Annotated in this window: 46 protein-coding genes (1 of these 46 cut by a window edge); 23 read left to right on the top strand and 23 right to left on the bottom strand. The window is 70.9% G+C overall.

Annotation, left to right across the window (positions count from 1 at the left end):
* The 3 genes from paaK to ACFWP5_RS03165 form a co-directional block, all read left to right on the top strand.
* On the top strand, positions 1–1,310 hold the 3' portion of the coding sequence (gene paaK / locus ACFWP5_RS03175) for a phenylacetate--CoA ligase PaaK (protein ID WP_384149365.1). Its footprint begins 55 nt before the window's first position; the window shows 1,310 of its 1,365 coding nt (coding positions 56–1,365); the start codon falls outside the window, past its left edge; the stop codon is at positions 1,308–1,310.
* A gap of 52 nt (positions 1,311–1,362) precedes the next feature.
* On the top strand, positions 1,363–2,058 hold the full coding sequence (locus tag ACFWP5_RS03170; protein ID WP_384149362.1) for a TetR/AcrR family transcriptional regulator: 696 nt from the start codon (positions 1,363–1,365) through the stop codon (positions 2,056–2,058).
* Between the two features lie 121 nt (positions 2,059–2,179).
* On the top strand, positions 2,180–2,968 hold the full coding sequence (locus ACFWP5_RS03165) for an SAM-dependent methyltransferase (RefSeq protein ID WP_384149360.1): 789 nt from the start codon (positions 2,180–2,182) through the stop codon (positions 2,966–2,968).
* On the opposite strand, the gene ACFWP5_RS03160 is transcribed toward ACFWP5_RS03165, so the two are convergent.
* The 9 genes from ACFWP5_RS03160 to ACFWP5_RS03120 form a co-directional block, all read right to left on the bottom strand.
* Positions 2,965–4,278, bottom strand: a complete 1,314-nt coding sequence (locus ACFWP5_RS03160) for a lanthionine synthetase LanC family protein (RefSeq protein ID WP_384149358.1) — start codon at positions 4,276–4,278, stop codon at positions 2,965–2,967. The genes ACFWP5_RS03165 and ACFWP5_RS03160 overlap by 4 nt on opposite strands.
* Before the next feature lie 108 nt (positions 4,279–4,386).
* Positions 4,387–6,072, bottom strand: coding sequence for a protein kinase (locus tag ACFWP5_RS03155; RefSeq protein ID WP_384149356.1), 1,686 nt, complete (start codon positions 6,070–6,072; stop codon positions 4,387–4,389).
* Between the two features lie 198 nt (positions 6,073–6,270).
* On the bottom strand, positions 6,271–6,777 hold the full coding sequence (locus ACFWP5_RS03150; protein WP_384149353.1) for a DUF4440 domain-containing protein: 507 nt from the start codon (positions 6,775–6,777) through the stop codon (positions 6,271–6,273).
* A gap of 57 nt (positions 6,778–6,834) precedes the next feature.
* Entirely contained in the window at positions 6,835–7,995 is a 1,161-nt protein-coding gene (locus ACFWP5_RS03145) for a M24 family metallopeptidase (RefSeq protein ID WP_384149351.1), read from the bottom strand.
* A 447-nt stretch (positions 7,996–8,442) separates the two neighbouring features.
* Positions 8,443–9,417 (bottom strand): oligopeptide/dipeptide ABC transporter ATP-binding protein, encoded by a 975-nt coding sequence (locus ACFWP5_RS03140; RefSeq protein WP_384149349.1) that lies wholly within the window; start codon positions 9,415–9,417, stop codon positions 8,443–8,445.
* Positions 9,414–10,208 (bottom strand): ABC transporter ATP-binding protein, encoded by a 795-nt coding sequence (locus ACFWP5_RS03135; protein ID WP_384149347.1) that lies wholly within the window; start codon positions 10,206–10,208, stop codon positions 9,414–9,416. Before ACFWP5_RS03135 ends, ACFWP5_RS03140 begins: the two co-directional genes overlap by 4 nt.
* Positions 10,205–11,107 (bottom strand): ABC transporter permease, encoded by a 903-nt coding sequence (locus ACFWP5_RS03130; RefSeq protein WP_384149345.1) that lies wholly within the window; start codon positions 11,105–11,107, stop codon positions 10,205–10,207. The genes ACFWP5_RS03135 and ACFWP5_RS03130 overlap by 4 nt, the downstream gene beginning before the upstream one ends.
* A complete protein-coding gene (locus tag ACFWP5_RS03125; protein WP_384149342.1) occupies positions 11,104–12,183 on the bottom strand; it encodes an ABC transporter permease in 1,080 nt (359 codons plus the stop codon). The genes ACFWP5_RS03130 and ACFWP5_RS03125 overlap by 4 nt, the downstream gene beginning before the upstream one ends.
* Positions 12,158–13,744 carry an ABC transporter substrate-binding protein gene (locus ACFWP5_RS03120; RefSeq protein ID WP_384149340.1) on the bottom strand — a complete coding sequence of 529 codons (1,587 nt, stop codon included), beginning with the start codon at positions 13,742–13,744 and terminating at the stop codon, positions 12,158–12,160. Before ACFWP5_RS03120 ends, ACFWP5_RS03125 begins: the two co-directional genes overlap by 26 nt.
* A gap of 171 nt (positions 13,745–13,915) precedes the next feature.
* Here ACFWP5_RS03120 and ACFWP5_RS03115 point away from each other — a divergent pair, with 171 nt between their 5' ends.
* The 7 genes from ACFWP5_RS03115 (at position 13,916) to ACFWP5_RS03085 (ending at position 24,355) form a co-directional block, all read left to right on the top strand.
* Positions 13,916–14,563, top strand: a complete 648-nt coding sequence (locus ACFWP5_RS03115; protein WP_384149338.1) for an Lrp/AsnC family transcriptional regulator — start codon at positions 13,916–13,918, stop codon at positions 14,561–14,563.
* Between the two features lie 365 nt (positions 14,564–14,928).
* Positions 14,929–16,899 carry a hypothetical protein gene (locus ACFWP5_RS03110; RefSeq protein WP_384149336.1) on the top strand — a complete coding sequence of 657 codons (1,971 nt, stop codon included), beginning with the start codon at positions 14,929–14,931 and terminating at the stop codon, positions 16,897–16,899.
* 146 nt (positions 16,900–17,045) lie between these two features.
* Positions 17,046–19,139, top strand: a complete 2,094-nt coding sequence (ligA, locus tag ACFWP5_RS03105) for an NAD-dependent DNA ligase LigA (RefSeq protein WP_384149334.1) — start codon at positions 17,046–17,048, stop codon at positions 19,137–19,139.
* Between the two features lie 381 nt (positions 19,140–19,520).
* A complete protein-coding gene (locus ACFWP5_RS03100) occupies positions 19,521–20,093 on the top strand; it encodes a hypothetical protein (protein ID WP_384149332.1) in 573 nt (190 codons plus the stop codon).
* A 158-nt stretch (positions 20,094–20,251) separates the two neighbouring features.
* A complete protein-coding gene (locus tag ACFWP5_RS03095; protein ID WP_384149330.1) occupies positions 20,252–21,112 on the top strand; it encodes a PaaX family transcriptional regulator C-terminal domain-containing protein in 861 nt (286 codons plus the stop codon).
* A gap of 179 nt (positions 21,113–21,291) precedes the next feature.
* Positions 21,292–22,644: an alpha/beta hydrolase gene (locus tag ACFWP5_RS03090; protein WP_384149328.1), complete on the top strand. Its 1,353-nt coding sequence runs from the start codon at positions 21,292–21,294 to the stop codon at positions 22,642–22,644.
* Positions 22,645–22,747: 103 nt separating this feature from the next.
* Positions 22,748–24,355, top strand: a complete 1,608-nt coding sequence (locus tag ACFWP5_RS03085; RefSeq protein ID WP_384149326.1) for an MFS transporter — start codon at positions 22,748–22,750, stop codon at positions 24,353–24,355.
* Positions 24,356–24,394: 39 nt separating this feature from the next.
* On the opposite strand, the gene ACFWP5_RS03080 is transcribed toward ACFWP5_RS03085, so the two are convergent.
* Entirely contained in the window at positions 24,395–25,777 is a 1,383-nt protein-coding gene (locus ACFWP5_RS03080; protein WP_384149324.1) for a DEAD/DEAH box helicase, read from the bottom strand.
* Between the two features lie 257 nt (positions 25,778–26,034).
* Here ACFWP5_RS03080 and ACFWP5_RS03075 point away from each other — a divergent pair, with 257 nt between their 5' ends.
* Positions 26,035–27,255, top strand: coding sequence for a serine/threonine-protein kinase (locus ACFWP5_RS03075; protein ID WP_384149322.1), 1,221 nt, complete (start codon positions 26,035–26,037; stop codon positions 27,253–27,255).
* A 299-nt stretch (positions 27,256–27,554) separates the two neighbouring features.
* Here ACFWP5_RS03075 and ACFWP5_RS03070 read toward each other — a convergent pair whose 3' ends face one another.
* Positions 27,555–28,043, bottom strand: coding sequence for a hypothetical protein (locus ACFWP5_RS03070; protein ID WP_384149320.1), 489 nt, complete (start codon positions 28,041–28,043; stop codon positions 27,555–27,557).
* 405 nt (positions 28,044–28,448) lie between these two features.
* Between ACFWP5_RS03070 and ACFWP5_RS03065 the strand changes: the two genes are divergently transcribed.
* Together ACFWP5_RS03065 and ACFWP5_RS03060 are read left to right on the top strand one after the other, a co-directional pair.
* Entirely contained in the window at positions 28,449–29,243 is a 795-nt protein-coding gene (locus tag ACFWP5_RS03065; protein WP_384149318.1) for an SDR family NAD(P)-dependent oxidoreductase, read from the top strand.
* Positions 29,244–29,380: 137 nt separating this feature from the next.
* Positions 29,381–30,826: an MFS transporter gene (locus ACFWP5_RS03060; protein ID WP_384149316.1), complete on the top strand. Its 1,446-nt coding sequence runs from the start codon at positions 29,381–29,383 to the stop codon at positions 30,824–30,826.
* 55 nt (positions 30,827–30,881) lie between these two features.
* Here the strand turns inward: ACFWP5_RS03060 and ACFWP5_RS03055 are convergent, their stop codons facing one another.
* The 4 genes from ACFWP5_RS03055 to lnt form a co-directional block, all read right to left on the bottom strand.
* Positions 30,882–32,834: a helix-turn-helix domain-containing protein gene (locus ACFWP5_RS03055; RefSeq protein WP_384149314.1), complete on the bottom strand. Its 1,953-nt coding sequence runs from the start codon at positions 32,832–32,834 to the stop codon at positions 30,882–30,884.
* Positions 32,835–32,910: 76 nt separating this feature from the next.
* Positions 32,911–33,711 carry a 3-hydroxybutyrate dehydrogenase gene (locus ACFWP5_RS03050; RefSeq protein ID WP_384149312.1) on the bottom strand — a complete coding sequence of 267 codons (801 nt, stop codon included), beginning with the start codon at positions 33,709–33,711 and terminating at the stop codon, positions 32,911–32,913.
* 54 nt (positions 33,712–33,765) lie between these two features.
* On the bottom strand, positions 33,766–34,245 hold the full coding sequence (locus tag ACFWP5_RS03045; protein WP_384149310.1) for an NUDIX domain-containing protein: 480 nt from the start codon (positions 34,243–34,245) through the stop codon (positions 33,766–33,768).
* 77 nt (positions 34,246–34,322) lie between these two features.
* Complete coding sequence (gene lnt, locus ACFWP5_RS03040; protein ID WP_384149308.1) at positions 34,323–35,933, bottom strand: apolipoprotein N-acyltransferase; 1,611 nt, start codon at positions 35,931–35,933, stop codon at positions 34,323–34,325.
* A 236-nt stretch (positions 35,934–36,169) separates the two neighbouring features.
* On the opposite strand from lnt, the gene ACFWP5_RS03035 reads away from it, so the two are divergent.
* Positions 36,170–37,237 carry an O-antigen ligase family protein gene (locus ACFWP5_RS03035; protein ID WP_384149525.1) on the top strand — a complete coding sequence of 356 codons (1,068 nt, stop codon included), beginning with the start codon at positions 36,170–36,172 and terminating at the stop codon, positions 37,235–37,237.
* A gap of 15 nt (positions 37,238–37,252) precedes the next feature.
* Here the strand turns inward: ACFWP5_RS03035 and ACFWP5_RS03030 are convergent, their stop codons facing one another.
* Positions 37,253–37,798: a hypothetical protein gene (locus ACFWP5_RS03030; RefSeq protein WP_384149306.1), complete on the bottom strand. Its 546-nt coding sequence runs from the start codon at positions 37,796–37,798 to the stop codon at positions 37,253–37,255.
* Positions 37,799–37,904: 106 nt separating this feature from the next.
* Positions 37,905–38,690, bottom strand: coding sequence for a glutamate racemase (locus ACFWP5_RS03025; RefSeq protein ID WP_384149304.1), 786 nt, complete (start codon positions 38,688–38,690; stop codon positions 37,905–37,907).
* Positions 38,691–38,759: 69 nt separating this feature from the next.
* Here ACFWP5_RS03025 and ACFWP5_RS03020 point away from each other — a divergent pair, with 69 nt between their 5' ends.
* Complete coding sequence (locus ACFWP5_RS03020) at positions 38,760–39,926, top strand: glycosyltransferase (RefSeq protein ID WP_384149522.1); 1,167 nt, start codon at positions 38,760–38,762, stop codon at positions 39,924–39,926.
* Between the two features lie 4 nt (positions 39,927–39,930).
* Here ACFWP5_RS03020 and ACFWP5_RS03015 read toward each other — a convergent pair whose 3' ends face one another.
* Positions 39,931–41,259, bottom strand: a complete 1,329-nt coding sequence (locus tag ACFWP5_RS03015) for a TerD family protein (RefSeq protein ID WP_384149519.1) — start codon at positions 41,257–41,259, stop codon at positions 39,931–39,933.
* A gap of 297 nt (positions 41,260–41,556) precedes the next feature.
* Between ACFWP5_RS03015 and ACFWP5_RS03010 the strand changes: the two genes are divergently transcribed.
* The 4 genes from ACFWP5_RS03010 to ACFWP5_RS02995 all read left to right on the top strand — a co-directional run bounded on the left by ACFWP5_RS03010 (position 41,557) and on the right by ACFWP5_RS02995 (position 46,205).
* Complete coding sequence (locus ACFWP5_RS03010) at positions 41,557–41,994, top strand: DUF6643 family protein (RefSeq protein WP_384149302.1); 438 nt, start codon at positions 41,557–41,559, stop codon at positions 41,992–41,994.
* Between the two features lie 42 nt (positions 41,995–42,036).
* A complete protein-coding gene (locus tag ACFWP5_RS03005; RefSeq protein WP_384149301.1) occupies positions 42,037–42,861 on the top strand; it encodes an MOSC domain-containing protein in 825 nt (274 codons plus the stop codon).
* Positions 42,862–43,057: 196 nt separating this feature from the next.
* On the top strand, positions 43,058–43,663 hold the full coding sequence (locus ACFWP5_RS03000) for a hypothetical protein (protein WP_384149299.1): 606 nt from the start codon (positions 43,058–43,060) through the stop codon (positions 43,661–43,663).
* A gap of 106 nt (positions 43,664–43,769) precedes the next feature.
* Positions 43,770–46,205 (top strand): right-handed parallel beta-helix repeat-containing protein, encoded by a 2,436-nt coding sequence (locus ACFWP5_RS02995; RefSeq protein ID WP_384149297.1) that lies wholly within the window; start codon positions 43,770–43,772, stop codon positions 46,203–46,205.
* On the opposite strand, the gene ACFWP5_RS02990 is transcribed toward ACFWP5_RS02995, so the two are convergent.
* The gene (locus ACFWP5_RS02990; RefSeq protein ID WP_384149295.1) at positions 46,175–48,514 is read right to left on the bottom strand and encodes a hypothetical protein; all 2,340 of its coding nucleotides are present in this window, start codon (positions 48,512–48,514) and stop codon (positions 46,175–46,177) included. The genes ACFWP5_RS02995 and ACFWP5_RS02990 overlap by 31 nt on opposite strands.
* A gap of 290 nt (positions 48,515–48,804) precedes the next feature.
* Between ACFWP5_RS02990 and ACFWP5_RS02985 the strand changes: the two genes are divergently transcribed.
* Positions 48,805–49,632 carry a DeoR/GlpR family DNA-binding transcription regulator gene (locus ACFWP5_RS02985; RefSeq protein WP_384149293.1) on the top strand — a complete coding sequence of 276 codons (828 nt, stop codon included), beginning with the start codon at positions 48,805–48,807 and terminating at the stop codon, positions 49,630–49,632.
* A gap of 65 nt (positions 49,633–49,697) precedes the next feature.
* Positions 49,698–50,168, top strand: a complete 471-nt coding sequence (locus ACFWP5_RS02980; protein WP_384149291.1) for an SRPBCC family protein — start codon at positions 49,698–49,700, stop codon at positions 50,166–50,168.
* Between the two features lie 82 nt (positions 50,169–50,250).
* On the opposite strand, the gene ACFWP5_RS02975 is transcribed toward ACFWP5_RS02980, so the two are convergent.
* Positions 50,251–51,375, bottom strand: a complete 1,125-nt coding sequence (locus ACFWP5_RS02975; protein ID WP_384149289.1) for a PLP-dependent cysteine synthase family protein — start codon at positions 51,373–51,375, stop codon at positions 50,251–50,253.
* Between the two features lie 353 nt (positions 51,376–51,728).
* On the opposite strand from ACFWP5_RS02975, the gene ACFWP5_RS02970 reads away from it, so the two are divergent.
* On the top strand, positions 51,729–52,055 hold the full coding sequence (locus ACFWP5_RS02970) for a hypothetical protein (protein ID WP_019075127.1): 327 nt from the start codon (positions 51,729–51,731) through the stop codon (positions 52,053–52,055).
* Between the two features lie 287 nt (positions 52,056–52,342).
* Entirely contained in the window at positions 52,343–52,882 is a 540-nt protein-coding gene (locus ACFWP5_RS02965) for an ATP-binding protein (RefSeq protein WP_384149286.1), read from the top strand.
* A gap of 668 nt (positions 52,883–53,550) precedes the next feature.
* On the opposite strand, the gene ACFWP5_RS02960 is transcribed toward ACFWP5_RS02965, so the two are convergent.
* The 3 genes from ACFWP5_RS02960 to ACFWP5_RS02950 are packed head-to-tail and all read right to left on the bottom strand — an operon-like array spanning position 53,551 to position 57,169.
* Positions 53,551–56,112, bottom strand: a complete 2,562-nt coding sequence (locus ACFWP5_RS02960) for an ABC transporter permease (RefSeq protein WP_384149284.1) — start codon at positions 56,110–56,112, stop codon at positions 53,551–53,553.
* Positions 56,109–56,861 (bottom strand): ABC transporter ATP-binding protein, encoded by a 753-nt coding sequence (locus ACFWP5_RS02955; RefSeq protein ID WP_384149282.1) that lies wholly within the window; start codon positions 56,859–56,861, stop codon positions 56,109–56,111. Before ACFWP5_RS02955 ends, ACFWP5_RS02960 begins: the two co-directional genes overlap by 4 nt.
* The gene (locus ACFWP5_RS02950) at positions 56,858–57,169 is read right to left on the bottom strand and encodes an SHOCT domain-containing protein (RefSeq protein WP_384149280.1); all 312 of its coding nucleotides are present in this window, start codon (positions 57,167–57,169) and stop codon (positions 56,858–56,860) included. The genes ACFWP5_RS02955 and ACFWP5_RS02950 overlap by 4 nt, the downstream gene beginning before the upstream one ends.
* Positions 57,170–57,236: the final 67 nt, after the last annotated feature.

Raw genomic sequence — 57,236 nt, 5'->3', positions numbered from 1 at the left:
CGCGCCTTGGGGAACCACTCCCCGACGGGTTGCTGGACGCCGCCGAGCGCCTCACCCGCGAGGAGCTGCGCGAGCACCAACTCGGCCTGCTCCAGGCTACGTTGAGGCACGCGTACGACAACGTGGAGCTGTACCGCAGGAAGTTCGACGAGGCCGGGGTCAAACCCGGCGACTGCCACACCCTTGAGGATCTGGCCCGGTTCCCCTTCACCACCAAGGCCGACCTGCGGGACACCTACCCCTTCGGCATGTTCGCCGTCCCCATGGACCAGGTCCGCCGCGTCCACGCCTCCAGCGGCACCACCGGCCGCCCCACGGTCGTGGGCTACACGGAGAACGACCTCTCCATGTGGGCGGACGTGGTGGCCCGCTCGATCCGCGCGGCCGGCGGACGCCCCGGCCAAAAGATCCATGTCTCGTACGGCTACGGCCTGTTCACCGGCGGCCTGGGCGCGCACTACGGCGCCGAGCGCGCGGGCTGCACCGTGATCCCCGCCTCCGGCGGCATGACCGCCCGCCAGGTGCAGATCATCCAGGACTTCAAGCCCGAGATCATCATGGTCACCCCGTCCTACATGCTCACCCTCCTCGACGAGTTCGAGCGCCAGGGCGTCGACCCGCGCACCAGCTCCCTCAAGGTGGGCATCTTCGGCGCCGAGCCGTGGACGGAGGCGATGCGCCGCGAGATCGAGGAGCGCATGGACATCCACGCGGTCGACATCTACGGCCTGTCGGAGGTGATCGGCCCCGGTGTCGCGCAGGAGTGCGTGGAGACCAAGGACGGCCTGCACGTCTGGGAGGACCACTTCTACCCGGAGATCGTCGACCCGCTCACCGACGAGGTGCTGCCCGACGGCGACAGCGGCGAACTGACCTTCACCTCCCTCACCAAAGAGGCTCTGCCGATCATCCGCTACCGCACCCGCGACCTGACCCGGCTCCTCCCCGGCACCGCCCGACCGGCCTTCCGGCGCATCGAGAAGATCACCGGCCGCTGCGACGACATGATCATCCTGCGCGGGGTGAACGTCTTCCCCAGCCAGATCGAGGAGATCCTGCTGCGCACCCCCGCCGTCGCCCCGCACTTCACGATCCAGCTCAGCCGCCGCGGCCGCATGGACCACATGACGGTCCGCGCCGAGGCCCGCCCCGGCACCGGCCCCGACCAGCGGGCCGCCGCGGCGGCGACGATCGGCAAGGGCGTCAAGGACGGCGTGGGCGTGACCGTGGACGTGGAGATCGTCGATCCGGAGACCCTGGAGCGCTCGGTGGGCAAGATCCGCCGGGTCAAGGATCTGCGGGAGCAGTGACATCCGAGGCCGTTACGCCCGGTGCGGTCGCCGACCTTGTCACAATGGCCCAGTGACCAGGACACCTGTGCAGAACCCGGCCGGCCGCCACGGCCGTCCCGCCTACGACCGCGACTCGCTGCTGGAGGTCGCCGTCGTGGTCTTCAACGAACGCGGCTACGACGGCACCGGCATGGAGGAACTGGCCAGACGCCTGGGCCTCAGCAAGTCGAGCATCTACCACCACGTGTCCGGCAAGGAGGAACTCCTCGAACTCGCGGTCAACCGGGCATTGGACGCGCTCTTCGCCGTACTGGACGAGGAGGAGACGGGGGACGGAAACGGGGCTCTGGGCGGCAGCGGGGACAACAGGGCTCCGGGCAGCCGGACTTCGGGCGGCAGGACTCCCGACACCACGGCGACCGCCCGGATGAAACGCGTCATCCACCGCAGCGTCGAGGTACTCGCCGCCGAACTGCCCTACGTCACCTTGCTGTTGCGTCTGCACGGCAACAGCGAGGTCGAGCAGCGGGCGCTCGCCCGGCGCCGTGAATTCGACCACCGGGTGGCCGAGTTGATGACCAGGGCGGCGGCCGAAGGCGGCATACGGGCGGACATCGACCCGCACCTCGCCGGCCGGCTGCTGTTCGGCACCGTCAACTCCCTCGTGGAGTGGTACCGCCCCGACCGCGACCTGACCGTGGAGACCTTGGCCGACGCCCTGACGACCATCCTCTTCGACGGCCTGCACGGACGAGAGCCGAGTTGACGGGAACGACCGCCCCAACTCCCCTCCCCCGCAAGCCACATGAGACACCCCGAGTACGATGATCGGGAGTTGGCCCCGCCCCCTCTCCCCCGTCCCTCTCACTCGCCGCGATGGAGTTGCCATGACGACCGACCCCAAGCCGTCACCGCAGATCGACACCGGCAAGGCACACCCCGCGCGGGTCTACGACTGGCTGCTGGGCGGCAAGGACAACTACCCGGTCGACGAGGCCGTGGGAGAGAAGCTGCCGCCCGAGGCGAGGGACGCGGCGCGGCAGAACCGTGAGTTCATGCACCGCGCGGCGACCTGGCTCGCCGGCCAGGGCATCGACCAGTTCCTGGACATCGGCACGGGCATCCCCACCGAGCCCAACCTGCACCAGATCGTCCAGCGGACCGTACCGACGGCGAAGGTCGTCTACACCGACTACGACCCGATCGTCCTGCGTCACGCCGAGGCGCTGCTGATCAGCCATGCCGACGGGGTCACGGACTACATCCAGGCCGACGTGCGCCAGCCGGAGCTCATCGTCGAACACGCCCGCCACGTCCTGGACTTCACGCGCCCGATCGCCCTCTCGCTGATCGCGCTGATGCACTTCATCCCGGACGAGCAGGACGCCCACGGCATCGTCCACAACCTCGTCGCGACCCTGCCGTCCGGCAGCTACCTGGTCCTGTCCCACGCCGCGTCCGACCTCTATCCCGAACTCGCCGCCCAGGTCACCGCCGAGTACGCCAAGGGCGGCATCAAACTCGGCTTCCGCACCCGCCCGGAGGTAACCCGCTTCTTCGACGGCCTCGACCTGGTGCCGCCCGGCCTGGTGACGGCGACGGAGTGGAATCCCCCGGCGTCGGAGAGGGATCCGGAGGGCAGCGGGATCTACGCGGCGGTGGCGCGGGTCCGCTAGCGGCGGGTCGCGGCCTGAGCCTGCGCCGGAGGCTGGTCCGGCCAAGCGAACGCGTAGCGGGGATCGCCTCCCCGGCTGAGCCGTACGAAGCGCAGGAGTTCGCGGACGATGCCCGCGTTGCCCATCGCCCAGCCGGTAAACGGTTCGAGGTCGCTCGGGGTGGCCCGGTGTTCGACATTGGACCAGCGGGCGCCGTCGCTGTCCCGGATCGCGCGGGCGACGAGGTCCGGGACGAGGACGTCGGCGAAGTCGTACGGGTCCTGTTGTTCCCCCTGTTCCTTGTGTTCCCCCTGTTCCCCCTGTTCTGCGATCCGGTCGCAGGCCAGGGCGAGGACGCCCGCCGTGCCGCAGCAGCGGCCGTTGTTGTCCCAGAAGCCGGGGCGCAGCCGCTGGGGCAGGCCGGAGTGGGTGACCGTGTGCCAGCAGCGATCGGCGAGGGCGGACCAGACGGGGTCGGTCGTGACGTCCCCCAGCAGCCGGAAGACCTGGGCGTCACCGGCCGGGCCGTGGCACCAGCCGTAGTTGACGGGCGCGATGACATCGGGGCGGTACCGCGGGGTGGAGTGCGGGACCAGGAAGCCTTCCGGCCCCGCCTCGTCGTGCGCCACGACGTCGGCGGCACCGGCCAGCGCCAGTTCGACCAGGTCCGTACGGCCGGTGGCTCCGCCGACCCGGGCAAGGGCGAGGACGATGCCGAGCGTGCCGTGCGAGATGTGGTGCAGACGGGAGTCGATGCCCGTGCGGTGGGCCCAGTGGACGCCCGCCGGAGTCTGTTCCGCCGTCCGCAGATACGGTTCCATGGCGAGAACGGCCAGTTCGGAGTCGCCGGCCAGGAGTGCACCGAGACCGATCCCCGCGTTGCCGCCCATCAGCTCGAACAACTCGCCCCAGCGGGTCCCGTCGAAGCGTGACCGCACGAGCTCCAGCGCGCGGTCGGCGGCGGCACCGGCAGCCGAGTCGCCGAGTTCCTCGTGAAGGGTCCGCAGGACAAGGGCCATTCCGGTGCGGCCGAAGTAGAGGGAGTCGTCGTCGATGCCGTCGACCGAGTCCGCGAGAGCGCGGGCCGCGCGCAGGGCGACGTCGGCGTAGGAGTCGTCACCGAAGTGCCGCCACGCCTCCAGAAGCGCGGGGACGTTCCCGGCCGTACCGCTGTAGAGGCTCGGGTCCAGCTCGTCGTCCGAGGGCTTCCTCGACCAGGCGAGGCCTCCCCCGGGGGTTTCTCGCGCCGCCTCGATCAGCCATCGCAGCCCGTCCACCGCGAGTTCCTCGACCTCGTCGACCGCCACGACCGTGGCTTCTGGTGCCGTCATGCGCCCACTCTCGCATGATCTTCCGGGCCCGCCCAGAGCGCGGTGGCGGCCGCCCACCCACCCGTCTCGGCCCCGACCTTGTGACCGGCGTACAGCGCCGCAGCCACCTCAACTCGCGGTATTGGTCTGCCAGATGACCTCGGCGTCGGTCGCTATGACCATGTTGCCGTCCTCCAGCACCTTGAGCGAGGCACCGGTGGCACCCTGCGTGTTGCTGCTCCACAGGGCCTGGTGCTGGGCGTTGTAGATCACGAGGTTGCCGTCCTCCTGGAACACGGCCGTGTTGCCCGCGCCTTCGGTCTGGCTCGCCCAATGGGCCGTTCCGGACGCGTCGTAGAGCACGAGGTTGCCGTCCGCCTGCATGATCAGTTTCGAGCGCACGGTCTGGATGAACTTCCCGGCATCGAACGTGAAGGGGGACTTCACCACCACGGCGTCGGGCAGCTTGTTCTCACCTGTGCCCGAGGCGGAAGGAGACGCCGTCGCCCCGCTTGCGGACGGCGAGGCCGACACATGGGCGGCGCGGCCGGCGCTGGCGGACGGTGTGACATCTGCGGACGCCGAGTCCTTGCTCTTGCCTTCGCCCTTGTCGTCGAAGGTGTTGAACAGGAGCAGCCCGGAGCCGGCGACGACGACCAGCGCGGCCGTGCCGATGACGGTCCATAGCCTGCGACGCCCGCGCTCGCTTCTGGGACCTCCACCGTCCGGGTGCGGACTCGGACCGGTTCCCGCCGGGTATGGGCCATATATGTCTGCCGCGTGAGGCTGCGTGGGGGTATCGAGGCCCGGGTTCGGCGCGAGGAGGGTGGCGGCGTGGGCCTCCCGCGAGGCGCCGTCCATGGCCGCCGTCGCCTGCGGGGCGAGGGCCGTTGCCACATCCGGGGCGGCGGATGACACACTGCCCCCTCGGTCGGCGACGGTCGCGGCACGTTCCCGATCCGTCAACGAGCCCACGGCGAGCGCCCGTTGGTAGGCGGGATGGTGGACCAGATCGGCCTCGGCCCGGCAGAGTTCGACGATCTGCTGCGGGGTGGGGCGCCGGGCGGGATCGCTCTGCGCGCAGGCCGCGATCAGCTCGGCGACACCGGCATCCACACCCCGCAGGTCGATCTCCCCGTGCACCGAACGGTAGGACACGGCCGCGAACGGCCCATCGCCATAAGGCGGGCGGCCGGTGACGGCGAACGCCAGCGTGGCACCGAGGGCGAACACGTCCGCCCCCGGACCGGTCTCGCCGCCCGTGATCGTCTCCGGTGCGATGTACCCGGGACTGCCCATCGCGCCGCCGACCTGCGTCAGGTTGGACGTACCGGTGGTCCTGGCGATGCCGAAGTCGATCAGTTGAGGGCCGGTGGCGGAGAGAATGACGTTGTGCGGCTTGAGGTCCCGATGCCACACACCGCGTACGTGGATGGCGTCCAGCCCCTCGGCCAGGGCGGCCAGCATGACCCGGGCCAGGTCGGCCGGGAGCGGCCCGTTCGTCACGACCGCGGCGTGCAGCGTCGGCCCCGGCACATACTCGGTGGCCAGCCAGTACGGCGGCGTGTCCAGCTCCGCGTCGATGAGCGACGCCGTGTACGCGCTGCGGACCGTGCCCAAGGTCTCCACCTCGCGGCGGAACCGGCTGAGGGCGTGTTCGTCATGGCGGAGGTGGTCGTTGATCACCTTGACGGCGGTGGGGCGGCCACCCGGCGAACGCGCGAGGTACACCCTTCCCATACCGCCCTCGCCGAGTCTGCCGACCAGGCGGTAGCGACCTATGTGCGATGGGTCGGAGCCATCGAGCGAAAGCACGGGACATGTCCTCCTTGGGTGGAACCGACAGTCACCGGATCCACCGTGAGGTCAACTCGGCTGGGCTCCAACCCCGTTGCCCAGCGGGGGTGCGGGGGTGCGACACCAGTCCTCGGACGACACGTCCGGACCGGACCCCGACATAGTAGAGGGAACAGGCCCCTGCGCCTCACCTGTCACACTATTCCCAACTCGCAGTCAGTGACCCGGGGTTGTCGTTGTCGCACTGCCGGTACTTCTCCGCTGCCCCGGAGCGCTCTGGACGTCCTCGTGCAGGTGCACGACGAGCCAGTGGCCGCCGGGACGCGCCCGTCGCAGGACCGCGGTGTTGCGGGCCAACTCCGGTGGCGCCGCCCGGAAGTCGACCCGTAGCCAGTAGCGGGCCACGGCCAAGTCTCCGAAGACGTCGACGACTTGGCCGTACGCCGTGAGACCGGTCTCGGCGGGACCGTCGTCGGACGTGGGACGGGCATCCCGGACGCGGTTCAACTCCGTTCTGCCACTGATGAGTTCAGGGGTCGCCGAGTCCCAGATGGTGGCCTTGGGGTCGAGGAAACCGTCGATGCGATCGCGGTCGCCTGCGGTGTAGCCCTCGTACATGCCCGTGATCACCGTCCACACGTCGGCCAGGTCGTCGGGTGCGCCACCCGGGCGGGCGCCGCGGTCGGCGGCGGGACGGGCGGAACGGGGCGGTGGAGGGGGCATGGCGGATCCTTGGGTGGGTCGGTCGGTGAGCGGGTGGTGGGGCCGGTGCGGTCCGCGTCAGGGCAGGACGACCAGGTCCCGGGGCGTGCGGTTGAGGCGCTCACCGCCCTCCTCCGTGCAGATCACGATGTCCTCGATCCGGGCTCCGTAGCGGCCGGTCAGGTAGATGCCGGGTTCTACGGAGAAGGCCATGCCCGGTGCGAGCGGGAGCGGGTTGCCGGTCACGATGTAGGGCTCCTCGTGGCTCTCCAGGCCGATGCCGTGTCCGGTGCGGTGGATGAAGTGCGGGCCGTATCCGGCGTCGGTGATGATGTCCCGTCCTACGGCGTCGAGTTGACCGGCCGTCATACCCGGCCGTACGGCGTCGGTCTGGGCGCGTTGGGCGTTCAGCAGTACGTCGTGGAGGCGCCGGAAGTCGGCGGGCGGCTCGCCCACCGCGTACACCCGGGTGGAGTCGGAGCAGTAGCCGTCCAGGGTCGTACCACCGATGTCGACCACCACGGGGTCGCCGGGGAGGATCGTGCGGTCGGAGAGTTCGTGGTGCGGGCTGGCGCTGTTCGGGCCGGAGCCGACGATGACGAAGTCGACCCGCACGTGCCCCTCGGTGACGATCGCGTCCGCGATGTCCCGGCCGACCTCGCGTTCGGTACGTCCGGCCCGCAGCCACTCCCCCATGCGGGCGTGCACCCGGTCGACGGCCGCACCGGCCCGGCGCAGGGCGGCCGCCTCCTGCGGGGTCTTGCGCATCCGGAGCTCGTTCAGCACCTCTCCGGCCAACTCCTGGTGAACACCCGGCAGTTGGGTGCGGAAGGCGATGGTCTTCTCCGCCCACATGCGGTTGTCGACGCCGACGCGGGCCGTCCCGGCGGGCAGTCGGGCCGCGACGAGGGCGTAGGGGTCGTCGGTCTCGCCCCAGCCGGTGATCTCGATGCCCAGGTCACCGGCCGGGGACGCCTGGGCGGCGAGCTCCTCCAAGGCCGGTACGAGGAGGAAGGGGTCGCTGTCGGCCGGCAGGACCAGGCAGGTCAGCCGTTCCAACGGCTTGGCGTCGTAGCCGGTCAGGTAGCGCAGGTCCGCGCCGGGCGAGATCAGCAGGGCGTCCAGACCGGCTCGGGCCGTGGCCTCCCGGGCACGGTGGAGGCGGTCGGCCGGGTACAGGTTCGCCGGCGGCTCGGCGGGGTGGGGCTGGTCGTCGGCGGGCGGTGGGGTGGCGGACATCGGTTCTCCGTGGGGTTCGGTGCGCGGGTCGGCGTGAGGTTCAGTGGGTGAGGTTCTGTGTGTGGGGGAGTGCGGGGCGCCGCTGATGCGGCCGCTCCGGGCACGCGGGCGGCGGCGGGCAGGGCGCGATGGTCACGTCCCGGTGGAGTGGCCCTCTCCCTGTGGAGCAGCGGTCTCCTGGTGGAGCGATCGTCAGGGGGCGACGCTGTGATCAAGCGTTGCCGGGGTGAATCGGTGCCGCGTGCGGGCCGGTAGGGGCACGGCTCGGTGCCGTCTGTCGGCCAGTACCGTCCGGATCGGCGCCACGTCCGGACCAGTCCTCGTGCGGACCAGCCCCGCCTGCCGGTCACCATCAGCCCGGATCAGCGCCGCCCGCCGACCAGTTCAGCGCCTCCTACGGCCCGCTACCGACCCGGATCGCCGCCAAGCCTGACGCCACACCCCCACTCACTCCGCGTACAACCGACACGCCACACCCCCTGCGATCAACTGCGGCTCCTCCCGGTCGCAACCGTCGAAAGCCTGCGGGCAGCGCGGATGGAAGCGGCAGCCGCTCGGCGGGTCGGCGGGGTCAGGCACATCGCCGGGGAGTTCGGCGGGCAGTACTCCCGCCCCGTCAGGCTTCGGTACGGCGGCCAGGAGTGCCCGGGTGTACGGGTGGCGCGGGTCGGCCCACACCTCGGCGGTGGGGCCGGTTTCCACGATCCGGCCGAGGTACATCACGGCGATCCGGTCGGCGATCAGCCGTACGACGGACAGGTCGTGGCTGATGAACAGCAGCCCGGCGCCCGACTCGACGGCCAACGACCGCATCAGCGTGGCCACTTGGAGCTGCGCGGAGGCGTCGAGGGCGGAGATCGGTTCGTCGCCGACGAGCAGCCGGGGGCGGGCGGCGAGTGCGCGGGCGATGGCGATGCGTTGGCGTTGGCCGCCGGAGAACTCCTGCGGGTAGCGATCGGCGGCACTCGTCGGCAGGCCGACCCGGGTCAACAGGTCCTCCGGGGTGGTGCCTTCGACCGGCTCGCCCCGCCCGGCCGCCGTACGGATGCCGTCGGCGATCTGCGAGCCCACCCGGCGCCGGGGGTTGAGGGAACCGTACGGATCCTGGAAGACCATCTGGACGCCGGTCAGGGCCAGTTCGCGGCGGCGCACCCGCAACGGGCGTACCGGGGTGCCGTCGTAGGTGATCCGGCCTTCCGCGGGTGCGGTGAGGCCACAGACCGCGCGGGCCAGCGTCGACTTGCCGCAGCCCGACTCGCCCACCAGGCCCACGACTTCACCGGCCCGCACCTGGAGGCTGACCCCGGCGACGGCGCGGGTGGGCGGGGCGCCCGGCCGGTGGTACTGGACCACGAGGTCGTCGACCGAGAGGAGAGGGGCCGTCGAGCGGGGGGTCATAAGGGTCGGCATACGGGTCGTCATACGGTGCTCCTTCCGGGGAGCGCGTCCAAGAGCGTGCGGGTGTAGTCGTGTTGCGGGTCGGTGAGGACCCGGCCGCGCGGACCCGTCTCGACGACCAGGCCGTGGCGCATCACGCTCACCTCGTCGGCGATCGCGGACATCACGCCCAGGTCGTGGGTGACCAGCAGGACGGCGAGGCCGAGGTCGTCGCAGAGGCCGCGGAGGAGGCGTAGTACCCCGGCCTGCACGGTGACGTCGAGGGCGGTGGTCGGTTCGTCGGCGATCAGGACCTTCGGTTCGCAGGCCAGCGCGATCGCGATGGCGATGCGCTGGCGCATGCCGCCGGAGAACTGGTGCGGGTAACGGCCCAGCGCCTCACGGGGGTTGGGGATGCGGACCTGCGTCAGCAGTTCGGCGGCCCGCTCCTTCGCCGCCTTCCGGTTCAGCTTCAGGTGGTGGCGCAGGTGGTCGGTGAGCTGGTGGCCGATGCTGAGCATGGGGTGCAGGCTGGTGGACGGGTCCTGGAACACCATGCTCACCGACTGCCCGCGCAGAGCGGTCAGTTGACGGGATGGCAGGGTCAGCAGGTCGGTGCCCTCGAACGCGATCCGCCCGCCGGTGCGGGAGCCGGGCGGCAGCAGACCGAGCACGGCCAGGCCGGTCATGGTCTTGCCCGAACCGCTCTCCCCCGCGAGCCCGTGGATGCGGCCGGGCTGGAGCGCGAGATCGACGCCGCCGAGGATGCGGGCGCCGCCCAGGTCGAGGGTGAGGCCGCTGATCTTCAGTACGTCCACAAAGTCGCCGTCGGTCATGCCACACGCTCCTTCTCCGCGCCGATCGTGCGGGCGGTGCCCGGGTCGAGGGCGTCTCGGAGTGTGTCGCCGAGGAAGTTGAAGGCGAGGACCACGGTAAGGATGGCCAGGCCCGGGAAGACCCCGATCCACCACTTGTCGAACTGCTGCGTGCCGTCCGCCACCATCGCCCCCCACTCGGCGGTCGGCGGCTTCGCACCGAGCCCGAGGAAGGACAGCCCGGACAGCAGCAGCGTCGCGGTGCCGATGTCGAGGGTGGCCAGGACCAGCAGCGGGCCGAGCACGTTGGGCAGGATGTCGATGCGCAGCGAGCGCCAGGCGGAGAAGCCCAACAGCCGTCCGCTGAGCACGAATTCACGGTTCCGCAGCCCCATGACCAGGCCCCGGGTGACCCGGGCGTACGACGGCCAGGAGACGACCAGGACGGCCAGTACCGCGTTCTGCAGGCTGGCGCCGAGCGCGGCGGCGACCACCATCGCCAGGATGACGGTGGGGAAGGCGAACACCAGGTCCGCGATCCGCATCACGGTCTCGTCCACCCACCGGCCGAAGAACCCGGCGCAGGCCCCGAGCACCCCGCCGACCAGCAGCGACATGGCCACCAGCAGCAGGGCGAGCGGGATGGAGACCCGGGCGCCGTACAGCACGCGGCTCAGTACGTCCCGGCCCAACTCGTCCGTGCCGAACCAGTGTCCGGCGCCGGGGGCGGCCAGCCGGGGCAGGTTCTGCGCGAGGGGGTCGTGCGGGGCGAGCAGCGGGGCGGCGACCACGATCACCAGCCAGAACACCGCGACCAGGCCGCCGGTCACCGCGAGCGGTCTGCGCCAGGCCGGCGGCAGCCGTCGTAGGAGACCGCGTTTCACCGCACCCTCGGGACTCCGCTCAGGACTGCGTTTCACTGGACCCTCACCCTCGGGTCGATCACGCCGTACAGGACGTCCACGGCGAGGTTGACGGTCAGGTACACCAGGCCTACGACCAGGCCGACGCCCATCACGGCAGGGAGGTCGAGGGTGGTCGCGCTGCGGTAGGCGTAGGCGCCGAGGCCCGGCCAGGCGAAGATCGACTCGACCAGGACGGTGCCCGAGAGGAGGGCGCCGAAGGCCAGTCCGGCGACCGTGATGACGGGGACGAGGGCCGCACGGAGGACGTACTGGAAGAGGACCGTGCGGGCGGGCAGGCCCTTGGCGCGGGCCGCCCGGACGTAGTCCTGGTTGAGGACCTCCAGTACGGCGGAGCGGGTGAAGCGGGTGAGGAGGCCGACGGTGTAGGCCGTCAACACCAGTGCGGGGAGGGCGAGATGGCTCACCGCGCTCCAGAACACCGGCCACTGTCCGGCGAGGGCCGCGTCGACCGTGTAGAGGCCCGTGACGTGCGGGGGCGCGGTCATGCCGGGGTCGAGTCGGCCGCTGCCCGGCGCCCAGCCGAGGCGGTAGAAGAAGACGTAGAAGGCGAGCAGGGCCAGCCAGAAGGTCGGTACCGAGACTCCCAACAGGCTGACGACGCGGAGGAGTTGGTCGGTGAGGCGGTCCCGGCGCAGTGCCGCTGCGACACCGAACGCCACGCCCACGATCAGGGAGACGACGATCGCGGCGCCGGCGAGTTCGAGGGTGGCGGGGACGGCCGTCGACAGGTCGGTGAGGACCGACTGGTGGCTCTGCTGGGACTCGCCGAGGTCGCCGTGGAGGAGGTTGCCGAGGTAGGTGACGTACTGGACCGGCAGCGGCTTGTCGAGGCCGTAGTGGTGGCGGAACTGGGCGACGATCGCCGGGTCGCCGATCGCACGCTGGCCGAGGTTCGCCGCCGCGGGGTCCCCCGGGACCAGGTTGGTGAGGACGAACGTCACCAGGGTCACGCCGAGGGCGAGGAGCGCGGCCGTGGCTGTGCGGCGGAGGAGGAAACGGGCGAGGGGGTGGCGGGCGAGGAGACGCCTGCCACCGCCCCCTCCCTTACTTGGCGCCAAGCGCGGCGACATCGATCGTCCATACGGGGTTGTAGGCGACGCCGGTCACGGACGCGGCGGAGACGGTGTTGCGGCTGGGCTGCATCAGGGGGATGAAGGGGCCGGAGGCGTTCATGCGGGTCTGGATCTGCTCGTACAGGGTCTTGCGGGTGTCGTCGCCGATCGTCGTCGCCGCCTTGTCGCCGAGTGCGGTGAGGGTGGGGTCGGCGCCGGCCTTCCAGCCCGCGCGCAGACCGACGAGGTCACCGGGGAGGAAGGTCAGGTAGTCACTGGGGTCCGGGTAGTCCGGGCCCCAGTACCAGAGGCCCAACTGCTCTTTTCCGTTGCGGTAGTTGTCGAGTTCGGTGGTGGTCGGCGCGGGCGCGAGCGTGACGGTGATGCCGACCTCCTTCAACTGGGCCTGGACCCGTTCGGCGAGGGTCTGCAGGGACAGTCCGTCGACGGTCAGGTCGCTGGCGTAGCCGAGGGTCACGGACGGCTTGCTGATCCCGCTCGCCTTCAGGGCCGCCTTCGCGCCGGCCAGGTCCCGGGCGGTGGCCTGCGAGGCCGGCAGCGCGCCGAGGAAGGTCGACGGGATGATGCCGGCGGGCTGGACGGAACCGGTACCGGCCAGCGACAGCAGGCCCTTGTAGTCGATGCCCTTGCGTACCGCCTCCGCGAACTTCGCGTTGGCCGTCGTGCTGCTGACCTTGGTGTTCTGGTTGAGCAGCAGGAAGATCACGTCCGAGGACGCGCCGCTGTCCACCTTGAGCCCACCGCCGAGGCCGCTGACCTGGTCGGAGGTGAGGTCGAGGGCGATCTGGCTGTCGCCGCGCTGGACGTTCAGCTTCTGGGTGGGGGCCTGGACGTTGCGGATGACGATCTTGTCGTAGGTCGGCTTGTCGGAGCCGGTGTACTTCGGGTTCTTCGTCAGGACGACCTGGGTGTTCGTGTTGAACGAGGTGAGCGTGTACGGGCCGGAGCCCGCCGACGCCGTGTTGAGGTACTTCTCCGCCGCGTCCGTCGCGGTCGCCGAACCGCCGTGGGCCTGGACCGTCTTCGCGCTGAGGATGCCGAGCGCGGGATTCGGGAGGATGAAGGGCAGCGCCGGGTTCGCCTTCTTCGACACCAGGGTGACGGTGGACGCGTCGGTCTTCGTGACCGTGACTCCGTCGAGCAGGAACGACGGGTTGCCCTTGAGCGCGATCACCCGGTTCAGCGAGAAGACGACATCGTCGGCGGTGACCGCCGTGCCGTCCGCGAACTTCGCGCCGGTCCGCAGGTGCAGGGTGAGCGTCTTGCCGTCCTTGGACTGTTCGTACGAGGACGCGAGGCCCGGCACCGGCTTGGTGACGTCGCCGCCCTTGAAGGACAGCAGCGTCTCGTAGAGCGCCTTGTCCACGATCTGCCCGGTCGGCTCGAACTCACGGCCCGGGTCGGCGGTCTTCAGGTTGAACGACGTGTCGACGACCAGGGTCTTGCCGGCCGAGGAGCCGGTGGCGCTCGTACCGCCGGAGCAGGCGCTCAGGGCGAGCGCCGCGACCGCGACGAGAGGGAGTGCCACCGGGTACGACCCGGCACTGAATCTGGGCATGCGTGCCTCCGTGGGCAAGACAGAGCGGGGCGGAGCGGAAGAAGGCCGGGCACGAGCGGACCGGAGCCGGGAGGGGACGTGGACGATTCGCCGTTAGGGTTGGCTGAAACTAACCAGGACTCTCGGCGGACGGGACCAGCGCGAGACGTAATGCAACGGAGAGGCGCGAACATGGAAGATCTGTCGACCCCGGAGACCCCGGGCGAGCGCCGCTCTGGACGGATCGGCATCGGTCTTGCCCTGGATTCGGTGCATTTCAAGATCCTCGACGTGCTCCGTACACAGGGCCGTATCTCCGTCGCGGCCCTCGCGGAACGCGTCGGCGTCTCCCGGGCGAACGCCTACGCCCGCCTCGAAGCCCTCCGCGCCGACGGCGTGATCAACGGCTTCAGCGCACGCGTCGACCACAACCGGGTCGGGCTGGAGATCTGCGCCCTGATCTTCGTCACGGTCCGCCAGGAGCTGTGGAACCAGTTCCGTACCGCGCTCGCCCAGATGCCGGAGGTGGAGTACTGCGCCGTCACCACCGGTCAGCACGACGCCATGATCCAGATCCGGGTGGCCGACGTCACCGCCGTGCACCGCCTGGTCACCGACCGGCTGTCCACCATCCCCGCGGTCCGCGCGACCGAGACCGTGATCATCCTCGACGAGGTGCTCCGCCGCCCCTACGTCCTGCCGTCCGCGCCCCGCCCCACCGAATCGGCGGCCGGCACCCCCCAAGACGCCGCCGGAACAAGCCAGTTCGGCATGACCCGCTTCATCCGCGCCGCCGAGGGACGGGCCGATCTGCAACGCACGTCCGAGCCGGAGGACTGACAGGCGGCCGCGCGCCGTTTCCCGTCGGGGACGCGGGCGGCGCGGCGCGATGTGAGCGGGCGGGTGCGATCTCCGGGCCGGAGCCGCCCCACCAGACACCGAAGTCCGCCCCGCCCCACCAGACACCGCCGCCTGCCCTACGACCGGACAGCACAAGGCCCTATTGACATGCCTATGCCAGCCTGTTGGACTAGACCAACTCTGCGGGACGGCCTGATCACGGGCACCGCCATCGCACCAACACCAGCACCACCGACACCACCACCGGCACCCCTCCGATCAGGCCCTGCCCAGAGCGCTCCTGACCAGAACGCTCGAACAGGACCGCCGGACCGCCGATCGCGGTTCCGCGGAGGGGAGACCATATGCGCGCAAGCACTCACCGCTACCGCTTAGTCGGCATCCTGACCGTCACCCTGCTCAGCGCGGCCATGTCCGTCGCCGGTTCACCGGCACACGCGGATCAGCGCACCGAACAGAACCGACCCGACCGGATCGCCCAACAGATCACCGAAGGGCTCCAGTTGGCGCAGAAGGGCGCGGCCGGCCCGGGCGGACTGACCTTCGATCCGTCGCTGGCCCTGCTGCCGGCCGAGGCCCGGGGCAGGGTCAACTTCCTTCAGGCGGACGTGGATCGGGGAGCCCGCGGCAAACTCCGGGCCGCGCGGCGGAACACGGCTGGGCTCGTGGCCGCGACGCCGTACACCGAGAAGGAACCCGTGGGCACGCTCGGCGCCAATGACACGCTGCCGACCGCCGAACGCATCGCCGGTTTCGGCACCGGCGACCGTCAGAACTCCGCGGTCGCCATCGCCGGGGACCTCGCCGACGACCCCAACATCCCTACGCTGCCTGCCGGTTCGGAGGACAACGGGGCCATCCCGCTGGCCTTCGACACCGGTGTGTCCGGTGCGCGGCAGGCCCTCAAGACCACCGGCGTCATCGGTGACGGACCGCACGGCAGCGCCGGTGACGGTCACGGCGACTTCGACTTCGACAAGGTTTCCGGAGTACCTAACGGCGTACCTCTCACGGTGGACGTGGGCGCCCAGGGCGACTTCAACGCGATCGCGCGGCTCTACGACGCGAACGGCGGCACGGTGTTCTGGGCCGACGACCCGTCGAGTGGAAACGTTTCCGTGAGCCTGGCGCTGCCCACCACCGGGGACTACTACCTGATGGTGGCCGGGTCCGGGCCGAACATCGGCTCGCCCACCGACCCGAACGACCCCGCCAGTGGCGCCGGCGTTGGGTCCGAGGGCGCGTACAGCCTCAAGCTCTCCACCCAGCAGGGCGGGGACCAGGACGTCTACGGCGTCAGTCTGAAGGCCGGCGACGTCGTCGGGGCCACGGTCACCGGCAGCGGACACCATCTGTCCTTCTACGACGCCGCCGGCACCGAGCTCATGGGCTCGACCCTTGACGCGAGCGGGAGTTACGCGTCGGCGTCGCCCCTGCCCGGCGGCGGCAACGCCACGGTCGACCTCGTGGCACCGCGCGCCGGCCGGTACTACCTGGCCGTGAGCAACGGCGTCGGCGCCTACCGTGCCGAACTGGAGGCCTACCGCCCGGGAACCGAGGTGGAGCGCAAGGGCACGGTCCAGACGCTCTTCCTCGACTTCGACGGTGCTCGTGTCAACACGTCGATCTTCGGCGCCGGCGGAGCGCAGCACGACCTGTCACCGATGTCGGCGTTCCTGGCCGGCTGGGGGCTCAGCCCAGCCGACGAGAACAAGGTCATCGACGCCGTCGTGGCCTCGGTGAAGGAGAACATCGCCACCGACCTCGCCGCGAAGGGCACCGACCCGCACTTCGCCGTCAGGGTCCTCAACAGCCGTGACAACCCTGACCCGTTCGGCCGGCCCAACGTCAGCCGGGTCGTCGTCGGCGGCACCATCGCCGAGTCCGGCATCCCGACCATCGGCATCTCGTCCTCGATCGACCCCGGCAACTACGGTCACGAGGACACCGCCCTCATCCTGCTCGACCTGCTGAGCGCGGCGGCGCCGAACCCGAACTCGCTCAACAGCTACCTGGGACCGCAGAGCGACAAGATCGGCTTCATCGGCCGGGGACTCGGCAACATCATCACGCACGAGATAGGGCACTACTCCGGCAACTGGCACACCGACCAGTACGACGACACCGCGAACCTGATGGACCAGGGCGGCAACATCGCCCAGATGCTCGGCATCGGGGCGGACGCTATCGGCGGTACGGCGGACGACGTGGACGTCGACTTCACCACCGACTCGTACACCCCGCAGGAGCCGTTCACCGGTTTCGAGGACACCCTGAACACGACCGCCTGGGCGTACAGCCGCGGCCTCGGCTGAACGGGGACGCGAACGCCTCGCGGCCTCCTCGCCCGCGCTCCCGTGGACGGGGAGGCCGCGTGCCGGTGTCGCTCTCGCCGTCGCGTGGCCGCGCGACGACCCGTACGACCAGGGCATTGTCAGTGGTGGCAGGCAGGATGAGAGTCATGACAACTCCTGCAGCTGTGATCGTGGATGCCGTCGCCTACGCGCAGGCGGTCGAGGACGCGGTGAAGGCGTCGGCCGCCTACTACGCCGGCGGCACCTCCGCGCTGGACGACGACTCCTACGACCGGCTGGTGCGCGGCATCGCCGCATGGGAGGCCGACCATCCCGACGAGGTGCAGGCCGACTCCCCCACCGGGAAGGTGGCCGGCGGCGCGGCGGAGGGCGATGTCCCGCACACGGTGGCGATGTTGAGCCTGGACAACGTGTTCTCCCCGGAGGAGTTCACCACCTGGACCGCCTCGCTGGCGCGAAGAATCGACCACGAGGTCACGCGGTTCAGCGTGGAGCCGAAGCTGGACGGCCTGGCGATCGCGGCCCGCTACACGCGCGGTCGCCTCACCCGGCTCATCACCCGCGGCGACGGGACGGCCGGGGAGGACGTCACCCACGCGATCGGCACCATCGAGGGCCTGCCGCAGGAGCTGTCCGCGCCGGTCACCGTCGAGGTGCGCGGTGAAGTCCTCATGACCACCGCCCAGTTCGAGCACGGCAACGAGGTCCGCACGGCGCACGGCGGCCAGCCCTTCGCCAACCCACGCGGCGCCTCCGCAGGCACCCTGCGCGCCAAGGAGCGCGCCTACACGGTGCCGATGACGTTCTTCGGCTACGGCCTGCTCCCCCTCGCCGACACCGAGGCCGAGCTCGCGGCACGGCTGGCCGAGCTCGCGCACAGCGACCTCATGACCCAGGCCGCCGCCTACGGGGTCAACACCACGGCCACCACCGCCGTGCCCGGCATCACCGCCGACACGGTCGAGGAGGTGCTGGTCCGGGTGCAGGAGATCGCGGCGCTGCGGGCCCAACTGCCGTTCGGGATCGACGGGATCGTCATCAAGGCCGACCTCGCCGCCGACCAGCGGACCGCCGGTTCGGGCTCGCGGGCCCCGCGTTGGGCGATCGCCTACAAGCTGCCCGCCGTGGAGAAGATCACCCGGCTGCTGGAGGTGGAGTGGAACGTGGGCCGCACGGGCATCATCGCCCCGCGCGCGGTCCTGGAACCGGTGGAGATCGACGGCGCCACCATCACCTACGCCACGCTCCACAACCCGGGCGACATCACCCGCCGCGACCTGCGCCTGGGCGACCACGTCATGGTCCATCGCGCCGGTGACGTGATCCCCCGCATCGAAGCCCCGGTCGCACATCTGCGCACCGGCGACGAACAGCCCATCGTGTTCCCCGAGGTGTGCCCGCGCTGCGGCTCCGGCATCGACACCAGCGAACTGCGCTGGCGCTGCGAACAGGGCCGCAACTGCCACCTGGTCGCCGCCCTCTCCTACGCCACGGGCCGCGACCAGCTCGACATCGAGGGCCTGGGTCACACCCGCGTCGTCCAGCTCGTCGACGCCGGTCTGGTCGCCGATCTCGCCGACCTGTTCGCCCTCACCCGTGAGCAACTCCTGGGCCTGGAGCGGATGGGCGAGACCAGCACCGACAACCTTCTCGCGGCGATCACCACGGCCAAAGGGCAGCCGCTGTCGCGGGTGTTGTGCGCGCTCGGGGTGCGCGGTACCGGCCGCTCCATGTCCCGCCGTATCGCCCGCTACTTCGCGACCATGGACACCATCCGTGCCGCCGACGCGGAAGCGATGCAGCGGGTCGAGGGCATCGGCACGGAGAAGGCACCCTCGATCGTCGCCGAACTGGCCGAACTCGCCCCGCTGATCGACAAACTCGCCGCAGCCGGGGTCAACATGACCGAGCCCGGTGCCACCCCGCCCGCCCCCACGACGGACGACGCCGCTGCCGACGGCACGGAAGCCGCTGGTACGGCCGACGACGGGCCGCTGGCCGGGATGACGGTGGTCGTCACCGGCGCGATGACCGGCCCCCTGGAGAAGCTCAGCCGCAACCAGATGAACGAACTCGTCGAGCGCGCCGGTGGCCGTTCCTCCTCCAGCGTCTCCAAGAAGACCACCCTGGTCGTGGCCGGCGAGAACGCGGGATCGAAGCGGGCCAAGGCCGAAACCCTCGGCATCCGCCTCGCCACCCCCGACGAGTTCGCGACCCTGATCGCGGAGTACCTCAACTGAGGCCTGCCGCAGGGGGTGTTCAGCGTGGGGTGTCCAGCGAGAGGTGTTCAACGTGGGGTGTTCAACGTGGGGTGTTCCGCAGCTCACAGTCCCCGACGGGACATGAGCGGGAACAACTGGGGCGGGTCGCCCGTTCATCTACACGTGGCTGCGGAGGGGACAGTGTCCCCGGGCCTCACCTATAGCCCATGGGGACGATCGTCCGGCTGAAGCCCCATGGAGCCCCTCGCCGAGAGGCGACCGCCCTCCGCACGCCACCACGTACGGCCCCGGCTGGTCTCCCCCGTCCAGCCGGGGCCTCTTTCACTCTGAGGAGCGACCTTTCGCACTCCGCGACAGGGGCAGAATGGACGCCACACAGCCGCTGCGGATGGGGAGTTCATGGACACGGGTACGTTCGATGCTCTGACGGAGTCGATGAAGAGCGCGTACGTCGCGGGTCTGAGTGAAGGCGCCGTGCCTCGCCCGGTCATCATGCCGCTCGTACGCGGCCAGTTGGTCGGCCTGATCTGGCTCCGCCCGGTCAAGTCCGGCGAGGACGCGCTCACGGCGATCGCGTCGCTGTCGAACATCGCCGCGGCAGCCGGCGCCGATGAAATCGTGCTCGCCTGGGAAACGCAGGACGTCGCCACCACCTGCGAGCTCCCCGCCGACGGCCCGTCCCCCTGCCTCAACATGGTGCACGCCACGAAGGACGGCCACACGCTCCACCAATTCCCGTACACCGAAGGCGCCCTGGCCGACACCCCCGAGAGCTCGTCGTCGATCGAACCCCACTGGCAGCCGGCCCCGACTCCCCAGCCCGACGGCACACTGGTACCGCCCGTCCAGGCAGCGGTCGACTACGCCTTCACTCCCCTCGAACTGGACCACCCCTCCCCGTTCGGCGTCACGGTCGTCCTGATGGAAGAGGACGGTTACAGCCTGCGCCTGACGGAGGCGTTCGCCCTCTGAGTCGCGATGACTACGCCACCGTTCACCGGGCACAGCAGCTCCCGCGTAGAAGGTGGCTGCCTCCCGGCACTCAACCCTCGGCTGATATCCGATTGCCGTTACAGACACGACACAGTTAACGGAACAGAGGCTCCCCACCCCCGCCCCGGGCCTACGCTGTGCCCGTGACCAGTGTCGACGTCGCCGCCGCACCCGCCGCCGAGAGCGGTCCCGAGCCGCGCACCCAGTCCCTGATGCTGACCTTCTTCGGCGCTCACGTGCTGGGGCGGCCCGTCGCCGTGTCGTCGGGCAGTGTGATCGCCGCTCTCGGGAGGGTGGGGAGTACCGAGGAAGCGGTGCGGACCACCCTGAACCGCATGGTCAAACGCGATCTGCTGGAGCGTCGCCGCCAGGGCCGCAAGACGTACTTCGCACTGACGCCGCACGCCGTGCAGGTGCTGACGGACGGCAGGGACCGTATCTGGCAGACCGGTGCGGTGAACCGGGACTGGGACGGGCGTTGGACGATGGTGGGCTTCTCGCTGCCCGAGGCGTGGAGCCGCGAACGGCACGATCTGCGCTCACGCCTGATCTGGGCGGGCTTCGGCCCGCTGCAGAACGGCCTGTGGGTGGCCCCGGCGCCCGTCGACGTCCGCGAGATGGTGGCCGGGCTCGGTCTGGAACCGTATCTGCGGGTGTTCCGCGCGGAGGTGGAGTCGCCGACCGACGTCCGCGAGGTGCTTGAGCAGGCGTTCGACGTGCCGGCGATCGGCGCACGGTACCGGGCGTTCCTGGACCGCTGGGACCGCACCGACCCCCTGCCGGCAGCCGCCTCCGGCGACGACCTCGCGGGTCAACTCCTGATGCACACCGACTGGTTGGATCTCGTACGACGGGACCCGCATCTGCCCGCCGAGCACCTTCCCGCAGACTGGCCCGCCGCGCAGGCGGAGACCGTCTTCCGCGGGCTGGCCAGCCGCTGGGACCGCCCGGCGGCGCGCGCGGCCGCACGCCTGTTGGACACCCTGACGCTCGACTGATCCACACCCGGGTCCACGGGTCCACGCGCGGATCCGTCTGCCTCAATATTGGTCACTCTATTGACGGCCATGAAAAAAGAGCCCTACATTCGCACCGCTCTTCCAACTCTCGCTCTTCCAACTCGCACGTCCAGCACGCTCCCCCAATCGGTCCCCACTCGACTCGCGGAGCCGCCGTGATGCCCCGACCCCGTCTCTCGACCCTCGCCGCCGCCTGCGCGACCGCCCTCGCGACCGCCCTGATCGGCCCGGCGACCGGCGCCCACGCCGCCGGCGCCGGCCACTACTCCGGCACGCTGACCGACGGCGCCACCTGGATCGCGGACACACCCGAGCAGTGGAACGGCACCCTGCTGCTGTTCAGCCACGGCTTCGGACCGACCAGCGCCGCCGACGCCCCGTCGCCCGCCGCGAGCCAGGCTTTGCTCGACGCCGGTTACGCCCTGGCCGGGTCCTCCTACAACCCCAACGGCTCGATGTGGGCGCTCGATTCGGCGGAGCGGGACCAGTTCGCCGCGCTCACCGCCTTCCGCCGGCAGGTCGGCACACCGACCCGGGTCATCTCGGTGGGCCAGTCCATGGGCGGCCTGGTCAACGCCCAGATCGCCCGGGACGGCGCGGGCCGCGTCGACGGCGCGCTCGGCCTGTGCGGCCTGGTCGCGGGCGGCGTCGATCTGGACAACTACCAGCTGGACGCCGAGTACACCCTGGCCACGTTCTTCGACCCCGCCGACGCAGACAAGCTCGTGAACCTGGGCAACCAGACCGACGGCGCCGCCCTCGCCGCCCGGCTCACGACGGCCGTGGAGACGGCGCAACAGACCGCAGCGGGCCGCGCCCGGATCGCCCTGGCCGGCGCCTACCTCAACCTGGCCGACTGGGCTCCCGGCCAACTGCCTCCCGCGCGCGGCGACTTCGCGGGCCAGGAGCAGCAGCAGTACGCATGGCTGGCTCAGGGGCTGCTCTCGTTCATCGTCCCGGCGCGCTGGTCGGTGGAGCAGTCCGCCGGCGGCAACACGTCCTGGAACAGGGGCGTCGACTATGCCGGGCTGCTGCACGAGTCCGCCCACGTCAAGCAGGTCGAGGCGCTCTACCGTGACGCGGGGCTCGACCTGCGTACCGACCTGAACCGGCTCACGCGCGACGCGGACATCACCGCCGACCCGGCCGCGGTGGCCCGTCTGAAGCGGACCTCGACCGCCGGGCAGAGCCTGGCCGTGCCGCTGCTGGACCTCCACACCACCGCCGACCAACTGGTGCCCGTGGAACAGGAGTCGGCGTTCGCCGGGCGGGTGCGCGCGGCCGGCGACGCCCCACTTCTGCGCCAGGCCTACGTGTCCCGCCAGAGCCACTGCAACTTCACCACCGCCGAAGTGGTCGCCGGTCTGCACGCCGTGGAACAGCGGCTGGACACCCGGCACTGGGGCGACGCCGCCACCGCAGCCCAACTCCAGCGCAGCGCAGACGAGTTGGGCCTCGACGGCGCCGCCTTCACCGACTACCGGCCGAGCCGTCTGACCGGTACCCGCTGATCCCGAAGCGTTCTCCCCCCGGCTCTCTCCCCGACCCTCTCCCCGGCTCTCCTCGATCCTTTCCCCGTCCCCAGCTCGCGCGCCTCAGGAGCCCTCCGTGTCAATGACGACCGAACCCTCCACCAGGACCGCCACCGGCCCCGGTCTGACCACCGGCACCCTGGTCGCCGGTCTTCTCGCCGTCTGCCTCGCCCAGATCGGCCTGGCCATACCGGCCACTCTCAACGGGCTGTTCCAGTCCGACCTGCACCCGGTCGGCTCCCAACTCACCTGGATCTCCGACGCGTTCCTGCTCCCGGTCGCCGTTCTGGAGCTGACCTTCGGCCTGCTCGGCGACCTCTTCGGCCGTAAACGACTGCTGGTCGGCGGCGCTTCGCTGCTGGCCGTGGGCGAGTTGGTCAGCGCCACCGCCTCCGGCGTCCACCAACTCTGGGCCGGGCAAGCCCTCGCGGGCCTCGGCGCCGCCGCCCTGTTCCCGACCTCGCTGGCCATCCTGGCCGCCGGCACCACCTCGCCCGCGCAGCGCGCCCGGGTCATCGCGATGTGGGCGGCCCTGCTCTCCACCGGCGGGTTCCTCGCCCCGCTGCTCGGCGGCGTCACGGCCACCTACGGCTCGTGGCGTTGGTCGTTCGTCGTGGTCACCGCCATCGCCGCGGCGAGCGCCGCCGTCAGCGCCCTGTTCGTCGTCAACTCCAGCGCCCCCGAAGGCCGTTCGCTCGACATAGCGGGCCAACTCACCATCGGCCTCGGCCTGTTCGCTCTCCTCTACGCCATCATCCAGGGCCCGACGGACGGCTGGGCCTCGCCCTCGATCGTCATCGCCTTCGTCCTGGCGGCCGTGTTCCTCGCCGCCTTCGTCCTGGCCGAGAAACGCGCCAAGTCCCCGCTCCTGCGCCTGGATCTGTTCGCCAACCGTGCCTTCGCGGTGGCCTCGGTCGTGGCCGTGGTGGGCATGTTCGCCTTCCTGGGCACCGCCTACTCCGTCAGCATCAGGCTCGGCCCGGTGCAGGACCAGGCCCCGATGCGGACGGGTCTGGCATTCGTCCTGCTCAACGGCATCACCTTGGCGATGCTGCCCCTGACCGAACGGCTGCTGCGAACGGTCGCACCGGGTCTACTGCTGGGCTCCGGGCTGCTGTTGATCGCGGCGGGCGACTACTGGGCGGCCACGCTGCCGATCACCGACACCGCGTTCACCTCGCTGATCGTGCCGCTCGGTCTGGTCGGCCTGGGCTTCTCGGTCACCGTCACCTCGATCACCGCGACGGCCGTCAACACCGTGCCGACCCACCTGGCCGGCATGGCGAGCGCCACCACCAACCTGCTCCGGGACTTCGGCTTCACCCTCGGCCCGGCCGTCATCGGCGCCGTCGCCCTGAGCCGCGCGGCCAGCAGCTTCTCCGACTCCCTGCACGGCTCCGCCCTGCCGCAGGCACTGAAGGGCGCGGGCACGGCCGTACTGGAAGAAGGCGGCCCACTGGCGGTGAACGGCGCCTCGGCGGCCTCGCCGAAGCTGGCCGACCTGCATCCGCTCGCCCTGGACGCCCTCGGCCACGGCTACTCGATCGGCTTCGTCGTCTGCGGCACGGCCGCACTGTGCTCCGCGCTGCTGGCTCTCGTCACACTCCGCGGCCGTGCCACTTCAGATGGCGATGCGGCTTCACATGGCGATTCCGCTTCACGTGACGCTCCCGCGGAGCAGAAGCAGTAGTCGTCCCGCAAGGGCGGGGGCGAGCGAACTCCGCAGGGGTCAGCGGCTCTTGCGTACCCTCGCCGCCGCGCGGGCTTCCGCGGCCTTGCGGGCCTCGGCGGATTTGCGGGACTCCTTGGTGGGACGGCCCGGGCGGGTGCCCATGCCTCGGAAGGGAGCGTTGCCGCCGCCGGCCTTCGTCCCGGTCGGCGGGCGTTTGGCGCCGGTGATGGCGGTCAGCTTCTCCTCGCCCGAGCGGACCTGTGTGACGGTCGGCCGGATACCGGCGTCGGACATCATCCGGTTCACATCGCGCCGCTGGTTGGGGGTGACCAGGGTGACCACGCTCCCGGACTCGCCGGCGCGCGCCGTACGCCCGCTGCGGTGCAGGTAGTCCTTGGCGTCGGCCGGCGGGTCGACGTTGACGACAAGGTCGAGGGCGTCGATGTGGATGCCCCGAGCGGCGACGTTGGTGGCGACCAGCACGGTGATCTCACCGTCCTTGAACTGGCCGAGCGTGTGCGTGCGTTGGGGCTGCGACTTCCCGCTGTGCAGGGCGGACGCCCGTACGCCGCTGGCCCGCAGGTGACGGGTGAACTGGTCCACCGCGGCCTTGGTGTCCAGGAACATCAGCACCCGGCCGTCCCGTGCGGCGATCTCGGTCGCCGTCGCGTACTTGTCGGCGGCGTGGATGTTCAGCACGTGGTGTTCCATCGTCGTGACCGAGCCCGAGGCCCGGTCGACCGACGCGAGAACCGGGTCGTGAAGATGGTCCTTGACCAGCTGGTCGACGTCATGGTCGAGCGTGGCCGAGAACAGCAGCCGCTGCCCGTCGGAAGGGATCTGCCCCAGGATCTCCGAGACCTGCGGCAGGAACCCCAGGTCACACATCTGGTCCGCCTCGTCCAGCACGGTGATCCGCACGTGGTTCAGGAGGCAGTCCCGGCGCGACACCAGGTCGCCCAGCCGCCCCGGCGTCGCGACGACCACCTCGACGCCCGTCCGCAGCAGTGCCTGCTGCCGGTTGATCGACAGCCCGCCGACCACCGTCGCCAGCCGCACCCCCATCGTCTGCGCGTACGGCGCCAGCGCGTCGCTCACCTGCTGTGCGAGCTCGCGAGTCGGCACCAGGACCAGGGCGAGCGGTCGCTTCGACTCCGCCCGCCGTCCCGCGAGCCGTACCAGCAGCGCGAGCCCGAAAGCCAGTGTCTTGCCGGAACCGGTCCGCGCCCGGCCGAGCACATCGCGCCCGGCCAGCGCGTCGGGCAGCGTCGCCGCCTGGATCGGGAACGGTTCCGTCACCCCGAGACCGGTCATCGTCTCGACCAGCTCGGGCGGCAGTCCGAGCGCGCCGAAGGAAGCGGCCGGCACCACCTGCGGCGCTACCGCCGACCCGTGCTCGCGGGCACGGGAGTGTCCGGCGGCCGACGGCTTCGCGTTCATGGGGAACCTTCCTCAGTCCGATGCCCGCAACGGCACCGGGGTCCGTACCCCTCGGTACGGACCCCGGCAGCGTCGAAGCGTTCACCCATTTTACCAGCGGACCCCGAGGTCGAACATTCACGGAGAAGGAGCTCGGCAGTATGGCGGTCGGTCGCGGCCGGTCCGCCAGTAGGCTGTGACAGCTGCGCCACCCCACCAACACCCCTTCCCTCAAAGGGACATGGCCTGCAGCAGTCGAGTCGTTCCACTGCGTGAGGATGAAGCAACAGGTGCTGATAGCGGGCCGGTACCGGCTGAACACCACCATCGGACGCGGCGCGATGGGCGAGGTCTGGCAGGCGTACGACGAGATGGGCGGCAGACCGGTCGCCGTCAAGCTCCTGCACTCCCAGAACTCCGAGCCCACCGCCACCGCCCGCTTCCGCCTGGAGGCCCAGACCGCGGGCCGGCTCAGCCACCCCCATGTGGTCGGCGTCCTCGACTTCGGCGAGCAGGAGGGCCGTCTGTACCTGGTGATGGAGCTCGTCGAGGGAGACAGCCTCTCCCATGTGCTCGCCCAGGCGGGCACCCTGCCGGCCGAGCACGCGGCCCATATCGCCGCCCAGTCGGCCGCCGGACTCAGCGCGGCACACGAACAGGGCATCGTGCACCGGGACATCAAGCCCGGCAACCTTCTCCTCGACGCCGACGGGTCCGTGAAGATCGCCGACTTCGGCATCGCGCACTTCATGAACGACCCGAGTGGCGCGCTCACCGCGACCGGCCAGATCGTCGGGACCAGCCTGTACATCGCCCCCGAGCGCGCCCTCGGCCAGTCTGCCGGGCCGCCGTCCGACGTCTACTCGCTCGGCTGCGTGCTCTACCAACTCCTCACCGGACAACCGCCGTTCCGCGCCAACAGCGCCATCGCCGTCCTCCACCACCACCTCGACACGCCCCCGGTACCACCACGTGAACTCGGCGTCGGGCTCCCGCCCGCCTTCGAGAACTATTTGCTCGGTCTCCTCGCCAAGCGACCCGAGGACCGTCCTACGGCGCGCCAGGTAGCCGAGTGGTTCGCCTCCGGCGCCTGGAGAGGGCGTCCCGAGCCCCTCCCGGCAGCCGCGCCGCGCCCCGAGCCGGAACCACGCGTGACCGCCTGGGATCCAGTCGCGGAGCCCAGGAGGAACGCGGCCCCCCGTTCCGGCCCGGGCACCGGCTCTGGCCCCGGTTCTGGCTCTGTGACCACGTACGCCTTCCCGTCCGCCGTCGCCGTCAGCAGCACCGCTCCGGCCCACCGGACACGACGCCGGCAACGAACGGGAGGCCGCGGCGTCGCCGTACGCCGATCGAAGACGGTGGGCACCGTCGCCGCCGTGGTGGTCTTCCTCGCGGCCCTGCTGGTCGGCCTGGCCTGGTTCTCCCCCGACCACAGCTCGGCGGACACACCACCGACGGATCCGCCGCGCAGCGCGAGTCCGTCCACGGCCACGCCGTAGGGCGAGAGGCGTTCGCTGCCGATCGTGACCACGCCCGCCCGGGGATCCACAAAGGGGAATCCAGGGCGGGCTGTGGTTATGGCTGGTCGTGCGATACGCGGGGCTCGGATCAGCCGCGGCGCAGCATCATGACGACAGCGACGATGACAATGATGACGACGACGGTACCCAGACCTATGTACACGGGTTCCTCTTTCCCTCGGGAAGCGGCACTCCTGGGTGCCGCAGAAAGCCGAGTACCCCCGACAAAGCCTTTCAGCCCGCTCCGGCACCACGACTGGGCACGCCTCAGGAACCGGTCATGAGGTGAGCCGCTCGTTCGGCGATGGCAAGGACCGTCGCGTCGGTGGGCGCCGACACGATGACGGCACGACCGAGGCATCGGCGACGCGCAGTCCCTCGATCGACCTCACCCTCTCGGCGGCCACCGTACGGCGACTGCCCGTGGCGAGGGTGACTTGCTGAAGTGTGCCGTCGAAGCTGGTGATGTACGCGCTGCCGTCGGCGACGGCCACTCCCCGGAGGTTCCCCAGACCGGTGGTGACCGTGTCGAGCGCTCCGCTGGCCAGGTCGAGCTTGAGCGGATCACCTCCCGAGTACGCCAGATACACCGCGCCGGCATTGTCGGAGGCGATGGCGATGGCGATGGCGACCGGGGAACCGGCAGCCGGCGCGATCCGCACGCAGTCCGTGGACGGGCACTTGACGTCACCCGTCGCGGCAACTGCCGGAGCGGCAAGGGTCATTGTCGCGCCCGACGCCAGCAACGCGCCGAGGGCCAGCGCCACGCCCAGCGCGCCCGAGTCTGCTGAGCGAGCGGGACGGTCGAGCGGGCGTCGCGTCGCGTCGCGGTCCCAGATCTCATCATTGAGTCCATCCGTTCCTGTCCGTCGACGATCGGTGGGCCCACGGGATCGCCGCTGGCACTGCACTGGCTACGCGCGGGGGTACGGAGAGGCTCACCAAGGGAGCCCGGACTTTCACTGTTCCTGGGCAACGAGGTCCGCCTTCCGGCGCGCCGGCCCGCTGCGATCCAGGCCACCCGGCGACCAGCACAGGCCGCGCCCGTCCGCATCGGCCGAAGTGGCGGCCCGATCGCCCTGCCGCCAGGCTGGCCGCAGACATACCGACACGCACGACGGACAGACGCACAGACAGGCAGACACGCGGACGCACAAGAGGACTGGTTCCACATGCACATCGATCTGACGGGACGCACCGCCCTGGTGACGGGCTCGACGCAGGGCATCGGCGCGGCGATCGCCGCCGAACTCGCGCGCTCCGGCGCCCGTGTCGGGGTGAACGGCCGGGACGAGCAGCGCGTCGCGGAGGGCGTGGCACGGCTCGCGGCGGAGGTGCCCGGCGCGGACTTCGTTCCCGTGGCCGCCGACGTCGCGAACGAGGAGGGCGCTCAGCGCGTGCTCGACGCGCTGCCGGAGCTGGACATCCTCGTCAACAACCTGGGCATCTTCGGCTCCGCCGACCCGTTGGAGATCAGCGACGAGGAGTGGCGGCGCTATTTCGAGGTGAACGTGCTGGCCGCGGTCCGGCTGACCCGGATGTATCTGCCGGGCATGACGGAGCGCGGCTGGGGCCGGATCCAGTACATCGCCAGCGACTCGGCGGTCGTCATCCCGGCCGAGATGATCCACTACGGCATGTCCAAGACCGCGCTCCTCGCCGTCGGCCGCGGCTTCGCGAAGCAGGCGGCGGGCACAGGGGTGACGGTCAACTCGGTCATCGCCGGCCCCACCCACACCGGCGGCGTCGAGGACTTCGTCTACGAACTCGTCGACCGCGACCTGCCCTGGGACGAGGCCCAGCGCGAGTTCATGCGGAAGCACCGGCCGCAGTCCCTCCTGCAACGGCTGATCGAGCCCGATGAGATCGCCCACATGGTCGTCTACCTCAGCTCCGACCAGGCTTCGGCGACAACGGGCGGAGCCCTGCGCGTCGACGGTGGATACATCGACTCGATCCTGCCTTGATGTCCCTCAACTCATAGTTGCCGCACGCACTACGCGACCCAGAACTATGGTGTCCCACCACATGTGCCGCTGACGTGCCCCTTCCTACCGTGTGCCATCACGTACCCGTCCCCACGGCACACAAGGAAGTGGCGCACATGGCCTCCGCACCCACCGCTCCCCCACCCCCGACCAATCTCAAACGAGTCGTCGCCGCCAGCCTCATCGGCACCACCATCGAGTGGTACGACTTCTTCCTCTACGGCTCCGCGGCCGCGCTCGTCTTCAACAAGCTGTTCTTCCCCGACTCCGATCCGCTCGTCGGCACCCTGCTCTCCTTCCTGACCTACGCCGTGGGTTTCGCGGCCCGCCCGCTCGGCGCCCTCGTCTTCGGGCACTACGGCGACCGGCTCGGCCGCAAGAAGCTGCTGGTGCTGAGCCTGGTGCTGATGGGCGGGGCGACCTTCGCGATCGGGCTGCTGCCGACCCACGCGACCGTGGGAGCGGCGGCGCCGGTCCTGCTCACCGCGCTGCGCCTGGTGCAGGGCTTCGCACTCGGCGGCGAGTGGGGCGGAGCCGTACTGCTGGTTTCGGAGCACGGGGACGCACGCCGGCGCGGATTCTGGGCGTCGTGGCCCCAAACCGGCGCGCCCGCAGGGCAGTTGCTCGCGACGGGAGTGCTGTCCCTGCTCACCGCCGTCCTGTCGGACGAGGCCTTCGGCAACTGGGGCTGGCGCATCCCGTTCCTGCTCTCCGGTGTCCTGGTCGCCGTCGGTTTGTGGATTCGTCTGTCTGTCGATGAATCCCCCGTGTTTCAGGGGGCGTTGGCCCAGGCGGAGGCCCGCAAAGCCGCCGCCCGGACAACGGCCCGAAGCACCGACCCCGAACAACTCCCGCTCGTCTCCGTACTGCGCCACCACTGGCGCGACATACTCGTCGCGATGGGCGCCCGCATGGCGGAGAACATCAGCTACTACGTGATCACCGCCTTCATCCTCGTCTACGCCACCTCCTCGGCCGGCGTCTCCCGGCAGACGGCGCTGAACTCCGTACTCATCGCCTCCGCCGTGCACTTCGCCGTCATCCCGGCCTGGGGCGCCCTGTCGGACCGGATCGGGCGCCGGCCCGTGTATCTGCTCGGTGCGGTGGGCATCGGGCTGTGGATGTTCCCGTTCTTCTCGCTGATCGACACCGGAGACTTCGGCAACCTCGTCCTCGCCGTGACCGTCGGCCTGGTCCTGCACGGCGCGATGTACGCACCCCAAGCCGCCTTCTTCTCCGAGATGTTCGCGACCCGGATGCGCTACTCCGGCGCTTCCATCGGCGCCCAGTTCGCCTCGGTCGCGGCGGGCGCCCCGGCCCCGCTGATCGCCACCACCCTGCTGGCCGACTACGGCAGCTCGACCCCGATCGCCCTGTATGTGATCGCGGCGGTCGTCCTGACCCTGATCGCGGTGGGCGTGGCCACGGAGACCCGGCACCGCGACCTGGCCGAGGTCGAGGCCGGCAAGGACGACCGGGCCGCGACCGCTCCCGCGACAGACGCAGCGGATGCGACGCACGCGACGGATGCCGCAGGCACGGCAGACGCTCGCACCGCCTGACCGGCACGAGCAGCACACGGCCCGCCGGCCCTCGTACGCCCCGCGCCTACGAGGGTCACCGCCGCACCGGACTCGCCAACCGGCGCAGTCTCAGGGCGAGTTGGATCTCCAGGACGCGGCCCGGTTCCTGCCAGTCCTCGCCGAGGAGCCGGCCCACGCGCTCCAGCCGTTGGGCGACGGTGTTGACGTGGACGTGCAGGTCGTCCTTCGTCCGGGCCGGGCTCATCCCGCAGGCGAAGTAGGCGTCCAGGGTGCGCAGCAGATCCGTGCCGCGCCGCTCGTCGTACCGCACGAGCTGCCCGATGGTCCGCTCCACGAAGCCGCCGATGTCCCGGTCCCCGGCGAGGAGCAGTCCGAGGAAGCCGAAGTCCTCGGCGGCGGCGCCGTCTCCGGTACGGCCCAACAACCGCAGGGCGTCGAGGCAGCGGCGCCCCTCTTCGTAGGCGGCGACCACGGCGTCGGGCCGCGTGGCGGGCTTCTCAACGGGGGCGGAGGCCCCGACGGTGACCGCTTCGCGGACCGCCGCTCCCAGGTGGGCGGCGGTGCGGCGGGCCAGGTCCGTGGCGGTGTCGCCGGGGTCGAGGGGCAGCAGCAGGACGGTGCCGCCGTCGCGGGCTGCGGCCAGTCCGTGCCGGGTCCCGGCGAGGTGTGAGGCGGCGGACCACAGGCGTCTGCGGGCGGCGGCCTCCTGGTCGGCGTCGGCGGCCGTGCCGTCGAGCAGGGCGGCGAGTACGACATGGGTGGCGTCCAGGTCGGCGTCCAGCCTGGACGCGCGCTCCCGCAGCAGGCGCGGGTCGCGGTCGCGGGCGTCGAGCAGGTCGTCCAACAGCTCGCCGCGCACGCGCTGTTCGGCCTCGGCGGCCGACCGTCGGGCGAGCAGCAGCAAGGAGGTGACCATGGCGGCGCGCTCCAGGGTGCGCTGGTCGACGGGGTCGAGGCCGGGGTGTCCTCGCAGCACGAGCGCGCCGAGCAGTTCACCGCCGGCGGCCACGGCGGCGATCCAGTCGTCCCGGTGCCGCACCGCGTGCCCTTCGACGCGGGACGCTTCCAGCGCTTTCGTGGGTGTGGCATCGGTCTCGGTGAACTCGACTGCTCCGTCGAGGACTTGGGAGACCGCGGCGGCCACGTCGTGAACTCCGCCGCCGCGCAGCACGAGTTCGGCGAGCCGGTCGTGGACGTCGGACGCGCGCTCGATGACTCCGCTGTGGTCCTGGATGATCTCGTTGGCGCGCTCCAGGCCGGCGAGGGCCGAGCGGGTCTCGGTGAGCAGGTTCGTGGTGTCGATGGCGGCCGCGGCGAGTGCGGCGAAGGAGCCGAGCAGCGCGATCTGCTCCCGCTCGAAGACCCGCGCCCGCCGGTCGGCCGCGAACAGCACTCCGATGACACGGTGCCCGAGCATCAGCGGCACCCCGAGGATCGCCACCAGCCCCTCGTCCTGTACCCCGGAGTCGATGGTGAGGGTGTGCTGGAAGCGGTCGTCCTTGAAGTAGTCGTCGGTCACGTACGGCCGTGCCGTCTGGGCCACGAGTCCGCCGAGCCCCTCCCCCATGCCCAGCCGCAGCTGCTGGAAGCGGGCCGCGACCGAACCCTCGGTCACCCGCATGTAAGTGTCGCCCCTGGCCGGGTCGTTGAGGCTGAGGTAGGCGATGTCGGTGCCGAGCAGGGACCGGGCGCGCTGGACGATCGCCTGCAGTACGGCGTCCAGGTCACGCAGTCCGGCGAGGTCGTGGGCCGTCTCGAAGAGCGCGGACAGCTCGGCCTCACGACGTCGGCGTCCCTCCAGCTCCGAACGCACGCGCAGCGCGAGCACCTTGGCGTGTTCGAGCCCGGCGATCACCTCGGCCGCTCTTCCGTCGGCGCGGGCGAGCAGCACCGGCTGCTCATAGGCGTCGGCGGAGGCACCCCGGGCCAGCAGCTCGAGGAACGGCGCCTCGGCACTGCTCGGTCGCGCTGCGGCACCGGTGACGGTGGCGGAGCGCTCGGCTGACTGCACGTGATCGCTGGACATGCTCACAGGATTCCTCATCGCCGGGCCGGCCGGTCAGGCCTGTGGATAACTCCAAATCGCCTGCGCGTCAGATGCTTCAGTGCGCGGTCCACCCGCCGTCCAGCACCAGCGAGGTGCCGGTCACGAAGGACGCGTGCGGGCCGCACAGATAGGCGACGGCCTCGGCGACCTCCTCCGGTTCGATGAGCCGTTTGACCGCGCTGTCCTGCAGGAGCACCTCGGTCAGCACGCGTTCCTCGGGGATGCCGTGCGCCTGTGCCTGGTCGGTGAGCTGTCGCTCGACCAGGGGGGTGCGCACATAGGCGGGGTTCACACAGTTCGAGGTGACGCCATGGGGTGCGCCTTCGAGGGCGGCGGTCTTGGAGAGTCCCTCCAGTCCGTGTTTGGCGGCCACATACGCGGACTTGAAGGCGGACGCGCGCAGCCCATGGACGGAGGACACATTGACGATCCGCCCCCAGCCCTGCCCGTACATATGGGGCAGGGCCCCGCGGATGAGCCGGAAGGGCGCCTCCAGCATCACGGTGAGCACCGTGTGGAAGACATCGGGCGGGAACTCCTCGATGGGGCGCACCAGTTGCAGCCCCGCGTTGTTCACCAGGACATCCGTGCCGGCGGCGGCGTGCTCGGCGGCGTCCAGGTCGGTGAGGTCGAGCACATGCGGCTCGACGGTGCCCGCGAGGCCCTGCGCCTGCGAGGCCAGCTCCGCCAGTCCCGGGGCGTCCAGGTCGACCGCTCTGACCTTCGCCCCGGCGGCCGCCAGCCGCAGCGTGCAGGCACGGCCGATACCGCCGGCAGCACCGGTGACGAGGGCGGTACGGCCGCTGAGGTCGAGGAGGTGAGCATGGGGCCCCGGGAGGGCGTTGGGCACGGTCATGTGGCGAGCCTAGACAGCGCCCTCGCCCCATCGCATATGGGCCGAGCACATACTTCAGTCGGAACTCGTGGTGTCGAACCATGTGGGTGCGTCGGCCAAGGTCTGCTTGATCCGGAACAGCTGGTGATCGCTGAGCTGGGGCAGCGCGTCCAGCTCGAACCAGCCGACCTCCAACGACTCGTCGTCGTTCACGGCCGCCTCACCACCGACGGCCCGGCACTGCAGCGTGATGTCCATGAACTGGCAGGCGTCACCGTTGGGATAGCGGATCGGTCCCCCGGCCTTCACCATGACGACCCGTTCCGCCACGCACTCGACGGCCGTCTCCTCGAACACCTCGCGCACCGCGCAGACCGCTGGCTGCTCACCGGGCTCGGGAATGCCGGAGGGCAGGGCCCACTCGTGGTTGTCCGCCCGCTTGCCCAGCAGGATGCGACCCGCGTCGTCGAAGACAACGGCGCTGACCCCGGGAAGCCAGAGCAGCTGATGCCCCGCGGAGGCCCGGATCGTACGGATGAAGTCGGGAGTAGCCATGCTCCGACCCTAACGGGACGATCCATGGCTACTCCACGAACTGCCGTGCGCACGGCGGGCGTACAGCAGGCGTACGGCTACACGCCGCCCGCGCGCCGCCCGCGCACACCGGCGGCGATCGCCCAGCCGAGACCGGCCGCGGCGACGAGCACCAGGGCCATCTCGGGCAGGATGCCGAGCTTCGTGGCCGGGGTCTCCGAGGAGCGCAGCGGCACCTTCTGGACCAGGGAGTCGGCCACGAACATGCCGGTCTTCTGCGTGATCTTCCCGTCCGGCATGATGATCGCGCTGACGCCGCTGGTCACCGGGACGGTGACGGTCCGGCTGTGTTCGACCGCGCGGACCCGGGACATGGCGAGCTGCTGGTAGGTCATCTCGCTGCGGTCGAAGGTCGCGTTGTTGCTCGGCACGGAGATCAGCTGGGCGCCGTCGGTGACCTCGGAGCGCACGGCCCAGTCGAAGGCGGCCTCGTAGCAGGTGACCAGGCCGATCTTGGCGCCGTTCATGGTGAACACGCCCGGCTTGGTGCCCCGGCTGAAGTCCTGGCGGACCATGCTGGTCCAGTTCTTGTTGATCGCCCCGAGCAGCGAGCGCATCGGCAGGTACTCGCCGAACGGCTGGATCTGCCGCTTGTCGTAGGTGTCGGTCGGACCCTTCACCGGGTCCCAGAGGATCTGCTCGTTGTAGAGCTTGCCGCCCCGTTCGACGACACCGCCGACCGAGATGGGCGCGCCGATCGCCTTGGCCGCCTCGTCGATGTCGGTGTACGCCTGGGCGTCGGCGAAGGGGTCGACGTCGGAGGAGTTCTCCGGCCACAGGACCACATCGGGCTTGGCGACCTTGCCCGCCTTGACCTGCGCGGCCAGCCTCAGGGTCTCCTTGACGTGGTAGTCGAGCACGGCACGCCGTTGGGCGTTGAACTCCAGTCCCGCGCGCGGGACGTTGCCCTGGATGACCGCGACGGTCGTGGTGCCGTCCTCGGCCTTGTCGCTGACCAGGGACCGCGCGGCGACCGCGGCCACCACCGGTACGGCCACGCTCAGCAGGGCCACGGTCGCGGCGGACCGCCGTACGACACGGGTGTTCCGGCTCTCCAGGGCCAGGCGCACGACCTCGTACAGGCCGAAGCCGCACAGGACGACCGCGAAGCCGAGGACCGGGGTGCCGCCCACCGCGGCGAGCGGCAGGAAGACGCCGTCCGCCTGGCCGAACGCGATCTTGCCCCAGGGGAAGCCGTGGAAGGGGGCACGCGCGCGTACCGCCTCACCGGCGATCCACAGTGCCGCCGCCCACAGCGGCCAGGCGGGCAGCTTCGACACCGCTGTGATGGCCGCGCCGACCAGCGCGACGAAGATCGCCTCGACCACGACCAGGGCGATCCAGGGCCCGGGGCCGACCTCCACGCCGGTCCACACCAGCAGCGGCAGCAGGAATCCGAGGCCGAAGAGATAGCCCAGCCCGAGGCCCACCTTCCAGCTGCGGCCGCGCAGCACCCACGCGAAGCAGGCGAAGGCGGGCAGCGCCAGCCACCACAGGGTGCGTGGCGGGAAACTGACGTAGAGCAGCACTCCGGAGAGCGCGGCTACGGCGGCCGGGACCAGACGGACGAGGCGGGCGAGGCGCGATACGGGCGCGGCCTGTGGCTTCAGCTGGTCCGACTCGTCCACGGAAGTTGCGGTGACGGTCACTCCGGGAGTGTACGGCGGTCGACCTTGGCGCCGACAGCACGGTCCGGATGGCAGCCCAGGGCACTGAGCAGGGCCTCAGCCGTATCGTTCCTGCGCAACTCGTCCACAAATCGGTCATCAGCCGTTACGGTGATCCGGAGCCCCTGTCGTGCGGTCGGTCCAGGCCAGGACGGCCGGGGCCGGTCACGGGTCGGGGGCGGCCCGGTTCAGGGGGCGGCGGGGTGGGTTCCACGGGGATGGCGTCGGCGACCGGTCCGGACGCCGACGGTGAAAGACGCAATGTTTCTGATGCGGCGGGCATGGCGGTGCTCGGATCGTGTGCCGCGTGGTCGCTGATCACCGCCGCCATGCACGACGGCCGGCCCGAGGGAGTGCTGCTCGCGGTCCTCGCGGTTGCCGCCGGTTACGCGTCAGGGCGGATTTCCGGGGCGCTCGTGCCGGTCGCCGCGCCCTGTGCGGGGGCGCTGGCCGGGCTCGGAATGGCGCTGGCCGAACCGCGTCTCGCCCCGGGCCCCCAGTTCGCCGTGCCGCTCGGCCACGCCGGTGCGACCTCGGCCCTGCTGACCCTGGCCGTGGGTTCCGCGTGCTGCTCCGCCTGGGCCGCCTCGGCACCGGGCCTACGGCTCGCGCTGCGGCTGCTGGCGGCCGGGATCACGGTCGCCGCGGCCGTCCTGGGCTCGGTCACGGGATTCGTCCTGTGCACGGCGGTGCTGCTGTGCTCGCTCGCCGCCGGCCGGATGCAGCGCCGCGGTCTGGGCATCGCGGGCCTGGGCCTGGCCACGGCGCTGGTGACCGGCGCGACCTGGGCCGTCGCCGGAAACGTCCTCCCGGACGGGCTGACCGCGTCCCTGGAGGGCCAGCTGACCCCGCACCGGGTCCAGCTGTGGCAGGACGCCCTGCACATGGCTCACCAGGACTCCGCCCTGGGAGTGGGTCCGGGGCGCTTCGGGGAACTGGGCAGCGCGGCGGCCGAGGCCCTGCTGCCGGACGGCAAACCGCACTCCGCGCCGCTTCAGCTGGCGGCCGAGCAGGGAATCGTCGGCGTACTCCTCTTGGCGGCGGCCTACGGCTGGGTCCTCCACGCGCTGTGGCGCACTACGCGCCCGACCCCGATCGCGCTGACCGCGGCCGCCGCGCTGACGGGGCTCGCGATCATCGCCTCGGTCGGCAACGCGCTCAGCTTCACCTCGGTGTCGGTCGGCGCCGGCTTCCTGGCCGGGCTGGCCACGGCCCACCCGATCGCCGACGACGCCTCACGCACCGCGCCGGACACACACGCGCGTGGCGACCGACTGGCCCCGTGACGGACGAGGAACGCGTCAGTGCGCCGCGCCGGGCTTGGGCGGCGCCAGCCGGTCCGTGATGATCCGTACGGCCGCCTCCGCGTTGTCCACGGTGATCGTGAACGTGTGCCCGTCCCACAGCCGCAGGACGATGCCCTCGCCACGCCGTACGACGACGGCGGTGCCCTTCTCGGGCCGCCAGCGGTAGCCCCAGCCGCCCCACTGGCGCGGGGTGACGTGCGGGGCGAACTCGGCGCCCGCGACGCTCGCGAGGGGGATGCGGCGGCGCGGCACACCGATGTGGCCGCAGCGCACTTCGAGGGTCTCCGTGTCGACCTTCAGACCGACGTGCACGAAGGCGAGCGTGCCGAACAGCATGAGCAGTCCGGCCGCGATGCACCCGACGACGGACATGACGAGCGGAGCGATGCCGGACGTCCAGGTGGAGTCCACGGCCAGCTCGATGCCGAGCGCCATGCAGGCGGCACCGGCGAGCGCCAGCAGCCACTGGAACCGGTTCGTGGCGCGACCGGTCCAGATCTCGGTCTGCGGGAAGGTTTCGTCGCGGGGGTGGTCCCTCATGCATACGAGACTACTCAGGTTTCGCTGCGCGGGTATGGCGTTGCGGAGGGTGACCGTTTTGTGTGCCGACCCGGTGGACGCACAGCGTCCGGTGCGTCGCCGGTGGTCAGTGGGCGGGGGTGACGGCCCGCAGGAGTCGGCCCTCGGCGTAGATCGAGGCGGCGGCGGGCAGCGCGCCCTCGCGGCCGTTCAGGAGCACCGTCACGGTGCCGTCGGGCAGCGCCTCGGGGGCGGGCTGTTCACCGATCCGGCGCAGTGCCTGGGCGGCCACCGCGTCGGCGGAGCCGTGCAGGACGAGCGGCGGGCGGTCGGGGCGCTGCACGGCGGCGCGGATGCGTTCTGCGACCAGCTCGTAATGGGTGCAGCCCAGGACGACGGTCGTTACATCGTCGGGGGTCAGCTCGGCCGCCGCGGCGACGGCGGCGTCGATGGCCGCCTCGTCCCCGTGTTCCACGGCTTCGGCCAGTCCCCAGCACGGGATCTCGGTGACCGGCACGCCGTCGGCGAAGTCCTTGATGAGACCGCGCTGATAGGGGCTGCCGGTGGTGGCCGGCGTCGCCCAGATCGCGAAGGGCGTGCCACCGGCGGCGGCCGGCTTGATCGCCGGGACCGTGCCGATGACCGGGATACCCGGCTCCAGACGCTCACGCAGGACCGTCAGGGCGTGCACGGTCGCGGTGTTGCAGCCGATGATCAAGGCGTCGGGCCGGTGCGCTGCGGCGGCCTCGGCGACGGCCAGCGCGCGCTGGGCGACGTCTTCCGGCGTCCGCGGCCCATAGGGCATGCCCTCGGGGTCCAGGGAGAGCACGAGATCCGCGTCGGGGCGCACGCGCCGTACGGCGGCGGTGGCCGCCAGAAGGCCGATTCCGGAGTCCATCAGCGCGATCTTCACCCGGCCACGATAGACGATGGCCTCTGTGGATCCGCTGCCGTGGGGCAGACTGCGCCCGTGAGCGCCATCGTGTGGATCGCCGTCGGATCACTCGCCGCCTGGCTGTGGCTGCTGTTCTGTCAGGGCTTCTTCTGGCGCACGGACATCAGACTCCCGGCCCGCACCGACCCGGACGACTGGCCGCAGGTCTGTGTGGTCGTCCCGGCCCGCGACGAGGCCGCCGTACTCCCCGAGAGCCTGCCCTCGCTCCTCACCCAGGACTACCCCGGGCGGGCGGAGATCTTCCTTGTCGACGACGGCAGTTCGGACGGCACCGGGGAACTGGCCCGCGAGCTGGCGTCCCGGCACGGTGGGCTGCCGCTCACCGTGGACTCCCCCGGCGAGCCGCCCGCGGGCTGGACGGGCAAGCTGTGGGCCGTACGGCACGGCATCGGTCTGGCACGCGCGCGTGACCCCGAGTACCTGTTGCTGACGGACGCGGACATCGCGCATGCCCCGGACAGCCTGCGGGAGTTGGTGGCGGCGGCGCGCACCGGCGGCTTCGACGCCGTGTCGCTGATGGCCCGGCTGCGCGTGGAGAGTCTGTGGGAGCGGCTCGTGGTGCCGGCGTTCGTCTACTTCTTCGCGCAGTTGTATCCGTTTCGCCGGATCGGCAACCGGTCGGCGCGGACGGCCGCCGCGGCGGGCGGCTGCGTCCTGCTGCGCACCGACGCGGCCGAACGGGCGCGGATCCCGGACGCGATCCGGCAGGCGGTGATCGACGACGTGGCGCTCGCGCGGGCCGTCAAAGGCGGCGGGGGTCACATCTGGCTGGGGCTCGCCGAGCGGGTGGACAGCGTGCGTCCGTATCCGCGGCTGCACGACCTGTGGCGGATGGTCTCGCGGAGTGCCTACGCGCAACTGCGGCACAACCCGCTGCTCCTCCTGGGCACCGTCGTCGGCCTGGCGCTCGTGTATCTGGTGCCCCCGGTGGCCCTGGTGGTGGGCCTGGCCGCGGGGAGTACTGCGACTGCGGTCCTCGGGGGTCTCGCGTGGCTGGTGATGACGGGGACGTACATCCCGATGCTCCGCTACTACGGGCAGCCGCTGTGGCTCGCTCCCCTGCTGCCGTTCACCGCGTTTCTGTACCTCCTGATGACCGTCGATTCCGCGGTGCAGCACTACAGGGGACGCGGCGCGGCGTGGAAGGGCCGGACGTACGCGCGTCCCGACGCTGTCGTCGGCGACGAGAGCTGAGCGGTCACTTGCGGCCCGGGGTCCAGTTCATGCCCCACCCGTAGACGCGGTCGACGGTCCGCTGCGGGCTCACCCCGCGGTCGGGGACGAGGTAGCGGACCTCGCGCTGGACGACGAGATCGCCCCCGGTGTTGGTGATCAGGGCGAGCGCGCACACCGTGGAGGGCACCGTGCACTCGTCGAGCGAGAAGTCGATCGCGGCGCCGTGCTGCGGCTGGAGGGTGACCGTGGCGTGCAGGTCGGCGAAGGAACGGGCGCCTTCGTAGATGGTCACGAAAACGAGGATGCGCCGGAAGTCCTTGATGTGGTCGAGGTTCACGGTGAGGTTCTCGCCGCTCGCCGACGCGCCGGTGCGGTCGTCGCCGTCGAGGTGGATGTACGGGGGCCGCTCCAGGGAGCCGTACGCGTTGCCGAGGGCCTGGACGACGCCCTTGCGGCCGTCGGCGAGTTCGTACAGGGCGCACAGGTCGAGGTCGAGGTCCGCGTGCATCGCGACCGCCCGGCCGCGCTTGCTGCCCCAGCCCGAGAACTGCTTGCGCACCTCCCAGTTGAGGTTCACGCGCATGGCACCCGATGTGCCGCCCTGCTTGGTCAGGGAGACCGAGGGGGCCGCCTTGGTGAGCGTCACCTTGGACAGCCGCACGGGGGCCGCCGAAGGGGGCGGGGGCGGACTCACCGGAGGCGCGACCGGAGAAGGCATGGTCACGGGCGGCTGGACCGGCGGCGGCAGGTTCACGGGTGGCCCGGAGGGCCGCGGCATGGTCACCGGTGGGCCGGCCGGCGGTGGCATGGTCGCGGCCGGTGCCGCCTGTTGCGGCTCGTCCACGGTGATGCCGAAGTCGGTCGCCAGGCCTTCGAGTCCGCTGTCGTAGCCCTGGCCGACGGCCCGGAACTTCCAGGCGCCCTGGCGGCGGTAGAACTCGCCGAGCACGAAGGCGGTCTCGACCGTCGCGCCCGCGCTGTCGAAGCGGGCGACCGCGGTGTTCTGCACGGCGTCCCGGACCTCGATGTACAGGTCGGGGACCCGGCCGAACGTTCCGCCGTCCGTCGAGGCGGCGAGGACGATGCGGTCGACGGCCGGCTCCACGCGCGCGAGGTCGACGAGCAGACTGTCGGTCACCTGCCCGCCGGCGTTGCCCTTGCCCTCGTGGCGGACCGCGCCGGAGGAGTGCGCCGGCTGGTTGTAGAACACGAAGTCGCCGTCGGACCGGACCTTCCCGTCGACCAGCAGCAGGGCCGAGGCGTCCGCGTCCGGCACGCCGGGTCCGGACCGCCAGCCCAATTCGACGCGCAGTGCCGTCGTCGGCACCGGAACATTCGATCCTTTCGGCATCGACATGTCTGCCCCCATCACGTGTCACCGTGCCAGGGCACGCCCCGGCAGCCCATCGGGTGTCTACCCGCACAACCTATTCCCCGGGGCGGCGAACGCCCATCAGGGGCGCGTCAACACCGTTGGCCAACCGCTGGTAACCCGCCGGGAACTAGGCTTTTACCCGATCCGAACACGGGGCGATGCCCTTTTTTGCCAAGTTCGCTCGCATTGGGGATCCCGTGCCACCGCCGACACGGAAAACAACCCTCTTATCGGTCTCCCCAACCAGCACATCGTGGGCTTAACTTATGTGCCATGACCTCCCCCCGCTCCACTTATGGCGGCGGCTATTACTCCGCCTCCTTCCCGGACACCCCGATCTACGACTCCCTCGTGGCCGAGCGGGGTACCCCGCAGATCGCCCCGATCCGGGTCCCCGCCGCTTACGACATGCCGGGGAGCAACCTGCCGGCGCTGCCGTCGGGACTGCCCGCCCTCCCGGCGGGTCCGTCGCAGGCTTCCTACGGCGGCTATCCGCAGGCGCAGCAGCCCGCCCCGCTGCAGCAGGCGCCCGCCGCCTACATCCCGCAGCAGGCCCCGCCGCGCGGTTACCCCGGGCAGCAGCAACAGCAGCCGCGCCCGATGGCGGCTCCGGCCGGCTACGAGGCGATGCGTCCGGCGGCTCCCCGCCCGGCCCCGGCTCCGTACCAGCAGGACCCGTACAACAACCAGCAGCAGTACCGCGGCTACTGATCCACACCCTGCGTTGTCGGTGCCACCTGGCACGATGGAGCGATGGGGAATGCGGAACTGCGGTCGATCCACGTTCATCCGGTCAAGGCGCTCCGGGGCTTCTCGCCCCGGGAGGCTCTCGTGGAGCCTTGGGGGCTGGCCGGGGACCGACGCTGGGCGCTGATCGACGACGGGGGAAAGGTCGTCACGCAACGCGAGCACCCGCGTCTCGCACTGGCCGCCGCCGAGCTTCTGCCCGGCGGCGGTGTTCGTCTGTCCGCGCCCGGCCGTGACCCGCTGAGCGTGCCCGTTCCGAAGCCGGTCACCACCGTCTCGATGGAGATCTTCGGTACCAAGGTCGACGCGGTGCCGGGGCGCGACGCCGCCCACACGTGGTGCAGCGACTATCTGGGCTTCGGCGTACGTCTTGTCCACATGGACGAGCCCGCCACGCGCAGGCCCGTCGACCCCGACTACGCGCTTCCCGGTGAGACGGTCAGTTTCGCCGACGGCTATCCGCTGCTGCTGACCTCCGAGAACTCCCTCGACGCCCTCAACTCCCTTGTCGCGCAAGGGGATCGCCCTGCCGAGGGACCGCTTCCCATGAACCGGTTCCGGCCCAATGTGGTCGTCGCGGGCACCGCCGCCTGGGCCGAGGACGACTGGTCGGGCGTCACGATCGGCGAGGTCGCCTTCCGTGTCGCGAAGAAGTGCGGGCGCTGCGTCGTGACCACCACCGACCAGGGCACCGCCGAGCGCGGCAAGGAGCCCCTGCGCACCCTGGCCCGGCACCGCCGTATCGGCGGCAAGCTCGTCTTCGGGCAGAACCTGGTGCCCCGGTCGACCGGCACGATCCGCGTCGGTGATCCGGTCCGGATTCTCGCGTAGTCCGGATTCCCGCTTGGGCGGAGTTCCGCCGAAGAGCGCGCGGGGCGGGAACCCTCCCCGTGGGCCCGGTCGTTGAGATCCCGTGAGAAGTTCATGAGCCCCCCGGGGAGAGGTGATTTCGCTCTCTCTTTGACGGGCCTCTTGGGTGAACGGCTGGGCGTGGGGTTATCACGGAGCGGGAAGGGGGTGCGGGACGGTGGGAGCAATCAGGGGTCTGTGGCGCTGGCGGCGCAATCCACTGCGTCGCGCGACCGATCTGGTCGAGGCCTGGCTGGCCCTCGTGGTCCTGCTGCTGGTCCTGGTCGCCGCACCCGTGATCGGTTCGCTCGTCGGCGCGATCGCCCAGGACACCCTGCAGCGGTCGGTGCGGGAGCAGGGCGCGGACCGGCACGTCGTGACGGCGACGGTGGTCAAGAAGCTGAAGGGGGCCGAGATCGACCCCGACCCGGACTCGTCCACCGCGCGGGACATCCGCAGCCGCGTCCTCGCCGACTGGACCGCCCCGGACGGCACCGCCCAACACGGCGCCGTGATGGCGAGCCTCAACACCCCGCACACGGGCGACCACTTCAGGCTCTGGACGGACCAGCACGGACACATAGTGGCCCGCCCGCTGGACTCGGCCACGGCGACGACGCACGCCGTGCTCGCCGGGCTCGGCGCGGCGCTGCTTACCGCCGGGCTCGTCGACAGCGGCAGACGGTTCGTGCTGTGGCGCATGGTCCGCCGCAGGTACGCCCGTTGGGACCGCGCATGGGAGCGGGCGGGCCCGGACTGGGGCCGGACCGGCACCGGCAGCTGACAGCCTTCCGGCTCTGGTCAACCCACCGTCCGCACGCACGCTACGGTGGACCGGCGAAGGCTTCGGCATCAACCCGCGTACCACGAGGTGGGGGCACAGCAGCGCCATGGCACAGGGCACGGTCCAGGTGACGCACACCGGTACATCGAGGTGGCGGCGCCGCACAGGTGAGTACGCGTCGCTCGCCGCCGCCCTGGAGGCCGCGGCCGAGGGAGACGTCCTCACCGTCGCTCCCGGCACCTACCGGGAGAACCTCGTCGTCTCGCGGTCGGTGACCCTGCGCGGCCCCGAAGGTTCGCCCGGCTCGGTGCGCATCGCGCCCCTGGACGGCGTGCCGTTGACCGTCCGTGCCTCGGCGGTGGTCCAGGACCTGCATGTCGAGGGCCAGGACTCGGCCGCGCCCGCCCTTCTTGTCGAGGACGGCGCACCGGAGTTGACGGACCTTCGGATCGTCACACGCTCCGCGTCCGGCATCGAGGTGCGCGGCGGTGCCCGCCCCACCGTGCGGCGCTGCACCGTCGACAACCCGGCCGGTATCGGGATCGCCGTACTCGACGGCGGTGGCGGGGTGTTCGAGGAGTGCGAGGTCGTCTCGGCCGGCCAGGCGGGCGTCGCGGTCCGCGGCGGCGGCCACCCGCGCCTGGAGCGCTGCCGCATCCACCACGCGTCGGGGGTGGGTCTGTCGGCGACGGGCGAGAACTCCGCGCTGGAGGCGGTGGGTTGCGAGGTCTACGAGACGCGGGGCAGCGGCGTCCAGATCACCGGCCGGGCCACCGCGCACCTCACCGACTGCGATGTGCACCGTACGACCGCGGACGGCGTCACGCTCGACACCGACGCGGTGCTGACGCTGGCCGACTGCCGCATCCACGACATCCCGGAGAACGCGGTGGACCTGCGTTCCCGTTCGGTGCTGACGCTGACCCGGACAACGGTGCGTCGGTTCGGGCGCAACGGACTGTCGGTATGGGACCCGGGCACGCGCGTGGACGCCAACCAGTGCGAGATCTTCGACAGCACGGGCGACTACCCGGCGGTGTGGGTCAGCGACGGCGCGACCGCGGTCCTCGACTCCTGCCGGGTGCACGACGTACCGGACGCGCTGTTCGTGCTGGACCGCGGCTCGCGCGCGGACGTCGTCGACAGCGACATCTCCCAAGTGCGCAACACGGCCGTGTCGGTGAGCGACGGTGCCACCGCGCAGCTCGACGACTGCCGGATCCGGGACGCTGCCACGGGCGCGTGGTTCCGCGACCACGGCAGCGGCGGGACCCTCAACAACTGCACCGTGGACGCCACCCAGACCGGCGTGATCGTCACCAAGGGCGCCGACCCCACCATCGAGCGCTGCACGGTCGACTCCCCCGCCGAGGCGGGCTTCTACGTCTCCGCGGGCGGCCGGGGCACCTTCCTGGGCTGCCGCGTGACGGGCAGCGGCGGCTACGGCTTCCACGTCATAGACGGCTGTCGTACGACACTCAAGAAGTGCCGTACGGAGCGGTGCGCGCGCGGCGGTTACGAGTTCGCGGACGCCGGACCGGACGCGGCACCCGGCACGGGACCCGTCGTCGAGGACTGCACCAGCGACGAGAGCGGCCTCAAACCGCCCACCGCGCACGAGACAGCCGTGGAGACGGCGAGCCAGTCGACCAGCGTGCTGGGCGCGATCCCCAGCCAGCGCACGGCCGAGCAGGACCCGCTGGTCACCGCGACAGACCCGGAGAAGGAGTCCCGTTCCTCCAAAGACGTCCTCGGTGAACTCGACGCCCTGGTCGGCCTGGACAGCGTCAAGCGCGAGGTGCGGGCCCTCACCGACATGATCGAGGTGGGCCGCCGCCGCCAGCTGGCCGGCCTCAAGGCGGCCTCCGTCAAACGGCACTTGGTCTTCACCGGCTCCCCCGGCACCGGCAAGACGACGGTCGCCCGGCTCTACGGCGAGATCCTCGCCTCCCTCGGAGTCCTGGAGAAGGGCCATCTCGTCGAGGTGTCCCGGGTCGACCTGGTCGGCGAACACATCGGCTCGACCGCGATCCGTACCCAGGAGGCCTTCGACAAGGCGCGCGGCGGAGTCCTGTTCATCGACGAGGCGTACGCCCTCTCCCCGGAGGACTCGGGCCGTGACTTCGGTAAGGAAGCCATCGACACGCTCGTGAAGCTGATGGAGGACCACCGCGACGCGGTCGTGGTGATCGTCGCGGGCTACACGGCGGAGATGGAGCGGTTCCTGTCCATCAACCCCGGTGTGGCGTCCCGTTTCTCACGGACCATCACCTTCAGCGACTACAACCCCGAGGAACTGCTCAGGATCGTCGAGCAGCAGGCCGAGGAGCACGAGTACCGGCTGGCCGAGGGCGCGTCCGAGGGGCTGACGAAGTACTTCACGGCGATCCCGAAGGGCGCCGCGTTCGGCAACGGCCGCACCGCGCGCCAGACCTTCGAGGCGATGGTGGAGCGGCACGCGAGCCGGGTCGCCCAGTTCGAGGAGCCGAGCACGGACGACCTGACCCTGCTCTACGCGGAGGACCTGCCCGAGCTGCCCTGAGGCGGCACCTCGGGCCGCAGCCGGGCCAGCAGCCGCTCGCGTTCCTCGGCGAACGCCGGGTCGGCCTGGTAGTCCGAGTGGCCGAGGATCGGCGCGGGCAGCGGATGCCGTGCCGTACGGCCGTACTCCAGTGGGTCCTTGAGGGGTTCGTGGTCGACCTCGGGGCCGCGGTCGCCGGACACTCGCACCGGGCCGCCGATGGGGTCGGTGAGCCGGTACAGATTGCGCCAGCAGTCGACCTCGCGGTGCAGCCGGGTCAGTGCGGCCGGTCCGAAGTGGGCCGGGAACCAGCGGCCGTAGAGGCGCTCCAGGGGGCAGCCGTAGGTGAGCAGGGCGACGCGTTTGCGCTGTTCGGGCTTGAGTTGCCAGGCCGCTGCGGCGGCGAGGACGCTGCCCTGGGAGTGGCCCGAGATGACCAGGCGGCCGCCGGTGGCGCGGGTCCAGGTGGCCATCCGCCAGGTCAGGTCGGGCACCGCGCGCTCGGCGTAGCAGGGCGGGGCGAAGGGGTGGGCGGCGCGCGGCCAGAAGGTGCCGACGTCCCACAGGATGCCGATCGTGCGCCGCGCGGAGGCGTCCTTGTAGGCGCGCCTGCCCCAGGTGACGAAGAGTATGAAGCCGAGCCCGATCAGCCAGGAGCCGAGGCCCTGTGAGGTCTGGGCGGCGCCGTGCACGAAGGCATGCCCGTCCTCTCCGGCCCGTTCCGGTGTCCTGTCGGTGGTGAAGGCGCCCACGAGTGCTCCGGCGCCCAGGAGCAGGGTCGCGGTGGAGATGACGGCGACGAGGAGGGGGCCCCGGTCGGTGAGCGATGCCATCGCGCGCGTGCTCGCGATCCGGGCGGTGCGCGCCCGGTCCTTCCGCTCGCCCGGGTAGTCGTCCGCCACGACGGCCAGTTCGCTACGGCGCAGCCGCCAGGTGCGGTGGCCGAGTCCGGCGCACAGGACTAGGACGACGACGAGCAGCGTCGGAATCACCGAGGCCTGCCAGGTGAGCAGGACGGGCGGGCCCGCGATGGACGTTCCGGTGCCGTCCAGCCAGTCGGAGACCCGCTGGGACACTCCGCCGGACATCACGCCGCCCAGGGCGCAGGCCAGCATCGCCACGGCCGGTCCGCCGAGGCCGCGCATCGCGGAGCGCGGATCGGGGTGGGTGCGGTGCAGGAGATGGGCTACGACGGCGAGGGCGATCACCAACACGCCCTGGACCAGGGCGATTCCGCCGAACGTCGTGTCGCCCGGCAGCCGCCCGGACGACTGCCATCCCGGGCGCGACCAGCCGGCGTAGAGGAGGGCGAGGGCGAGCAGCAGGAGCGCGCCGAGCGGCAGGCGGCGTACGAGACGGCGGTCCAGTGCCTGGTCTAGGCGGTTCTCGCTGCGGCCTCGGCGGCACACTACGTAGACCACGACGAACGCGAGGCCGGCGAGTGCGGTCTCCAGGAGTGCGCCGAGGTTGGCAAGGGTGTCGGAGCCGTCGGGCTCCCGGTCGAAGCGGGCCGCCGAGACGGTGACGGCCGCGGCGACCGTCAGGAGGCCGGCCGCCGTGTGGGCGGCGCGTAGCCGGGCCACCAGGCGGCGGCCGTACCAGAAGCCGGGGCGGCCCAGGGAGCTGTGGCCGGTCTCGTCGTCGGGCTCGGGTCGGCGGGACATCGGCTGCTGGGACTCGTACGCGCTCCAGGTGCGGCGGGAGAGGTACCAGAGGAGGACGGTGAGCGCGGTCGGCACCAGGGCGGCGAGCGCGAGGCGGCGGCCTGGGCGGCTCCACCAGCTGTCGTGCGACATCGTGGGCGACAGGAAGCCCAGCCAGGTGTGCCGTTCGGCGCACGCGCGCGTGCCGGCGCACTGCCAGGCGGCGAGGTCGAGGGCGACCTCGCAGGCGGCCGCGACGAGCAGCACGGTCAGGGTCAGTCCTGCGAGCCGCACCAGCAGGCCGTAGAAACGCACCGTCCGTTTCCGGTCGCGGGCGGTGGGGCGCATCCAGTGCGCGAGGTTGACGACCATGAACGGCAGCAGCAACAGCCACAGGGCACGGGTGCCGTTGCCCGAGGTGAGGTTGCACCAGACGTAGGCCTCACGGATCGGTCCGTCGCGCTGGTCGGCGGGCTGCGACTCGGCGTCGACGTCGGTGGCGCGCCGGAAGACGGCCGCCGTGTCGTCGCCGGTGATCCGCACCGTGCGTGGATCGCCGAGCATCTCCTCGGGTGTGGTGCCGCCGACGCCGTGGACCAGGAGTTCCAGGGCGGGTTCGGTCTGATCGGGCCGTCCGGCCAGGCTCTTCGCCTCGCTCGGGACGGCGTGTTCCTGTACACGCTCCACTGTTCGCACATCCCCCGTGACGCACTGTCTGTCTGTGTCCGTGCGCACTCCAGGATCGTCCTTTCCGGCGCGTCGCACACGCCCCGTCACCGAATCTCCCCGATCCGTGTGACACGTGGGGGGCGGATGATGACCGAATGACATGTGCGCGTCGGGACAGGCGGTGGCGCGGTGCTTGCGGGGGCGTGCGAGGATTGGGGCGTCCGCGCACGGCAGCCGGGAGAAATGTCCTGGTCGGGGCGGGCGCGCTGGGCAGTCTGGCGGGTTGCGGCGAAAGGACCGGAGCGTACGTGAGTGAGAATCAGAACCTCCTCGCGGAGCAGCGGCGCGCCCTGATCCTCGACGAGGTCCGGCGCCGCGGCGGCGTCCGCGTCAACGAACTGACCCGCAAGCTCGGCGTGTCGGACATGACCGTGCGCCGCGATCTCGACGCGCTGGCCCGCCAGGGAGTCCTGGAGAAGGTGCACGGCGGAGCGGTTCCGGTCGTCGAGGCGAGCACGCACGAGCCGGGCTTCGAGGCGAAGTCGGGGCTGGAGCTGACCGCCAAGGAGGACATCGCGCGGGCGGCGGCGGAGTTGGTGGCGCCGGGTACGGCGATCGCGCTCTCGGGCGGTACGACGACGTACGCGCTCGCACATCACCTGCTTGAGGTCCCCGATCTCACCGTGGTCACCAACTCGGTGCGGGTGGCGGACGTCTTCCACGCGGCGCAGCGGACCTCGGGGCAGCGGCAGGGCGCGGCGACGGTCGTGCTGACCGGCGGAGTGCGCACCCCCTCCGACTCGTTGGTGGGCCCGGTGGCCGACCAGGCGATCGCGGCGCTCCACTTCGACATGCTGTTCCTCGGCGTGCACGGCATATCGATCGAGGCCGGCCTGTCGACACCGAACCTCGCGGAGGCCGAGACCAACCGCCGGCTCGTGCAGTCCGCGCGGCGGGTCGTGGTCGTCGCCGACCACACCAAGTGGGGGACGGTGGGCCTGAGTTCGTTCGCCGCGCTGGAACAGGTCGACACGCTGGTGACGGACGCGGGGCTGCCGGCCGAGGCGCGCGCGGACATCTCGGAGCATCTACGGCTCGTGGTCGCGGGCGAAGCCGGTGACGGGGCAGACATCTGACGTCCCGTCAGCTAGAGTGACGCCTTCGCCGACCCGAACTGCCGTTGCGTAGCGGAGGTTTGACCATGGCTCACCGTCTGCGTCCGGTGGGGATCGACTTCGTCGAGACCGCGCCCGTACGTCTGGTCTTTGCGCGGGAGGTGGCCGCGCCGCCCGAAGCGGTGTTCCGTGCGCTGGCCGAGGATGTGGCCGGGTGGAGTGAGTGGTTCTCGGCGGTGGTGTCGGCTCGGCCTACCGGGGACGGGGCGGGGCGGGAGATTCGGCTGCGGGGTGGGACGCGGTTCGACGAGACCGTGTTGGTGGCCAAGGGGCCGGAGACGTATGCGTATCGCGTTGACGTGACCAATGCGCCGGGCGCTCGCGCGCTGGTCGAGGAGTGGCGGTTGTCGCCGGCCGGGAGCGGGACGCGGGTTCAGTGGACGTTCGCGGCGGATGGGGCGGCGGCGTTTCGGGGTGTGTTGCGGTTGGCCCGGCCTGGGTTGGGGCGGGCGTTCAAGGATGCGGTGACGGCATTGGACCGGCGGTTGGTGCGTTGAGCGGTGCCGTGTGTCGGTTGTCTGCGGCGCCGTGGGGGCTGGTCGCGCAGTTCCCCGCGCGCCCCCAAAGGGGCGCTTCAGTTCAGGTCGGCCACACGCCTGTCGCCAATAGCGACGTGATCGCCTTGCTGTACGGGGCGATGTCCAGGCCCTGTTCCGTCAGCCAGGTGTCCGAGTAGTACTTGTCCAGGTAGCGGTCGCCCGGGTCGCACAACAGGGTTACTACGCTGCCTTGTTGGCCCGTTGCGACCATCTCGGCGATGATTTTGAGGGCGCTCCAGAGGCCGGTGCCGGTGGAGCCGCCTGCCTTGCGGCCGATGGCTTGTTCCAGGGCTCTTACGGCGGCGACGCTGGCGGCGTCCGGGACCTGCATCATGCGGTCGATGGCACCGGGGACGAAGCTCGGTTCCATACGGGGCCGGCCGATGCCCTCGATGCGGGAGCCGCAGTCGCGGGTGACGTCCGGATCGCCGGTGGTCCAGCCCTCGAAGAAACAGGAGTTCTCCGGGTCGGCGACACAGACGCGGGTGTCGTGCTGCATGTAGTGGACGTAGCGCGCGAGGGTCGCCGAGGTGCCACCGGTACCGGCCGTCGCGACGATCCACGCGGGCTCCGGGAAACGCTCCAACTCCAGCTGGCGGAAGATGGATTCGGCGATGTTGTTGTTGCCGCGCCAGTCCGTGGCCCGCTCCGCGTAGGTGAACTGGTCCATGTAGTGGCCGCCGGTCTCCACCGCGAGGGTGGCCGACTCCTCGTACATCTTGCGCGGGTCGTCCACGAAGTGGCACTGCCCGCCGTGGAATTCGATCAGGCGGATCTTCTCCGCGCTGGTCGTGCGCGGCATGACCGCGATGAAGGGCACCCCGATCAGTTTGGCGAAGTACGCCTCGGACACCGCCGTCGAACCGCTGGACGCCTCGATCACCGGGCGCGTGGGCCGGATCCAGCCGTTGCAGAGGCCGTAGAGGAAGAGGGAGCGGGCGAGGCGGTGTTTGAGGCTGCCTGTGGGGTGGGTCGACTCGTCCTTCAGGTACAGGTCGATGCCCCACTTCTCCGGGAGCGGGAACCGGAGCAGGTGGGTGTCCGCCGAGCGGTTCGCGTCGGCCTGGACCTTGCGGACCGCTTCTTTCAGCCAGCTCCGGTAGGCGGCGTCGCTGCGGTCGACGTCGAGGGTGGTACCGGTCAGGGCCTGTGGGGTGGTGCTCACGGCGGGGCTCCTTACGCTTCGCGCCGACGGCGCCTCGCGCGGCCGACGCCTCGATCATAAGCACCTTCCGCACGCTTCTCACCTGCATAAACACTCCTTTGGGCGACTCAAAGGCGTCCCTGGGGAGCAGGGCTTCGGCGGGCTTGCGATCGGTTTGCCGTGGGTGTGCGATGGGCTGTCGGCGGGGCTCGGGGGCGCACTCACGCGAGTGCTCCGGATACTCACCGTGACCGCACCGTGCGTACTGGTGCTCGACGCCCCGGGCGGGCAGACTGCACCGGAGCGGGACGAACGTCCAAAACGGGGGCGCACACTGGATCACCAGATGTCCTGGACCAAGGGGGCGGGGAAGCATGGCGGAGCCGGAGTTCACGGCCACGGGCGTGCGGATCGGGAAGCGGTTGCGTTCGCTCACCCGGGCCGGACAGGTCCGGATCAATGACGGCAGGCTTGAGTTGCTCACCAGTTACGGCAGCGAGATCGACAGCGCGCCGGTGCAGGCGGTACGCGCGTCGAAACCCTGGTTCGCTCCTGAGGACCGGGCACTGGCCGACCTCAACGGCAACAGGTACCTGTTGACCCTCGGCGAACACGACCCCGCGCCGGGTCAGCCCGGCCCTCCCGCGGCACGCCGGTTCATCGAGGCCGTGCGCAAGGCGGCGGGGCGCGGCGGCGGCTGATCCGCGTCGCGGAGCGGCCGATCCGTGCCGTGGAGCGGCCGGCCTGCGCCGTGGAGCGGCCCGATCCTGGCCGTGGAGCGGCTGATCCGCGCCATAGAGGGGCAGTGGCCGGCCGCGAGTTGCGGGACCGCGGTCCCTGAGTCACTCTGGTCTCACGTCACTCTGGGTTTACCGGCGATTACGCTGCGAACCAGCCCGCCGGACACAACAGCAGGCGGCCGTTCTCCGACCACCCTGCTGGATCCGAACTCCGTGTTCTTCCGGACCTCAGTCGGGGAGTCGCAGCCGTGATCAGTCACCCAAGCAGGCACTGCACGGTGGAGCTCCAAGCCCTGCCGTCGCGGATCGGCCAGGTCCGCAGAATCGTATCTGCGCAATTGCGCTACTGGCATCTGGATCCTCTGATAGACCGGGCCGCGCTCGGTGTCACAGAGCTCCTCACCAACGTCCACCGGCACGCACAGCCCGACAAGACGTGCGTCGTCGAGATCGAGCTGTTGCTGGACCAGCTCATGGTCTCGGTGCACGACCACGATCCCCGGCTTCCGGTGGTGGGCGACATCGACGAGGTCTCGCCTACGGCCACTTGTGGGCGCGGGCTCGCGATGGTCGCCGCCGTGAGCGAGAACTGGGGTGTGCGGCCGGACGGTGAGTCCGGCAAGGTCGTGTGGTTCACGCTCACCGCGCCCACGTCCGCGACGCCAACTCGTCCCCCGCGCCGTACGGCCGCGGAGAAACCCGCGCACCGGTTCGTCACCGAGGTCGAGCACCCGGTCGACGGCCACCGGCCCCAACACGCTCCCGCCCGGTCCGCCGTTGCCGGTTGATCGGGCGGTGATTCGTTACGGGTTGCCGGGGGGGGCGGCCGTCCTTTGGGTGCTTGGGGCGGGGCGGGAACCGTCGTTGCCGAGGCGGCTGGGCCGGTGTTGAAGCGGGTGCCTTCGTGTGGAGACGGCGAGATGGTTGGGCCGGCCGGCCGGTGTTGAGACGGCGGGTTACCTGGGCCGGTGTTGTGAAGGCGGGACGCCCGAGCCGGTGTTGAGACAGCGGAACGCAAAAGCCGGTCTTGAGACGGTGAGACACCTGAGCCCGCCTTGAAAACACGCGATGGCTGGGCCGGTGTTGGACGGCGGGATACCCAAGTCGGTCTTCACGCTGCAACAGATCGGGACCGGTCTTCAAAACACGCGATGCTGGACCGGTGTTGAGACGGCGCGACACCCGAGCCCGTCTTCAGACAGCAACGCACCTGGGCCCGTCTTGAAAGCACGCGGCACCTGGACCGGTGCTGCACACGCACCCACGCGCGCACCTCTTTTGGTTCGGTCGCCTTCGGGGCGCTGGAAGCCGGTGTCGAGAGCACGACCGTGCTCGCACTCTCGACACCGGCGCGCCCCTACGGCTCCCTCTCGGCCGACGCGTGGGGACAGTCGAACTTGGTGGGCCTTCGCCGTCGGTCTGGGTGGACGCCGTGAGTTTCTCTACCGGTGTCAGATCACTCGGTGGCAATCGCCCGCAGTACGTTCAGCCGGGCCGCGCGGCGTGCCGGGCGTAGGCCCGCAAGAGCCCCTGCGGCGATGCCCACCAGGGCCACGACTACGAGTTGTACGGGCGGGAGTGCGAAGGCGAAGGCGCTGTCGCTCGCGCCGTCCGAGGCCTTGACCAGGACCCAGCCGAGGAAGGCGCCGAGGGCGAGGCCGCCGAGCGTGCCGAAGGCGGCGACCAGAACCGACTCCCAGCGCACCATGGCCCGGAGTTGGGAACGGGTCTGGCCCACTGCCCTCAACAGGCCCAGTTCGCGGGTGCGTTCGTGGATCGCCAGGGTCAGTGTGTTGGCGATACCGAGCAGGGCGATCAGGACCGCCAGGGCGAGGAGGGCGTAGACGAGGGTCAGCATCATGTCGATGCCGCCGGCCGAGGACTGCGCGTATTCGTGGCGGGTCTGGACTTGTGGGTTGCCGTACTGCGCCGCGACCTTCTCGACCGCCGCCTTGCCCGTGGCCGTGCTCACGCCGTTCTTGAAGGAGACGGCGACCAGTGTGTCGGAGTCCTGGGTGCGGTGTGGGGCCCACGCGGCGCGGGTGATGACGTAGTCGCCGGCGAGTTCGGACTGGCCGTAGACCGCGCGGACCGTGAAGGTCTTCTTCTTGCCGTCGGTGAAGGCGAGTTGGGCCTTGCTGCCGGCGGTCAGGTGTTGCCGGTCGGCCTCCGTTTTGGTGATGGCGATGCCGTCGGTGCCGAGGGAGTGAAGGGATCCGTGGACCGCGCCCAGGTCGAAGGTGCGGGCTAGGGCGGTGGGGTCGGTGACCGTCAATGCTCGTCCCTTGCCGTCTACTTCGGCTACTCCGCGGCCCAGTCCCACTGCCGTGTTCACCTCGGGCAGCTTGCCGATGGCTCCGGCGAGTTGGGGGCTCAGTCCGCTGCCGCCCGCGCCGAAGGACGGGGTGCTGACTGCTACGTCACCGGCGAAGGAACGGGACACCGTCTGGTCCATCGTCGCCTTCAACGAGGCGCCGAACACGGTGAACAGGGACACCACGGCCACGCCGATCATCAGCGCGCTCGCGGTGGCGGCCGTACGGCGGGGGCTGCGCAGGGCGTTGCGCCGGGCGAGTCCGCCGGTGACGCCGCGCAGCCGGTCGAGGGGGCTGCCGAGGACACGTACCGCCGTGGAGGAGGCGACCGGGCCGAGGACGACGAAGGCGACCAGGGCCAGTACCGCCCCAACTCCCGCCAGCAGCAAGGACGGTGAGATCAGTACGCCGGTGAGGGTCGCCGCGACAGCGAGGACCGCGAGGGCCAGTCCTGTCACCGCTCGGGCGCGGGACGCGCCTGACTGGTCTACGGCCGTCTCGCGCAACGCGGCCAGGGGTGCGGTGCGGCCCGCTCGTACCGCCGGCATGAGTGCGGAGCCCAGGCAGACGATGATGCCGACTGCGAGGGGCAGGGCCATGGAGAGGGTCCGGATCACCAAGTCGCCCTCGGGAAACGGGAATCCGATCGCCGGGAACAGGATCTTCAGTCCGGCCGCGATCCCGATGCCGCCCGCGAGTCCTGCGGCCGACGCGGTCACGGCGACGACGCTCGCCTCGGTGACGGTGGCCGCGGTGACTTGGCGGCGGGAGGCGCCGAGAGCCCGCAACAGGGCGTTCTCGCGAGTGCGTTGAGCGATGACGATCGCGAACGTGTTGTGGATGGAGAAGGTCGCGACCAGGAGGGCGATGCCGGAGAACACCAGCAGGAACGTGGTGAAGATGGTCAGGAACTGGGACGAGACCATGTCCGTGTTCTCCTGCGCCGACTCCTGGCCCGTGATCGCCTCAACTCCCTTGGGGAGGACGGGAGTCAGTCGGTCGACCAGTGCCTGCTGGCTGACGCCCGGGCCGGCTCGTACTTGGATGCTCGCCGCCTCGCCGGGCTTGGCGGTGAGGTACTTTTCGGCGTCGGACTGGGTCATGCCGGTGAACGTCACCTGCGCCATGCCGTCCTCGCCGCCGAAGGTCGCGAGGCCGACGATCGTCACCTTGACGGGGTCGGGGGTGCGCAGTGTGGTCGTGTCGCCGATCTTCAAGTGACCCTTGTCGGCGGCACCTCGGTTGATGACAACCTCCCCCGACCTGGCCGGAGTTCGGCCCTCCGCGAGCCGGTACGGGTTGAGTTCGGGGTCGGTGATCCAGTTGCCGGCGAGGGTGGGCGGCCCCTTGCCGCCGATGGCTTCGCCGTTGGCGCCTACGAGTTGGCCCGCGCCCTGGATGCCGGGGGCGGCGGCCGCGACGCCGGGGACCTGCTCGACGGCCTTCACCAGGGCCGTGCTCACCGGTTGCCGCACGCCCTGGCTCTCGCCGGGGGCCGTGATGGCGTCGGCGCTGCGCACCACGGCGTCCGTGCCGCTGGTCGCGTCGCCGAACATGGTGTCGAAGTTGGCGCGCAGGGTGTCGCCCATGACGAGGGTCCCGGCGAGGAAGGCGACCCCGAGGAACACGGCGAGGAACGTACCGGCGAAGCGCCTTTTGTGGGCCCGCAGGGAGGACATGCTCAGGCGTACGGACGCATTCATGACCTCACATCCTCGAAGGCCTTCAGACGGTCCAGGATCTTTTCGGCCGTGGGGGAATCCATACGGTCCACCAGGCGCCCGTCGGCGAGGAAGACGACCTCGTCGGCGTGGGCGGCGGCGACCGGGTCGTGGGTCACCATCACGACCGTGCGGTCCGTCTGCCGTACCGCACGGCGGAGCAGGCCGAGGACCTCGCCGCCGGAGCGGGAGTCGAGGTTGCCGGTCGGCTCGTCGGCGAAGACGACCTCGGGCCGACCGGCGAACGCCCTTGCCACGGCGACACGTTGCTGCTGGCCGCCGGAGAGTTCCGAGGGGCGGTGGTGGAGCCGGTCGCGCAGTCCGACGACGTCGACGAGCGCGTCGATCCACTCCTGGTCGCCCTTGGCCCCGGAGAGGTCCAGCGGCAGGGTGATGTTCTCCACGACGGTCAGCGTCGGTACCAGGTTGAACGCCTGGAAGACGAAGCCGACGCGGTCGCGGCGGAGGAGGGTCAGGCGTCGGTCGTCGAGGGTGCCGAGTTCCGTGTCGCCGATGTACGCGGCGCCGGAGCTGAGCGTGTCGAGTCCGGCCGCGCAGTGCATCAGGGTGGACTTGCCGGAGCCCGAGGGGCCCATGATCGCGGTGAAGCGGCCGGCCGGGAAGTCGACGCTCACCCCGTCCAGGGCGCGTACGGCGGTGTCGCCGACGCCGTACACCTTGACGGCGTCGACGACCCGCGCGGCTGTGCGTGTGGTGGTCGCGGTGGTCATGCCGGGCCGCCTCCCTTGCCGGTGGTGCGGCCGAACTGCTCGTCCAGGACGGACAGACGGCGCCAGTACTCGTCCTCGTCGATCTCGCCGGAGGCGAAGCGGCGGCCGAGGACGGCGAGCGGGGAGTCGCCGGTGGGGCGGGTGTCGGCCATCGCGCGCCACGGGCCGCCGCGACCGTTCCCGCGACCGCGCCAGACGGTCCGGCGGAGCACGGTCACCGCTCCGACCACCACGGCCGCCCAGATCAGCGGGAAGAGCAGGATCCACGGGCCGGGGCCGCCGCCGTTCCAGTTCGCCAGAGTCTGCATGTCGATTCATCTCCAAGAGGTCCGGAGGCCCGGAGGGCTTCCTGTGATGTCCGGTGATGTATCGAGA

Source organism: Streptomyces sp. NPDC058469 (assembly GCF_042721125.1).
Taxonomy (GTDB): Bacteria; Actinomycetota; Actinomycetes; order Streptomycetales; family Streptomycetaceae; genus Streptomyces.
The sequence above is the reverse complement of the archived record's forward strand: the minus strand, read 5'-3'. Positions and strand labels throughout refer to the sequence as shown.

What these genes read in the sequence shown, in the direction of transcription:
- ligA (WP_384149334.1), top strand. Translation starts at nt 17,046, where the DNA reads ATGACAACTCCTGCAGCTGTGATCGTGGATGCCGTCGCCTACGCGCAG.
- ACFWP5_RS03075 (WP_384149322.1), top strand. Translation starts at nt 26,035, where the DNA reads ATGAAGCAACAGGTGCTGATAGCGGGCCGGTACCGGCTGAACACCACC.
- ACFWP5_RS03010 (WP_384149302.1), top strand. Translation starts at nt 41,557, where the DNA reads ATGACCTCCCCCCGCTCCACTTATGGCGGCGGCTATTACTCCGCCTCC.
- ACFWP5_RS03165 (WP_384149360.1), top strand. Translation starts at nt 2,180, where the DNA reads ATGACGACCGACCCCAAGCCGTCACCGCAGATCGACACCGGCAAGGCA.
- ACFWP5_RS03045 (WP_384149310.1), bottom strand. Translation starts at nt 34,245, where the DNA reads ATGGCTACTCCCGACTTCATCCGTACGATCCGGGCCTCCGCGGGGCAT.
- ACFWP5_RS03050 (WP_384149312.1), bottom strand. Translation starts at nt 33,711, where the DNA reads ATGACCGTGCCCAACGCCCTCCCGGGGCCCCATGCTCACCTCCTCGAC.
- ACFWP5_RS03140 (WP_384149349.1), bottom strand. Translation starts at nt 9,417, where the DNA reads ATGACGACCCGTATGCCGACCCTTATGACCCCCCGCTCGACGGCCCCT.
- ACFWP5_RS02980 (WP_384149291.1), top strand. Translation starts at nt 49,698, where the DNA reads ATGGCTCACCGTCTGCGTCCGGTGGGGATCGACTTCGTCGAGACCGCG.
- ACFWP5_RS03035 (WP_384149525.1), top strand. Translation starts at nt 36,170, where the DNA reads ATGGCGTCGGCGACCGGTCCGGACGCCGACGGTGAAAGACGCAATGTT.
- ACFWP5_RS03085 (WP_384149326.1), top strand. Translation starts at nt 22,748, where the DNA reads ATGACGACCGAACCCTCCACCAGGACCGCCACCGGCCCCGGTCTGACC.
- ACFWP5_RS03110 (WP_384149336.1), top strand. Translation starts at nt 14,929, where the DNA reads ATGCGCGCAAGCACTCACCGCTACCGCTTAGTCGGCATCCTGACCGTC.
- ACFWP5_RS03080 (WP_384149324.1), bottom strand. Translation starts at nt 25,777, where the DNA reads ATGAACGCGAAGCCGTCGGCCGCCGGACACTCCCGTGCCCGCGAGCAC.
- ACFWP5_RS03135 (WP_384149347.1), bottom strand. Translation starts at nt 10,208, where the DNA reads ATGACCGACGGCGACTTTGTGGACGTACTGAAGATCAGCGGCCTCACC.
- ACFWP5_RS03005 (WP_384149301.1), top strand. Translation starts at nt 42,037, where the DNA reads ATGGGGAATGCGGAACTGCGGTCGATCCACGTTCATCCGGTCAAGGCG.
- ACFWP5_RS03090 (WP_384149328.1), top strand. Translation starts at nt 21,292, where the DNA reads ATGCCCCGACCCCGTCTCTCGACCCTCGCCGCCGCCTGCGCGACCGCC.
- ACFWP5_RS03065 (WP_384149318.1), top strand. Translation starts at nt 28,449, where the DNA reads ATGCACATCGATCTGACGGGACGCACCGCCCTGGTGACGGGCTCGACG.
- ACFWP5_RS03100 (WP_384149332.1), top strand. Translation starts at nt 19,521, where the DNA reads ATGGACACGGGTACGTTCGATGCTCTGACGGAGTCGATGAAGAGCGCG.
- ACFWP5_RS02955 (WP_384149282.1), bottom strand. Translation starts at nt 56,861, where the DNA reads ATGACCACCGCGACCACCACACGCACAGCCGCGCGGGTCGTCGACGCC.
- ACFWP5_RS03160 (WP_384149358.1), bottom strand. Translation starts at nt 4,278, where the DNA reads ATGACGGCACCAGAAGCCACGGTCGTGGCGGTCGACGAGGTCGAGGAA.
- ACFWP5_RS02970 (WP_019075127.1), top strand. Translation starts at nt 51,729, where the DNA reads ATGGCGGAGCCGGAGTTCACGGCCACGGGCGTGCGGATCGGGAAGCGG.
- ACFWP5_RS03030 (WP_384149306.1), bottom strand. Translation starts at nt 37,798, where the DNA reads ATGAGGGACCACCCCCGCGACGAAACCTTCCCGCAGACCGAGATCTGG.
- ACFWP5_RS03060 (WP_384149316.1), top strand. Translation starts at nt 29,381, where the DNA reads ATGGCCTCCGCACCCACCGCTCCCCCACCCCCGACCAATCTCAAACGA.
- ACFWP5_RS03015 (WP_384149519.1), bottom strand. Translation starts at nt 41,259, where the DNA reads ATGCCGAAAGGATCGAATGTTCCGGTGCCGACGACGGCACTGCGCGTC.
- ACFWP5_RS03120 (WP_384149340.1), bottom strand. Translation starts at nt 13,744, where the DNA reads ATGCCCAGATTCAGTGCCGGGTCGTACCCGGTGGCACTCCCTCTCGTC.
- ACFWP5_RS02995 (WP_384149297.1), top strand. Translation starts at nt 43,770, where the DNA reads ATGGCACAGGGCACGGTCCAGGTGACGCACACCGGTACATCGAGGTGG.
- ACFWP5_RS03145 (WP_384149351.1), bottom strand. Translation starts at nt 7,995, where the DNA reads ATGTCCGCCACCCCACCGCCCGCCGACGACCAGCCCCACCCCGCCGAG.
- ACFWP5_RS02960 (WP_384149284.1), bottom strand. Translation starts at nt 56,112, where the DNA reads ATGAATGCGTCCGTACGCCTGAGCATGTCCTCCCTGCGGGCCCACAAA.
- ACFWP5_RS03150 (WP_384149353.1), bottom strand. Translation starts at nt 6,777, where the DNA reads ATGCCCCCTCCACCGCCCCGTTCCGCCCGTCCCGCCGCCGACCGCGGC.
- ACFWP5_RS03055 (WP_384149314.1), bottom strand. Translation starts at nt 32,834, where the DNA reads ATGTCCAGCGATCACGTGCAGTCAGCCGAGCGCTCCGCCACCGTCACC.
- ACFWP5_RS03125 (WP_384149342.1), bottom strand. Translation starts at nt 12,183, where the DNA reads ATGTCGCCGCGCTTGGCGCCAAGTAAGGGAGGGGGCGGTGGCAGGCGT.
- ACFWP5_RS02950 (WP_384149280.1), bottom strand. Translation starts at nt 57,169, where the DNA reads ATGCAGACTCTGGCGAACTGGAACGGCGGCGGCCCCGGCCCGTGGATC.
- ACFWP5_RS03115 (WP_384149338.1), top strand. Translation starts at nt 13,916, where the DNA reads ATGGAAGATCTGTCGACCCCGGAGACCCCGGGCGAGCGCCGCTCTGGA.